This is a genomic window from Rothia sp. SCPM-O-B-18226 (M350) (assembly GCF_058213595.1).
Genome location: NZ_JBYQJS010000002.1, coordinates 288,358 through 346,028 on the forward strand (window position 1 = coordinate 288,358; position 57,671 = coordinate 346,028).

Annotated in this window: 39 protein-coding genes (2 of these 39 only partly in view); 29 read left to right on the forward strand and 10 right to left on the reverse strand. The window is 60.4% G+C overall.

The genetic code is table 11. From position 1 onward, the window contains the following. Positions 1–596, forward strand: the final stretch of a protein-coding gene (gene polA, locus AC3E6W_RS05230) for a DNA polymerase I (protein WP_490652503.1). Its footprint begins 2,413 nt before the window's first position; the window shows 596 of its 3,009 coding nt (coding positions 2,414–3,009); its start codon lies off the left edge, out of view; its stop codon occupies positions 594–596. A gap of 721 nt (positions 597–1,317) precedes the next feature. Next, positions 1,318–2,772, forward strand: a complete 1,455-nt coding sequence (gene rpsA, locus AC3E6W_RS05235) for a 30S ribosomal protein S1 (protein WP_049334100.1) — start codon at positions 1,318–1,320, stop codon at positions 2,770–2,772. Between the two features lie 235 nt (positions 2,773–3,007). Here rpsA and coaE read toward each other — a convergent pair whose 3' ends face one another. After that, a complete protein-coding gene (gene coaE / locus AC3E6W_RS05240) occupies positions 3,008–3,643 on the reverse strand; it encodes a dephospho-CoA kinase (RefSeq protein WP_490652504.1) in 636 nt (211 codons plus the stop codon). A gap of 58 nt (positions 3,644–3,701) precedes the next feature. Here coaE and AC3E6W_RS05245 point away from each other — a divergent pair, with 58 nt between their 5' ends. The 4 genes from AC3E6W_RS05245 (at position 3,702) to AC3E6W_RS05260 (ending at position 9,098) form a co-directional block, all read left to right on the forward strand. Then, a complete protein-coding gene (locus AC3E6W_RS05245; protein WP_490652505.1) occupies positions 3,702–4,388 on the forward strand; it encodes an IMPACT family protein in 687 nt (228 codons plus the stop codon). A 194-nt stretch (positions 4,389–4,582) separates the two neighbouring features. Then, complete coding sequence (locus AC3E6W_RS05250) at positions 4,583–5,836, forward strand: 2-oxoglutarate dehydrogenase (RefSeq protein WP_490652506.1); 1,254 nt, start codon at positions 4,583–4,585, stop codon at positions 5,834–5,836. Positions 5,837–5,984: 148 nt separating this feature from the next. Continuing rightward, positions 5,985–8,153: an excinuclease ABC subunit UvrB gene (gene uvrB, locus AC3E6W_RS05255; protein WP_490652507.1), complete on the forward strand. Its 2,169-nt coding sequence runs from the start codon at positions 5,985–5,987 to the stop codon at positions 8,151–8,153. 165 nt (positions 8,154–8,318) lie between these two features. Then, positions 8,319–9,098 (forward strand): ornithinee aminotransferase, encoded by a 780-nt coding sequence (locus AC3E6W_RS05260; protein ID WP_490652508.1) that lies wholly within the window; start codon positions 8,319–8,321, stop codon positions 9,096–9,098. A gap of 193 nt (positions 9,099–9,291) precedes the next feature. On the opposite strand, the gene AC3E6W_RS05265 is transcribed toward AC3E6W_RS05260, so the two are convergent. After that, positions 9,292–9,624: a winged helix-turn-helix transcriptional regulator gene (locus AC3E6W_RS05265; RefSeq protein ID WP_490652555.1), complete on the reverse strand. Its 333-nt coding sequence runs from the start codon at positions 9,622–9,624 to the stop codon at positions 9,292–9,294. A gap of 320 nt (positions 9,625–9,944) precedes the next feature. On the opposite strand from AC3E6W_RS05265, the gene AC3E6W_RS05270 reads away from it, so the two are divergent. Together AC3E6W_RS05270 and AC3E6W_RS05275 are read left to right on the forward strand one after the other, a co-directional pair. Next, positions 9,945–10,547 (forward strand): NAD(P)-dependent oxidoreductase, encoded by a 603-nt coding sequence (locus AC3E6W_RS05270; protein WP_490652509.1) that lies wholly within the window; start codon positions 9,945–9,947, stop codon positions 10,545–10,547. A 354-nt stretch (positions 10,548–10,901) separates the two neighbouring features. Beyond that, positions 10,902–12,104 carry a TerC family protein gene (locus tag AC3E6W_RS05275; protein WP_294646769.1) on the forward strand — a complete coding sequence of 401 codons (1,203 nt, stop codon included), beginning with the start codon at positions 10,902–10,904 and terminating at the stop codon, positions 12,102–12,104. Between the two features lie 132 nt (positions 12,105–12,236). On the opposite strand, the gene AC3E6W_RS05280 is transcribed toward AC3E6W_RS05275, so the two are convergent. After that, complete coding sequence (locus AC3E6W_RS05280; RefSeq protein WP_239665913.1) at positions 12,237–13,670, reverse strand: alpha/beta fold hydrolase; 1,434 nt, start codon at positions 13,668–13,670, stop codon at positions 12,237–12,239. A 75-nt stretch (positions 13,671–13,745) separates the two neighbouring features. Continuing rightward, complete coding sequence (locus AC3E6W_RS05285) at positions 13,746–16,346, reverse strand: DEAD/DEAH box helicase (RefSeq protein ID WP_490652510.1); 2,601 nt, start codon at positions 16,344–16,346, stop codon at positions 13,746–13,748. Between the two features lie 398 nt (positions 16,347–16,744). Between AC3E6W_RS05285 and AC3E6W_RS05290 the strand changes: the two genes are divergently transcribed. Together AC3E6W_RS05290 and AC3E6W_RS05295 are read left to right on the forward strand one after the other, a co-directional pair. Beyond that, entirely contained in the window at positions 16,745–18,640 is a 1,896-nt protein-coding gene (locus tag AC3E6W_RS05290; protein ID WP_490652511.1) for an ABC transporter transmembrane domain-containing protein, read from the forward strand. A gap of 1 nt (position 18,641) precedes the next feature. After that, on the forward strand, positions 18,642–20,390 hold the full coding sequence (locus tag AC3E6W_RS05295) for an ABC transporter ATP-binding protein (RefSeq protein WP_490652512.1): 1,749 nt from the start codon (positions 18,642–18,644) through the stop codon (positions 20,388–20,390). 212 nt (positions 20,391–20,602) lie between these two features. On the opposite strand, the gene AC3E6W_RS05300 is transcribed toward AC3E6W_RS05295, so the two are convergent. From AC3E6W_RS05300 to AC3E6W_RS05315, 4 genes are all read right to left on the reverse strand, one after another. Beyond that, positions 20,603–21,376 carry a YoaK family protein gene (locus tag AC3E6W_RS05300; protein WP_490652513.1) on the reverse strand — a complete coding sequence of 258 codons (774 nt, stop codon included), beginning with the start codon at positions 21,374–21,376 and terminating at the stop codon, positions 20,603–20,605. A 200-nt stretch (positions 21,377–21,576) separates the two neighbouring features. Next, entirely contained in the window at positions 21,577–22,350 is a 774-nt protein-coding gene (locus AC3E6W_RS05305; RefSeq protein ID WP_049334114.1) for a slipin family protein, read from the reverse strand. 217 nt (positions 22,351–22,567) lie between these two features. After that, positions 22,568–23,398 carry a transposase gene (locus tag AC3E6W_RS05310; protein ID WP_049334115.1) on the reverse strand — a complete coding sequence of 277 codons (831 nt, stop codon included), beginning with the start codon at positions 23,396–23,398 and terminating at the stop codon, positions 22,568–22,570. 2 nt (positions 23,399–23,400) lie between these two features. Continuing rightward, complete coding sequence (locus tag AC3E6W_RS05315; RefSeq protein WP_313968218.1) at positions 23,401–25,812, reverse strand: nitric-oxide reductase large subunit; 2,412 nt, start codon at positions 25,810–25,812, stop codon at positions 23,401–23,403. A 610-nt stretch (positions 25,813–26,422) separates the two neighbouring features. On the opposite strand from AC3E6W_RS05315, the gene AC3E6W_RS05320 reads away from it, so the two are divergent. The 7 genes from AC3E6W_RS05320 (at position 26,423) to AC3E6W_RS05350 (ending at position 36,490) form a co-directional block, all read left to right on the forward strand. After that, the gene (locus AC3E6W_RS05320; protein ID WP_049342848.1) at positions 26,423–27,103 is read left to right on the forward strand and encodes a lysophospholipid acyltransferase family protein; all 681 of its coding nucleotides are present in this window, start codon (positions 26,423–26,425) and stop codon (positions 27,101–27,103) included. 122 nt (positions 27,104–27,225) lie between these two features. Beyond that, positions 27,226–29,169: an excinuclease ABC subunit UvrC gene (gene uvrC, locus AC3E6W_RS05325; protein WP_490652514.1), complete on the forward strand. Its 1,944-nt coding sequence runs from the start codon at positions 27,226–27,228 to the stop codon at positions 29,167–29,169. A 188-nt stretch (positions 29,170–29,357) separates the two neighbouring features. Further along, the gene (gene metK / locus AC3E6W_RS05330; protein ID WP_049334119.1) at positions 29,358–30,563 is read left to right on the forward strand and encodes a methionine adenosyltransferase; all 1,206 of its coding nucleotides are present in this window, start codon (positions 29,358–29,360) and stop codon (positions 30,561–30,563) included. Between the two features lie 34 nt (positions 30,564–30,597). Beyond that, positions 30,598–33,006 carry a primosomal protein N' family DNA-binding protein gene (locus AC3E6W_RS05335; protein WP_490652515.1) on the forward strand — a complete coding sequence of 803 codons (2,409 nt, stop codon included), beginning with the start codon at positions 30,598–30,600 and terminating at the stop codon, positions 33,004–33,006. A gap of 63 nt (positions 33,007–33,069) precedes the next feature. Further along, positions 33,070–35,436, forward strand: a complete 2,367-nt coding sequence (locus AC3E6W_RS05340; protein WP_490652516.1) for an aconitase — start codon at positions 33,070–33,072, stop codon at positions 35,434–35,436. A 225-nt stretch (positions 35,437–35,661) separates the two neighbouring features. Further along, a complete protein-coding gene (locus tag AC3E6W_RS05345) occupies positions 35,662–35,913 on the forward strand; it encodes a DNA mismatch repair protein (RefSeq protein ID WP_490652517.1) in 252 nt (83 codons plus the stop codon). Between the two features lie 334 nt (positions 35,914–36,247). Then, on the forward strand, positions 36,248–36,490 hold the full coding sequence (locus tag AC3E6W_RS05350) for a hypothetical protein (protein ID WP_049334121.1): 243 nt from the start codon (positions 36,248–36,250) through the stop codon (positions 36,488–36,490). Positions 36,491–36,726: 236 nt separating this feature from the next. Here AC3E6W_RS05350 and AC3E6W_RS05355 read toward each other — a convergent pair whose 3' ends face one another. Further along, positions 36,727–37,854, reverse strand: a complete 1,128-nt coding sequence (locus tag AC3E6W_RS05355) for a glycosyltransferase family 4 protein (protein ID WP_490652518.1) — start codon at positions 37,852–37,854, stop codon at positions 36,727–36,729. 9 nt (positions 37,855–37,863) lie between these two features. After that, positions 37,864–38,904 (reverse strand): alpha/beta fold hydrolase, encoded by a 1,041-nt coding sequence (locus AC3E6W_RS05360; RefSeq protein WP_490652519.1) that lies wholly within the window; start codon positions 38,902–38,904, stop codon positions 37,864–37,866. Positions 38,905–39,138: 234 nt separating this feature from the next. On the opposite strand from AC3E6W_RS05360, the gene leuS reads away from it, so the two are divergent. From leuS to AC3E6W_RS05420, 12 genes are all read left to right on the forward strand, one after another. Next, positions 39,139–41,634 carry a leucine--tRNA ligase gene (leuS, locus tag AC3E6W_RS05365; RefSeq protein WP_490652520.1) on the forward strand — a complete coding sequence of 832 codons (2,496 nt, stop codon included), beginning with the start codon at positions 39,139–39,141 and terminating at the stop codon, positions 41,632–41,634. A gap of 177 nt (positions 41,635–41,811) precedes the next feature. After that, entirely contained in the window at positions 41,812–42,834 is a 1,023-nt protein-coding gene (locus AC3E6W_RS05370) for a DegV family protein (protein ID WP_490652521.1), read from the forward strand. 353 nt (positions 42,835–43,187) lie between these two features. Continuing rightward, positions 43,188–44,192 (forward strand): type I glyceraldehyde-3-phosphate dehydrogenase, encoded by a 1,005-nt coding sequence (gene gap / locus AC3E6W_RS05375; protein ID WP_490652522.1) that lies wholly within the window; start codon positions 43,188–43,190, stop codon positions 44,190–44,192. A 341-nt stretch (positions 44,193–44,533) separates the two neighbouring features. Then, the gene (locus tag AC3E6W_RS05380) at positions 44,534–45,757 is read left to right on the forward strand and encodes a phosphoglycerate kinase (protein WP_490652523.1); all 1,224 of its coding nucleotides are present in this window, start codon (positions 44,534–44,536) and stop codon (positions 45,755–45,757) included. A gap of 334 nt (positions 45,758–46,091) precedes the next feature. After that, the gene (locus AC3E6W_RS05385) at positions 46,092–47,024 is read left to right on the forward strand and encodes a DUF6318 family protein (protein ID WP_490652524.1); all 933 of its coding nucleotides are present in this window, start codon (positions 46,092–46,094) and stop codon (positions 47,022–47,024) included. 83 nt (positions 47,025–47,107) lie between these two features. After that, entirely contained in the window at positions 47,108–47,695 is a 588-nt protein-coding gene (locus AC3E6W_RS05390; RefSeq protein WP_490652525.1) for a DUF6318 family protein, read from the forward strand. Continuing rightward, positions 47,692–48,567: a DUF6318 family protein gene (locus tag AC3E6W_RS05395; protein ID WP_141755746.1), complete on the forward strand. Its 876-nt coding sequence runs from the start codon at positions 47,692–47,694 to the stop codon at positions 48,565–48,567. The genes AC3E6W_RS05390 and AC3E6W_RS05395 overlap by 4 nt, the downstream gene beginning before the upstream one ends. Before the next feature lie 358 nt (positions 48,568–48,925). After that, positions 48,926–49,531 (forward strand): DUF6318 family protein, encoded by a 606-nt coding sequence (locus tag AC3E6W_RS05400; protein WP_490652526.1) that lies wholly within the window; start codon positions 48,926–48,928, stop codon positions 49,529–49,531. Between the two features lie 10 nt (positions 49,532–49,541). Next, positions 49,542–50,378 carry a DUF6318 family protein gene (locus AC3E6W_RS05405; protein ID WP_490652527.1) on the forward strand — a complete coding sequence of 279 codons (837 nt, stop codon included), beginning with the start codon at positions 49,542–49,544 and terminating at the stop codon, positions 50,376–50,378. 496 nt (positions 50,379–50,874) lie between these two features. After that, a complete protein-coding gene (locus AC3E6W_RS05410; RefSeq protein WP_490652528.1) occupies positions 50,875–51,465 on the forward strand; it encodes a DUF6318 family protein in 591 nt (196 codons plus the stop codon). 94 nt (positions 51,466–51,559) lie between these two features. Beyond that, a complete protein-coding gene (locus AC3E6W_RS05415) occupies positions 51,560–52,348 on the forward strand; it encodes a DUF6318 family protein (protein WP_490652529.1) in 789 nt (262 codons plus the stop codon). Between the two features lie 251 nt (positions 52,349–52,599). Next, positions 52,600–57,671, forward strand: partial view of a DUF6531 domain-containing protein gene (locus AC3E6W_RS05420; protein ID WP_490652530.1) — the 5' portion only. The gene runs 1,801 nt beyond the window's last position; the window shows 5,072 of its 6,873 coding nt (coding positions 1–5,072); the start codon lies at positions 52,600–52,602; the stop codon falls past the right edge of the window.

The following is a 57,671-nucleotide window of genomic DNA, read 5'->3' on the forward strand; positions in this document are numbered from 1 at the left end:
ACCTGCACCGCTACGTCGGTTCCGAGGTCTTCGGTGTCGCCCCCGAGGACGTCACCCCCGAGCAGCGCTCCAAGGTCAAGGCCATGTCCTACGGCCTGGCGTACGGCCTGTCCCGCTTCGGACTCGCCAAGCAGCTGAATATCAGCTCCGACGAGGCGGGCGAACTGCGCACTAACTACTTCAAGCGCTTCGGACGCGTGGGTCGCTTCCTGCGCGGCGTGCTCAAGCAGGCACACCAGGACGGCTACACCGAAACCATTTTCGGCCGCCGCCGCGTGCTGCCCGACCTGGACTCGCCCAACCGCGTACGCCGCGAAGCCGCCGAGCGTGCCGCCCTCAACGCCCCGATTCAGGGCACCGCCGCGGACATCATCAAGATCGCCATGATCAACATTCACCGCCGCCTGCGCGAGGAGGGTTTGAAGACCCGCATGCTGCTGCAGGTGCACGACGAAATCATCCTCGAAGTCGCCACCGGTGAGCGTGAAGCCGCCGAACGCGTGCTCGTTGAGGAGATGAGCGGTGCCGCCTCCCTGCGTGTTCCGCTGGATGTGCAGGTCGGCTGGGGTAAGTCCTGGCAGGAGGCGGGCCACTAGGCTCAACTCCTCAGTTTCCGCTTGGAAAAGCTGGGTCGCTTGGCTCCGCGCGGAAAGGTGGTTATCGTCCTCGTTCCTACAGGTAGGGGGTGGGTGGGTACGCTATACCCTTCCTTCGCTCCTGCAGGGGAACCCACCCTCTCGGGCGCTCCGCTCTCTCCTTGCTTCGCTGCGGAGAGCACCCGAGAGGGTACCCTGATGTCGCTTCCGGAGGGTATAGCTACCCCGCGTTCTAGCCTGGTGCGAGCATGAGGAGGGGCGGTGTCGTCCGTAGTGACATCAGGGTGCCCGAAGCGAAGCGAGGGCGGGTGCCCCTGTAGGAACGAGGACGAGCACAGCCCCGCAACCTCACAACCACACAAAACCGCAAATAAGTACGGGAATTCCGGGCGCGCACCCATTGACGACACGCCCGGGATTCCCGTACACTGTTAATCGCGTGTACCAAAGTACGGGTTTTTGCACCCGTTTTGCGGGAATAACCTTCCGGAAAAACGAGTTATATCTTCCGTACACCCGCTGAAGCGTCTTCGTCTCGGCGGCGGTACACATTGTAAGTATCCGTCAGCTCGACGTTTCCTCACCCCAATCATGGTGTTCGCGGCCCTATGCCGTGCGTACCGGGGTGAAAAAGTGAGCCGGCCGGCGCCTCCGCACGGGGGAGTCGAACGGCGAACCGGCAGCGTCGACCTATTAGAAATCCAATTGGAGCCCTCACTACATGAGCACCAACATCCCTCAGGTCGCAATCAACGACATCGGCGACGAGCAGGCATTCCTCGAGGCTGTCGACAAGACCATTAAGGTCTTCAACGACGGCGATCTCGTCTCCGGCCAGGTCGTCAAGATCGACCACGATGAGGTTCTGCTCGACATCGGTTACAAGACCGAAGGCGTCATCCCCTCCCGCGAGCTGTCCATCAAGCACGATATCGACCCCTCCGAGGTCGTCGAGCTCGGCTCCGAGGTTGAGGCACTCGTCCTCACCAAGGAGGACAAGGAAGGTCGCCTGATCCTCTCCAAGAAGCGCGCACAGTACGAGCGTGCATGGGGCGACATCGAGAAGATCAAGGAAAACGACGGCGTCGTCACCGGCACCGTTATCGAGGTTGTCAAGGGCGGCCTCATCCTCGACATCGGTCTGCGCGGCTTCCTGCCCGCATCCCTCGTCGAGATGCGCCGTGTCCGCGACCTCGCTCCCTACATCGGCCAGCAGCTCGAAGCTAAGATCATCGAGCTGGACAAGAACCGCAACAACGTTGTTCTGTCTCGCCGCGCATACCTGGAAGAGACCCAGTCCGCAGTCCGCTCCTCCTTCCTCAACGAGCTGGAGAAGGGTCAGGTCCGCGAGGGCGTTGTCTCCTCCATCGTCAACTTCGGTGCATTCGTGGACCTGGGTGGCGTGGACGGTCTGGTTCACGTTTCCGAGCTGTCCTGGAAGCACATCGACCACCCCTCCGAGGTTGTCGAGGTTGGCCAGCCCGTCACCGTCGAGGTTCTCGAGGTGGACCTGGATCGCGAGCGCGTCTCCCTGTCGCTCAAGGCAACCCAGGAAGATCCGTGGCAGGCATTTGCTCGCACCCACGCTCTGGGCCAGATTGTTCCCGGCAAGGTCACCAAGCTCGTTCCCTTCGGTGCATTCGTGCGCGTTGAGGACGGCATCGAGGGCCTCGTCCACATCTCCGAGCTGGCAACCCGCCACGTTGACCTGGCTGAGCAGGTCGTCTCCGTTGGTGAAGAGGTCTTCGTTAAGATCATCGACATCGACATGGACCGCCGCCGCATCTCCCTGTCCCTCAAGCAGGCAAACGAGGGCGTTGACCCCAACGCTACCGAGTTTGACCCCGCTCTGTACGGCATGGCCGCAGAGTACGACGAGGCCGGCAACTACAAGTACCCCGAGGGCTTCGACCCCGAGGCTAACGAGTGGCTGGAAGGCTTCGACGCACAGCGCGAGGCTTGGGAAGCACAGTACGCAGAGGCACAGGCTCGCTTCGAGGCTCACAAGGTTCAGGTTGCTAAGGCTCTCGAGGCTGACGCAGAAGCTGCAGCAGCAGCTCCCGCAGCAGCTGAGCCCGCACCGACCTCCTACTCCTCCGAGGAGCCCGCTTCCGCAGGTACCCTCGCATCGGATGAGGCACTGGCTGAGCTCCGCAAGAAGCTGACCGGCAACTAATCTGCCGCTCAGATGAGCACTCATCAGGCGTAATAGCCGATAGGTAACCCCCACGTGGGGTGCCTAGAGCAGGGGAACCCCCTCATCTCCCGTTTGGGAGGTGAGGGGGTTCTTTGCGTTCCCGGTGCCCTGTTTGCTGGGGGGCGCCGCGGGTTGGGGAAGTCTTGGAAGGGTGCGCCGCGGTTTGGGGTGTGGGCCCGAGGCTGGTGTTGGGGGATGAGTCGTTGGGCAGTCGTTAGGCGGCGGTCATCTGCTCCCAGACGGCGCGCACCTGCTCGGCGGTTTCCTCCAGCGAGCCGCCATTATCAATAATCCAGGTTGCGACCGCCTCGCGCTGCTCGTCGGTTGCCTGCGCGGTGATGCGGGCGCGCGCATCCTCCTCGCTCATGCCGCGCGACGATACGAGGCGCTGCAGGCGAGTTGCCAGGGGAGTGCGCACCACGACCACGCCCTCAAAGGCGGACGGGTCGCCGCTCTCCACGAGTAGCGGAATGTCCTCCAGAATAATGCCGCTGAACCCGGGTTCGGACTGCGCCTGCTCCACCAGCTGCACGGCACGCTCACGAATAGCGGGATGCACAATCGCGTTCAGACGCAGGCGCGCCTGCTCATCATGGAATACGATGCGCGCCAGGGCGGGGCGGTTGAGGCGGCCGTCCTCATCGAGCAGGTGCTCGCCGAACTCCGCGACCGTGCGGGCGAGCACCGCCTCGCCGGGCTCCATGAGGGAGCGGGAGATGGCGTCCGCGTCGATGAGGAACGCGCCCTGCTCAACGAAGAGGGCGGCGACCGTGCTCTTGCCGCTGCCGATGCCGCCGGTCAGGGCGTAACGGCGCAGGCGAGTAGAGGCGGGGGAAGAAGGCTGAGACATAGACGGTGCTCCTGACGGGCTGTGCCACAATAGATAGGTACCGATTAGAGGAGGACACATGCAGGAAGAAACCCGCGCCAACCGCTACCTTGTGCCGCGCGGCGATGAGCCCTATGAGAGCCTCCTCGAGATTAAGCGTAGCGAATTTATTGGCCACATCAAGCGCGTGAGCACCGTTGAGGAGGCGCGCGCCTACATCGAATCGGTGCGCAAGACCTACCACGACGCCCGCCACGTGTGCTCGGCGTTCGTGATTGGTGCCGACCGCGACGTGCAGCGTTCCTCGGATGACGGCGAGCCCGCCGGTACCGCCGGTGTGCCCATGATGCAGGCGCTGCTGGCGCGCCAGACCCGCGAGGACGGCACGACCGACCTCTCCGACGTGGTGGCCGTGGTCGTGCGCTACTTCGGCGGCATTAAGCTCGGTGCCGGTGGCCTGGTGCGTGCCTACACTGATTCGGTGGTGCAGACCCTGGACTCGGCGCAGTTCGACTCGCGTGAGCGTCTGCGCGTGGGTGAGGTTCCTAGCTCGCACGCGGAGGCGGGCCGCCTGGAGAACGAGATGCGCGCCGCGGGCCTGAACGTGTTGGGTACCGAGTACGGTGCGGAGGGCGCGGTCATCTCGGTGGGCGTGTTTGACCGCGCTGAGGAGCTGTCGCGTGCGGAGGAGCTGGTGGTGAGCTTGAGTTCCGGTGCGGCGAGCGTGACCTGGGGGGACACGCAGTGGGTGGATTTGCCGGTCTAGGTTGCCGGCCCCTAGATTCCCGGGCTTAGATTTCCTCCTAGATTTCCGGACTAGAGCGCCCGTGTAAAGCCCCCCAAACCCAAAAGATAGCCAAACCTTAGTTAATAGTTACTCTAACCCTGGTAATTGCCCGTCGTTGTTGATAGGGTAGAGGGAGTGCTGAAAACTCATCCAATATCTGAGGTCGTGATAGTGTGGCGCAGCAGGGCATCATCCCCAATGGAGTAGAGGAACCCGCTAACGCAATGGGAGGGGCGGCAACCCTCACCCCTCGGCAGGGGAGCGCGGGAGCTGCCGCCCAGCTTGAGCCGGCAACCGTCGCGCAGCTCCTCGACGCCTACCGTCAGCAGAACCTCGGCACCCTCCTGGGCGTGCTCACCCGCCGCCCCGGCGAGTTCGCCCGCCAGCTAGGCCGGCTCAGCCGCCTCTTCCCCCAGTACGTGGCGGCCATCGCCGAGGCCTTCGCCTCCGTGGGCCGAACGCTGCCTCTCGACGAGCTCGTGCGCCTGCACAACCGCTACTCAAACGCCGCCCGCGGGGTGGGGGAGAAGCTCAGCCTCGACAACTCGCGGGTGCTGCACCTCATCCAGGCTCCGGCGCTCAACCGTGAGGGGGCCGGGCACCTGCTTATGGCCATCGAACTCTGCATGGCCGGCCGTCTGCGCGGCCTGACCGTCTCCATGCCCTCCACCGAGGCGTTTGCCCCCGCCGAACAATCCTCAAGCCTCGGCTCCTGCAACCCCGCCCTGAACGGTGCCCTCAACGCCTTTGAACCGATCGGGTGGGAGCCTTTCTCCCTAGACGGCAGCGATGTTTTGCTCGCTTCCGGCGTGCGCGATATCCCTGACGGCTACGAGCTGTCCCTCTGGCTCCTCGACGACGACTACCGATGCCGTGCCCGCGTGGAGCGAGGCGCCCCGCAGGTGTGCGTGGCCAGCTTCTACGACGAGGAGCTGACCAGCCGCACCGTGGATGCCTCCGGGGTCACCGAGAACTACCGTATCGAGGAGTTTGCCGAGCTGGACTACCTGAACGCCATGGACCGGCAGGTGCGCTACGTGGCCGTGACCGCGAAAACGGGAGAACCCCTCCCAACCTCGCTGGATGTTCCTGAGCCTTCGGGCGTGGCCTCCCTGAGCCCCTTCGTGGGTGGACGCTTCGTCCTGCCCGATGTACGCACGGCAGAGGTGACCTCCGCCGGAGGCCTGCGGACCCTCACCCACAGCGGCATGCTTCCGGTCTTGCGCGCCCCCGGCCGCACCGTATGCGCGGTGATCGACCTGTACAAGCACCGCATTAACACCCCGGGGGTGGGTATTCCCGCGGGCCTGAGCGTGGAAGACGAAGAGCGCACAATGCAGCTGATCCTGAGCACCCTGAACGGCTACCTGCCGCTGACGAACCGGGCGCTGATGAGCCTCGCCGGAGCCACCGTGGAGGTGCGCTAAATCCTTACCTGCGAGGTGCCCGCAGGCGCATAGCCACCTGTGGGTAGAGGGTATCGTGGCGAGTACATTGCGCGTGATTATATTGCGCCAGCAGAAAAGGGCGACCATTCCGGGGGCGCATTGGGCGGCTTTCCCCTAGGATGGATACATGAGTTACGCACCCGAGATTAACCGCATTGTCGCCCCCTTTGAGGTGGTCAGCCCCTTCCAGCCCGCGGGCGACCAGCCCAAGGCCATCGCCGAGCTCACCGAGCGCGTGCAGAACGGCGAGAAGGATATTGTGCTGATGGGCGCTACCGGTACCGGTAAGTCCGCGACCGCAGCCTGGCTGATTGAGGCGGTGCAGCGTCCGACTCTGGTGCTCGTGCAGAATAAGACTCTGGCGGCGCAGCTGGCGAATGAGCTGCGCGAGCTGCTGCCGAATAATGCGGTGGAGTATTTTGTCTCGTACTACGACTACTACCAGCCTGAGGCGTACGTGCCGCAGACCGATACCTTCATCGAGAAGGACTCCTCTATTAACGAGGAGGTGGAGCGTCTGCGCCACTCGGCGACGAACTCCCTGCTGACCCGCCGCGACGTGGTGGTGGTTGCGACCGTGTCCTGCATTTACGGTCTGGGCACGCCCGAGGAGTACATTAAGCAGATGGTGACTCTGCGTCGCGGTGAGGAGATTGACCGCGACGAGCTGCTACGCCGGTTCGTGGCGATGCAGTACGCGCGTAACGACATGGACTTTCACCGCGGCACGTTCCGTGTGCGCGGCGATACCGTTGAAATCATCCCCATGTACGAGGAGAACGCGATTCGCATCGAGTTCTTCGGTGATGAGATTGAGGCGATTTACACCCTGCACCCGCTGACCGGCGAGGTGATTCGCGAGGAAGAAGAAATGTATGTCTTCCCCGCAAGCCACTACGTTGCCGGCCCGGAGCGCATGGCGAAGGCTATTACCTCCATTGAGGATGAGCTGCGTGAGCGCCTGCAGACTCTCGAATCCCAGGGCAAGCTGCTGGAGGCGCAACGTCTGCGTATGCGCACCACCTACGACCTGGAAATGATGGAGCAGATGGGCTTCTGCAATGGCATTGAGAACTACTCGCGCCATATTGACGGTCGTGCCCCCGGCAGCGCACCGAACTGTCTGCTGGATTATTTCCCGGATGATTTCTTGCTGATTATTGACGAGTCGCACGTGACGGTCCCGCAGATTGGCGCCATGTACGAGGGCGATATGTCCCGTAAGCGCACCCTGGTTGAGCACGGTTTCCGTCTGCCGTCGGCGATGGATAACCGCCCGCTGAAGTGGGAGGAGTTCCTGGAGCGTATCGGTCAGACGATTTACCTTTCGGCGACCCCCGGTAAATATGAGCTGTCGCAGGCTGATGGTTATGTGGAGCAGATTATTCGCCCGACCGGCCTGATTGACCCGGAGATTGTGGTCAAGCCGACCAAGGGGCAGATTGATGATTTGCTTGAGGAGATTCGCGTGCGCGTTGAGCGTGACGAGCGTGTGCTGGTCACGACCCTCACCAAGCGCATGGCGGAGGATCTGACCGAGTACCTGCTACAGCACGGCGTGAAGGTGCAGTACCTGCACTCTGACGTGGATACCCTGCGCCGCGTGGAGCTTCTGCGTGAGCTGCGCCTGGGTACCTTTGATGTGCTGGTTGGTATTAACCTGCTGCGTGAGGGCCTGGATCTGCCCGAGGTGTCCCTGGTCGCAATTCTGGATGCCGATAAGGAAGGCTTCCTGCGTTCGACCACTTCGTTGATTCAGACGATTGGTCGTGCGGCGCGTAACGTGTCCGGTCAAGTGCACATGTACGCCGATAAGATTACGGATTCTATGCGCGTGGCGATTGATGAGACGAACCGCCGCCGCGAGATTCAGCAGGCGTACAACCGTGAGCACGGCATTGACCCGCAGCCGCTGCGTAAGAAGATTGCAGATATTACGGATGTTCTCGCCCGCGAGGAAGAGGATACCCGCGAGCTTCTGCAGCAGCGTAAGAGCGGTAAGAAGGGTGCCCGCACGGTGAGCGCGGGTGCGAAGACCGGTTCTGCGACCTCGTCGAAGATTGCCACGAGCACCCCGGAGTCGGAGGAGCTTCTCGCCCGTGCGGAGGCGCGCGTTCGTGCCGACGGCCTGGCGGCGGCACCCGCCGAGGACCTGCTGGATTTGATCGAGGAAATGAACGAGCAGATGCGCCTGGCCGCGGAGAACCTGCAATTTGAGTTGGCGGCGCGTCTGCGCGACGAGCTGGCCGACCTGAAGAAGGAGCTGCGCCTGATGAAGGAGGCGGGTCACGCCTAAACCCGGTGTTCTAAGCCCGGCGTTTAGGGGTCGACGTGAGTTTTTCGCCATGAGGTAACTCATTGTTCATGAAGTTCTACTGAGTGCAGATACATGCTGTACACTATCAAGGTGTTTTACGTGTCAAATAACACCTTGATGCTTCCGAACGATAAAGAAAAATCTGTGACTATTTCTAATAGCTCTTCAGATGCACACACCACGGGAGCTCGTTCCGTTACCCGCCGCAACCTCACCCGCGGCGCGCTTTGGGCTGCGCCCGCTATTGCCGCCTCCACGACGGTGCCGGCATTCGCTGCTTCGGCTGATGATTGCAAGACGGTTCACGGCCCGGACTTCACCCAGGTTGGCGGCTGGATGATTACCAACCCCGCCAGTGGCGCCCTGCAGTCGCGCACCAAGAATAAGCCCGTGACTGCGCCGGAGACCGGTCAGGCGTGGTGGTCCATGGAGAGTGCAACCTCACCGAACCCCGCAACGATTCGCCTCATGTCCGTGTACGAGGCGACTCACGGCCCCGAGGGCGACCTCAACCTGAACTGCGGTGAGTTTGTGATGACCTACAACGTCTCCGCCCTGGAGGCGACGACCGGCACCACGCACCTGCACCCGTCCATGGACATTTACTTCTTCTCGCCCGAGGGCGAAATCATTGACCGCCAGATCTTCACCACTGACCCGACCGGCAAGGCAACCGTCATGACCCGCAACGGCAAGACCCAGACTGTTCAGGGTCAGGTCATTCCCTTCGCGTCGAGCGTGAATGATAAGGCGACCGGCATCTCCGCGCGTTTTGCGTTGCGTGGCAATACGCTCATGGAAGGCATGTACCAGTTCGAGGTGGTTATTACCGTCCCGACGATTCAGGAGAACGGCAAGGTGGATACGAACAAGCAGGTGAACGCGATTGCTTTCACCCCGCCGACCTTCAACATGGTCTCCTAAGTTCAACACTCCTAACTTCAATATGGTCTCCTAACTGAATGAAATATAAAGGTAGCCCTCCCCGTAGTAATAGTTCACGGGGAGGGCTACTTCTATGTGGGCTTGCTGCGCGTGCTGGTCTGCGCGGTGTCGATCTGTGCGTGCTGGTCTACTATGCCACGTTCTACACTGTGTCTTTTTTACGCTGTGCCTTTTATGCTTCGCCGTTCTCTAGCTCGGCGGCGTCGTAGCGCTCGCGGGCTTCGAGTACCGCCTGCATATTGTCCTGCGCCCAGTGGCGCAGGGCGGTCATCGGCTCAATGAGGGTCGTACCGAGCGCGGTCAGTTCGTAGTCCACGCGCGGCGGAATGGACGCGGTGACCCGGCGTTCCACCAGGCCATCGCGTTCCATGGAGCGCAGGGTCTGGGTCAGGACCTTGGGGGAGACGCCCTGAATCATTGCCTTGAGCTCACCGAAGCGGGCGACGGGCTGCTCGGAGAGCGCCGCAACGATGAGCGGGGTCCACCGGTCGGTGAGGTGGCGCATCACGGTGCGGGAGGGGCAGGCGCTGGCGAGAATATTCGCGGGCAGGTCGTCCTGCGGGGTGCGGGCGGCTTCTATGGTTTCTCGTGCGTCTGTGGTTTCGCGTGTGGGGGAGGTGAGCGTGGTGGTCATAGCTGCGGTCTTTTCAATCTGCTGAGAGGCTGTTTTATGGGGGTGGTGATGGGTGCGAAAAATATTTTAAATATTTTCGGTACATCCTCAATAGTTACCTTGAGGTACTCGGTATCTAATAGATACTATAAAACCATCACGCGGAACACGGCAAGAAAAACTATAGAAAACGTACCCGAAAGGAACCCCTCATGAACATCGCAATCATCGGCGCAACCGGCATGGTCGGCGCACGCACCGCAGCAGAAGCAATCTCTCGCGGCCATCGGGTTGACGCCTACACCCGCTCCGGCAAGGCACCCGAAGGCACCGCCGCCCACAGCATCGACCTCGCAGACACCGCGGCACTGGTCGACATCGTCAACACCCACGACGTCACCATCGTCGCCGTCTCTGCAGGTCGCGGCACCTCCGCACAGCCGGTCATCGACGCGCACCGCGCACTGATCGCGGCGGCACCCACCGGTCGCCTGCTGGTCGTTGGCGGCGCCGGCTCCCTCGAGGACGGCAACGGCAACCGCTTCGTTGATGGCGAAGGCTTCCCGGAAGATTACAAGCCCGAGGCGAAGGCATTCGCCCAGATTCTTGACGAGTACCGCGCATCCGAGGGTCTGAACTGGACCATGCTCTCCCCGGCGTTCGAAATCGCACCGGGTGAGCGCACCGGCAAGTACAACACCGCACTGGACACCCCTGCAGGTGCTTCCATTAGCGCCGAGGACTTCGCGGTCGCCCTGATCGATGAGGCGGAAGAGCCCAAGCACGCGGGCCACCGCTTCACCGTTGCCAACTAGACAGCGCTAACTAGACAGTGCTAACTAGACAGCGCCAACTCATAGCGGTGCCAGCTAGACAGCACTAACTGGCAAGCGCGTATTCATCACGCAGAAACGTCGCATCCGATGGGATAACCCCGCCGGATGCGGCGTTTCGGCGTGCTTCGCTCTTGAAAAATCCTCCGGGAGGGGCTCCTGTGCGAAAACCTCAACCTGCTGTATAATCGTTCACCGAGCAAGGGAGTATCCCACCAATCGACTCGTCGTCAGCACGTTAGCCGAAGGCGCCTAACCGGGGAGTCGAGCCGACCTCCATTCAGGTCGGCGGGAGAGACTTGTGGTCCTGTACGCACACCACAAGAAAGGCTCCCCATGGAAGTTACCGGGTTGCAATGGTTGGTTACTATTCTCATCATCGCTGGCCTGCTGGCCTTTGATTTCTTCGTTCACGTCCGTAAGGCGCACGAACCCACCGTCAAGGAAGCGGCCATTTGGTCGAGTATCTACATCGGCATCGCCGTGTTGTTCGGTCTGTATATCTTCGTGACGAACGGCCCCTCCGCCGCCACCGAATTCTACGCGGGCTACATCACCGAAGAGGCGCTCTCGGTCGATAACCTCTTCGTCTTCATGATCATTATGGGCACCTTCCGCGTCGCCCGTGAGAATCAGCAGAAGGTCCTGCTCTTCGGTATCGTCTTCGCCATCCTGGCGCGCGGCACCTTCATCTTCGCCGGCGCGGCAATCATTAACTCCTTCGCCTGGGTGTTCTACATCTTCGGCCTGGTTCTGCTCATGACCGCGGGTAACCTGCTCAAGGACGAACTCACCGAGGGCGACGGCGACGACGAGGCCGACAACATCATGGTCCGCCTCGCCAAGAAGTACCTGAAGACCAGCGACCACTTCGACGGCGACAAGCTCTTCACCATCGAAAACGGCAAGCGCGTCATGACCCCCATGATGCTCGTCATGGTCGCAATCGCGGGCTCCGACCTGCTCTTCGCGCTCGACTCGATTCCCGCGATCTTCGGCCTCACCCAGTCCGTCTACATCGTGTTCACTGCGACCGCGTTCTCCCTCATGGGCCTGCGCCAGCTGTACTTCCTGATTGACGGCCTGCTGGACCGCCTCGTCTACCTCTCCTACGGCCTGGCAGCCATCCTCGCGTTCATCGGCGTGAAGCTCATCCTGCACGCGATGCACGAGAACAACCTGCCGTTCATCAACCACGGCGAGTCCGTGCACGTGGTTGAGATTACCACCGAGATGTCTCTGTTGGTGATTGTGGGCGTTCTGGTCATCACCGTGCTGGTTTCGCTGCTCAGTCCCAAGGGCCGCGCGCTGCAGACCATTCAGCGCGTGCAGGCGCTCTCCGAGAAGTACCTGGCCCTGCCCGAGGATGCACCCGCCGCCGAGCGTGCGGACATCACCGCCCGCTGGCAGAAAGAAACCGAGAAGCTCAAGGCTATCCCGCAGAAGCTGCGTGACGAGCTCATCGAGAAGGAAGACGAGTACCACGCCCTGGTGCTGCGTGCCCGCACCGCCCAGGATGCGCACGCCTCCTCGAAGTAGCGTCGGGCGGCCGTAACGCCTGAGCCGCCGGGACGCTCGCGGCTCGGGCCAAGCGCCCACGCTAAAGCCCCTCACACCGGATCAACCGGGGTGAGGGGCTTTAGCTATATCAAAGATATATTCAGCGAAGAATTACTGGTTGTGAACCTCAGCCAGCATGTTCTTCAGGTGGCCCAGAATGGTCAGCGAGTCGGAACCGAAGCCGTCGTGGTGGTGGGTCTTCGAAGTCCACACGTGGGTGTTACCCACCCAGCGGGCGGTCTCCATGGAGTGCTCGAAGTCCACGTACACGTCCGGGTTGTAGGCTGCGGCCACAACGGGAACCTCGTTCTTGTGCAGCTGCTCGTGGTCGTACAGGCGACCCCAGTCCTTCTTCTCAGCCAGCAGGTTAGCAACCTCGGCCAGCGGACGCAGCGAGGGATCCTCCTCGTAGTACCAGGGGAAGATGTGCTCGCCGGTGAAGAGCAGACGGTCCGCATCCGGTGCGAACTCGGGACGGGAAGCCGCCACGCGAGCAGCAGACCAGTTGGTCGGAGCGGGCGAGGGAGAGATGGTGTAGCCGGGGATGCCGGGCAGAACGCCGTCGGAGGGGCCGTCAGCGTAAATGGTCTCGTGCATCAGGGCGTACAGCGGGTTCGCCTGGAAGGTCACCTCAGCACCCATAGCGGTCAGGAACTGATCGGAGAGGTGATCGTTACCCTCGGCGAATGCGTTCTCGAGGAAGTAGTGCAGACCGCGCTCGCGCCAGCGGCCACCCAGGAAATGACCGGCCATCTGGAAGCGGTGATCGGTCAGACGCTCACCGGTGGGCAGGTACTCCTTGTGGGTGCGCAGGTGCTCAGCAATGCGGGTCGCCAGCTCGGCGTCCTCGGGGAACCAGCTGTAGTACTCCTCAACACGTTCCTTCATGCGGTCGAAGGTGTGCTGGTAGACGTTGTCCACCGAGGTACGAATCGGCGCCAGGCCCGCGGTGATGCGCGAATCGCGCAGGGACTGCGGAGCGAAGGACAGGTACGAGAGGGTCAGGAAACCACCGAAGGACTGACCGATGGTGGACCAGCGCTTATCGGCACGGTCAGCCAGCAGCACCTCGCGGATAGCCTCCGCGTCGGCGATGATGGAATCGGCGCGGAACAGCTCGGCGTACTCAGCCTGAACCTGCGGGTCGCCCACTGCGGTGATGGTGCGAGCAGACAGGGGAGAGGAGAGGCCGGTACCGCGCTGATCCAGCAGAATCACGCGGTGGGTCTTAGCCAGCTCGGCAATCCAGCCGCCGATGGAGCCGGTCTTCGGGGAACCGAAGCCGGGGCCGCCCTGCAGGTACACGATGTAGGGGCGCTTATCAGCCGGGACGGTCAGGGTCTCGCTGGTGTTCACTACCTCGCGGGCGAACACGGTGATGGTCTGGTCCGCGAAACGGGAGGAGAGAGCGGCATCCTTGCCCTTGGAGAAAATCAGACCGTGGGTCAGGGGAACCTGGAACCAGTGGTCGGTAATCTCGTAGCCGTCGTGCTTGACGACCGAACCCTTGCGGTACTCAACCTTGGGAAGCGAAGAAACGGTCAACGGTGAACCTTCTTTCAAATAAATAGATAGATACTCTGTATTCTAGCCCACTTGAGGGGAGATCCGGAGGGGCCCCTAGAACTCGCCAACGCTCAGGATCTTGAGCACCGGGTAGCCCGCCTCATCGGAAGCGGCCAGGTCTACCTCTGCGCGAATACCGAAGTCAAAGTTATCTTCGGGGTCGGCAAAGCTCTGCTGAACCTTCCACACGCCGGGGTGAGCCGCGGTATCCTCGTCCATGCTGACCAGGCGAGGCGAGCGCGCATCGGCGTCCGTGTAGATGTCGTCGTAGACGTCGAAGTAGTCGTCCATGGCGTCCGCCCAGCGGTCGGCATCCCAGCCGCACCATTCGTCCAGGGCGCCCAGGGCGCGGTCACGCTCGTCGGCGAAGAGTTCCACGCGGCGGAAGAGGGCGTTGCGTACCATCACGCGGAAGGCGCGCAGGTTCTTCGTCACGGCGGGAGGCTCTTCCTCCTCGATGGAGGCGTGCTCGGCGGCAATGGTCGCGGTGTCTTCGCCGGCAGCCAGCTTCTCCCATTCGTCCACCAGGGAGGAGTCGGTCTGGCGTACCAGCTCGCCGAGCCACTCGATGATGTCGTCGAGCTCGTCGGTCACGGCAGAATCGGGGATGGTGTGGCGCAGCGCCTTGTACGCGTCAGAGAGGTAGCGCAGGAGCACGCCCTCGGCGCGTTCGAGCGAGTAGTACTGCACGAAGTCGTTGAAGCCCATTGCGCGTTCGTACATGTCACGCACGATCGACTTGGGGCGCGGCTCAAAACGAGCCACCCACGGTGCGGACTGCTTGTAGGTCGTGTACGCCTGATCGATGAGCTCCGCCAGGGGCTGCGGGTAGGTGACCTTGTCCAGCTCGTTCATGCGTTCGGTGTAGTCCACACCGTCCGCCTTCAACTGCGCCGAGAGCTCGTTCTTCGCCTTGCGCTCCTGCGCGTACAGCACCTGGTTCGGCGAATCCAGGGTTGCCTCGATGAGGGAGAGCGCGTCCAGCGCGTAGCTGGGCGATTCGGGGTCGAGCAGCTCCAGCGCGGCGACCGCAAAAGCGGACAGCGGCTGGTTGAGGGCAAAGTTATCCTGCAGGTCCTCGGTTAGGCGCAGGTAGGAGCCGTGCTCGTCCGGGGTGTTGGTTCGCTCAATCACGCCGCCGGTCAGCAGCTCCTTGTAGATACCAATCGCCTTGCGCAACAGCTCGCGGCGGCGCGCCGGGCTCTCGTGGTTGTTCTGAATGATGCGGTACGCGGCGATGACCGGGTTCTCCGGGCGGTGCATCAGGTTCAGCAGCATCGAGTGGGTGATGTCGAAGGAGGAGGTCAGCGGCTCCGGGGCTGCCTCTACCAGCTGGTCGAAGGTCTTCTCGGACCAGCCAACGAAGCCTTCCGGGGCCTTCTTGCGCTTGGAGGACAGTGACTGGTTAATGCGCTTGGTGTCGTCACCGAACTTCGCCTGCGCCTTCGCCAGTAGGCGCGCGTTCTCAATATCGTGCTCGGGTGCCTGAACCACCACGGTGCCGGCGGTATCAAAACCGGCGCGGCCCGCGCGTCCAGCGATCTGGTGGAACTCGCGGGCACGCAGACGGCGGCTACGGGCACCGTCAAACTTCGACAGCGCCGTAATCAGCACGGTACGAATCGGCACGTTAATACCCACACCCAGGGTGTCGGTACCGCAAATCACCTTGAGCAGACCCTCCTGAGCCAGCTGCTCTACCAGGCGGCGGTACTTGGGCAGCATGCCCGCGTGGTGAATACCGATACCGGCACGCACCAGCTTATTCAGCGCCTTACCAAAGCCCGGACCGAAGCGGAATTTCGCGATGAGCTCGGAGATGCGTTCCTTCTCTTCCTTCGAAGCGATAGCCACCGAGAGCAGGGCGTTCGCCTGCTCCAGCGCCGCCTTCTGCGAGAAGTGCACAATGTAGACCGGGGTCTGCTTGGTCTGCACGAGCTCCTGCACGGTCTCCTGAACCGGGGTGGTGGAGTAGTAGAAGTGCAGCGGAATGGGGCGCTCGGAATGAGCCACCAGGTCGCTCTCACGACCGGTCAGCGCCGTCATTTCCTCCTGGAAGCGAGTCGTATCGCCCAGGGTCGCGCTCATCAGCAGGAACTGCGCCTGCGGAAGCTCCAGCAGGGGAAGCTGCCACGCCCAGCCGCGTTGCGGGTCAGAGTAGAAATGGAACTCGTCCATAATGACCTGGCAGAGGTCCGCATCCTTACCCTCGCGCAGGGCGATATTGGCGAGAATCTCCGCGGTGCAGCAGATAATGGGTGCCTCCGTATTAATGGCGGAGTCGCCGGTAATCATGCCCACGTTTTCGGCACCAAAAATATTGATCAGGTCAAAGAACTTCTCAGACACCAGCGCCTTAATGGGGGCGGTGTAGTAGGATCGCTGACCGGTCGCCAGGCCCGTAAAATGCGCGGCAACAGCCACAGTGGACTTACCCGAACCGGTCGGGGTTGCCAGCACCACGTTATGCCCGGCGGCAATGCTCAGAACAGCCTCGTCCTGGGCGGGGTACAGGGTCATGCCGCGGGTCGAAATCCACTCGGTGAAGGATTCATAGATTTCTTCGGCGGTGAGGGGATTGCCATGAAAATCGCGTCGATTGTAGTCGCCGGGGTTCTCACCCAGCGAGGGAGAAAGAAAATTCAAAATACTCATGAGAATTCCAGTCTATCGGGAATAGGGCGGGCGCGGGGGCGTTATCGTTACGAGGGAACAACTCGGCATGGGCGCGAAGTTGCGTGCTCTAACGCAGGAAGAAAACCTAAAGTTCAGGTAGGGTAGAACAAAGCGCTTTAGGTGCAGCGATGCATAACCCTGCGCTCAGAAGGTCGAAGGTACAGGCTCCACACTGCAGAGCCCCACACCGTAGGGCTCCATGCCGTATAAATTACCGCCTAGGTTCAAGTCCGCCGATTGATGCCGGCTCATACTGTGCGGTTGATGCACGCCCCAAAATACGTTGCATAAAATAACGACACGCTCCACCTAATACACTCTTAGTGTTGCGTGCCACATTGATAAAGGAATAGGGTAAGAGAAAGGAGAAACGTTGAATGACTGAATACAACGCTGACAAGGCACAAGAAAACGCTGCGCGTGAAGAAGCCACGCATGAAGAATCCATGCATAACAAAACCACGCAGGAAAAAGCCGCTCAGAAAAAATCTGCACAGGGAATAACCGGCAGCGAACTGCGCAAGGCTGAAGAGGAAGCCCTCAAGAAGCGCCTCGCCCTGCGAGTCACCGCGCCCGGACATAAATACCCCTGGCACCGCTGGGCAATCCCCATCGTGGGTGAAACCACCGCAGGCATCGGCGCAATCCTGATCCCCGTCATGGTGGGTCAATTCATCAACCAGCACATCGCTGGCAAAGCCCCCGACGCCTGGCCCATGTTCTGGGTGGTCGTCGCATCCATCACCTTCATCGTGATTAACGAGTTCTTCGGCTGGGGTACCTCCATGACCCTCAGCGCAGAACTCGGCCGCGACTGGCGCATCTATATCAACCGACTCATGGGACGCACCCGCACAACCGTTGATGCGGGTGAAGCAGTCACGGTCATGAACAAAGACGTACGCCGCATCACGGCCGTCTACTTCTCACTGCCGCTATTCGTTAACGCCATGATCATCGCGACCCTCGGTGCCGTGCAGCTCTGGCTCATCAACCCCGTCACCGCGATTGTCACCCTCATCGGTACGCTCATCGTGGTCGGCGTGATTGCCTGGTACTCGTCCTTCCTCGAATCCAAGATTGGCGAATACCGTGAGAAGGATGGCGAAGCCTCCTCACGCGCCTCCGACATAGCCACCGGCCTGCGCACCATCGCCGGCCTCGGTGCCGAAGAACAGATGCGTGAGCGCTACCACCGCGGCACTGACGAAGTCTTCGACAGCTACATGCGCTATGAAAAGACGCACCGCTGGATGTTCCTCATCCGCGCGCTGCTCGGCGGTGCCGTGACCCTGCTCGGCATCGGATTCGCCCTCACCGGCCACGTCGAAAACGGCCGCTGGGTCTCCGACACGCCCGCCGCGTCCCTGGTGACCGTCGCCTCCATTATTGCGATGATGGGTGGCCCCATCTGGATTACCCAGAACTTTCTGACGGAATGGCGCTACGCCAAGATTGCGCTCGCCAAGGTCGCCCGGCTCGAAGGCCACGCGGGCGTACGCCAGGGCGTGCTGAAGAGCCCGCGCACCGACGAAGAAATGGCGCAGCTGGCACGCGCCGAACAAACAGTCGAGGCGAGCACCTTCGAGGTGCCCGTACCCGTCGCCCCCACCGGTGCTAGCAACCCGCGCATCGTGTACGTCAACCCGCGCGACTACAACCTCACCGCGCAAGACTACGCCGAGGCGCTCGCCCGCACCCTGCGCCGCGGGGGAGAGGACCTCAAGGACGCAACCGGCCGCCGCGTGTTGCTGAGCGAACCGAATCCCATGATTTTCGCGGGAACCCTGCAGGAGCACCTGCGCCTGGGTACCGTGCCGAACCCCGACGAGGAGCTGGCACAGGCAAAGGACCAGGAGCTGCTGAAGATTACCGACTCCCGCGAAATCGCCTACCGACTGGGCGGACGCAACCCCGAAGACTACTTTGCCGCCCGCATCACCAGTGAAGGCGCGAACCTCTCCGGTGGTCAGCGTCAGCGTCTGGCACTCGCCCGCGCACTCGCACAGGACGCGCAGGTGCTCATCCTGACCGAGCCGCTGAACTCCGTGGACGAACCCAGCCAGCGCTACATCTACGATGCGATGGAAACCCAGGTCGGTAGCGACCGCCTGCCCGTCGGCTACCCCGGCCTGCTACAGGATTTGGAGCAGGTCTACGTTGTCTCCACGACCGCGGAGACGACCCGCCGCATGGAACGCGACGGCTACCCGGAAACCGCTCAGTCTGAAACTGCTCAGACCGAAACCACTCAGAATCAGGAGGTGAACTAGCATGGCAAAGCAGCTCCCCATCGAAACCCCCGCCTACGTGGCACGCCGCATGTGGAACTACCTCGCAGTGCATAAGGGACGAGCCCTCTACACCTTCGTCATTTACATGGTCAGCACCCTCATGGGTGCGGTGGTGCCCCTGCAGATTGGTGCCACCGTGGACGACGTGGTGGCGGGCAAGTTTTCCAGCTACCCGTGGCAGCCGATTCTGATTATCCTGGCGGCGTTCATCGTGCAGGCGATAACCCTCATGGTCTCCTCGTACAGTGCGGCCCGACTGGGTGCGCTCGTCACCCGTGATGCCAACCAGGACACCCTCGACGGCACCCTCGACCTAGACGCACGCACCGTGGAAGAAGCCGGCAGCGGCGACCTGCTCACCCGCGTGACCGACGACCTGTCCTCGGCAGCAAATGCTGTCAGCACAGACCTTCTCGGTGCAATCTACGTGGTCCTGTACTTCCTGGTTTCCACGATCTCTCTGGCGTTTGTGAGCCCCGCAATGGGTCTGATTATGCTGCCCATGATTGCCGGTCTTGCCCTCATCATGTCGAAGATGCTACCGCTCATGGCGGCACGCAACCAGACCACCCAGGAGCGCGTGAGCGACCTCAACAGCGTGCTGACCGAGAACATTCGCGGCACCTCCACGATTCGTGAGCTGGGCGTTCACGCCGCCCGCGAAGATGCCTTCGCCGGTGAGAACAAGCGCCAGTTCGCCGCGCAGCTGGGCATGGTGCGCATCCGTCAGCTGTACTTCACCGTGGATGCCATCAACGCATGGATTCCCACGATTCTGTGCATGCTCTGGGGTGCCGCCTGCGTGGCTATCGGCTGGGCAAGCTGGGGTGCCGTGGCGACCGCCTCGGTCATGGTTTTCAGTCTGCGAACCCTCGCCGACATGCTGAACCACCACGTGAGCAGCCTGCGCATCATGCTCGTGAACATGGGCCGCGTGTTCGGTGTGGTCTCCCTGGCGAAGAAGCAGCGTGAGGAGCGCGCACAGCACCGGGCCGAGGCCTTCTCCAAGGTGTCGGATGAAGCCGTGAAGAACCCGGAGTACGCCATTGACTGCTCCCACGTCTCCTACGGCTACTCGCCGGACGCCCTGGTGCTTGAAGGCATCAACCTGAAGATTCGCCGCGGTGAGGCGCTCGCCCTGGTGGGCCGTTCCGGTTCGGGTAAGACCACCATGGCCCGTCTGATTGGTGGTTCGCTGACCGCCCTGGACGGCACCATCACCGTGATGGGTCGCCCGGTCGGTCACGGCGACTTCCCGACCGACGCCGCCGCCGATGGCCGCCCGCGCCTGCTGGTCTGCACCCAGGAAGCGCACGTCTTCTTCGGAACCCTCGCCGATAACTTTACGGTGGTCGTGCCGGACGCGACCGCCGAGCAGATTCAGGCCGCCCTGGATGCGGTAGGCGCCCGCTGGTGGCGCGACCTGCCGCAGGGTATGGATACTGTCGTGAGCGGCGCGGATTCGCCGCTGACTCGCGACCAGATTCAGCAGCTGGCCCTGGCACGTATTGTGCTTGCTGACCCGCACGCCGTGATTCTGGACGAGTCCACCACCCAGCTGGAGCTCGCGGACGCAACCGAGTCCCTGCGCGCCGTGCTGGCGAACCGTGCGGTGCTGATCATTTCGCACGATGCGCGTATCGCCTCGCTGGCTGACCGCGCGGTCCTGCTGCACGAGGGTAGGATCATTGCGGAGGGTTCACCGGCAGAGATTTTCGCCCTGACCTAAACCCGCCGGGGCTCCCGGGGGCAAGAATGTACCAGACCCCCGCGAGCGCGCCTCGTAGAGTACGCCCAGCTCCCGGCAACAGTAGTGCCCGGCACCGTGCGATGCGATGCCGGGCACTACGTGTTTAAAGCGCGGGCCGGTGTTGCGTGAAACCCGTGGCCGCCGTTGAGGTCGGCTGTCGGGACCGGCAGTCGGGACCAGCCGCGGAGAACCTAGCCGTTCCCCTCCGCGCGGGATTCCTTCTTCTCCGCCTGGTAGCCGAAGCAGAACGCCACACCGGCCACCAGCGCGGCCAGCCAGATGGAGAATACGCCGACCCACCGGTGCACAAGGGCCATGAGAAGCACTCCGGCTATAAAGGAGATGACCACGAGCGAGTAGTCGAGCGCTTTGAGTAGAGCCGCGCGGCGTTGCGCCTTCGCCTCATCTTTTGACGCTCCATCGGGGGTTTTCCGCGGGAGGTACAGGGAACCGGCGGCGTACCAGGCGCTGAGCATTTTGCGCCAATTGCCGCTGGTCATGAAGAGCGAGAAGGGATTTTCGCCAATGCGCGTGTCCGCGAGGGCGTGGATCATCAGGCCTACCGTAAAGGCCAGCGCGCCCACCTGAAAGCTATTGCTCAGAGTTCTATCCATGAAGGGTACCGCGAAGCATACCAGCAGGAACGGCAGGAGCGTGCCGATGCGCCAGTGCCGCGTCCGGGCCCGCTGCCCCAGCAGATCATGGATAAGATGCCCTCCCAGGTATCCGCAGCTGAAGAAGATGACGGAGAACCAGCGCAGGTGCACCGCGTGGGGAGTATCGCGGTGCAAGTCGGCGATGAGCAGAATAAAGTTACCGGTCTGTGTGGCGACGAGGGCCTCGTAGCGCATGTGCGAGAAGACGTCTACCGCGCCGCCCAGGGAGGCGAGGAGTAGCGCCATGATGCGCCCGTAGCGGCGAGGCGCGGGAATACGTCTAAGAGTCTCGCAGAGGTGGTGAAGCATGTGACCGCCCTCATCTGTCGGTGGTAGGTCTGAAGACCCAGCCGGCGGGGGCCTTCTGGTTCCATGCTACGGCATGGACGGCGGCGGTTAGCGGATCGGGGGAGGAACCCCGCGGGCCGGCCGCCGTTAAAGCGCAGGCCCCGAGCAGCTATCTGCTCGGGGCCTGCGTACTATTCGGTTTTTAGCTTAGGGGGAGTAGCTTACTTGCTTTCGCCCTTGAGCGCACCCACGAGGGGGCCGATGACGTCCATGGGCAGCGGGAAGACCACGGTCGAGTTCTGGTCGGCGCCCAGCTCCAGCAGGGTCTGCAGGTAACGCAGCTGCAGGGAGGCAGGGGACTGGCTCAGAATGTCGGATGCTTCCTTCAGCTCGCTGGAAGCCTCAAGCTCACCGCGTGCCGAAATGATCTTTGCGCGACGCTCACGCTCGGCCTCAGCCTCACGTGCCATGGCGCGCTGCATAGCCTCGGGAATCTCAACGTCCTTAATCTCGACGAGCTCAACCTGGATGCCCCAGTGCTCGGTGCGGGAGCCGATGATGGAGCGCAGGTCCTCGTTCAGGTCCTCGCGGTGCGCGAGCAGAGTGTCCAGGTCAACGCGACCCAGCAGAGAACGCAGGGTGGTCTGCGCGATCTGGCTGGTGGCGATCGGGTAGTTCTCGACCTCAAGCACCGCGTTCTTGGCGTTGGTCACGCGGAAGAGGACAACGGCGTTCACGCGGGCGGGAACGTTGTCCTTGGTGATGACTTCCTGCGGGGGAATGGTCAGGGTGATAACACGCATGTCAACGCGCTGCAGGGAGTCGACGAGGGGGAAGACCACGTTCAGGCCGGGCTTCAGCTCGGAACGCAGGTGGCCGAAACGGAAGGAGATACCGCGTTCATATTCGGGGATCACGCGGAACATACGAATCAGAATAAAAAGAACAATAACGGCAACTGGGATGAGGATTGTTGCCAGGGTGACGGGATCCATGGGTTTCCTTCACATCTATTCGGGATGGTTCATTCGGGGCATGTGCACCCATCGACTGCGCCTCGTACAGACTCGACGGGAGGGTGTGTTCGGAAAGTTTGTCAGCGGCACGTGGTGCTCGCGGCGGCCCTTCCGGTGGGGAAGTTCAGGGGGGGTGATGCGCAATGGGCCTCCGCCCCGGCGGGGGAACGCCGGGACGGAGGGACCATCAGCATTGCTACTTCTTCGCCAGCTTCTCGGCGGCCTCAACTTCGGCCAGGTTCTGCTCCTGCAAGACCTCGTTCGTGGTCTTATGCAGTCGCTTAACCGAGGCACCGGTACCGCTCCAGGCGGGGCGATCCGGGTCGAGGACCGAGGTGCGAACCGGCAGGGATGCATCCGCAATCATCTGCTTGCGGGCCTGCTCGGTACGGCGCTTACGCTCGTTCGAGACGCCACCCCACTTCGCGGCGAAGCGATCCATCTTCACGTTCATCGACTCTTCGGCGGTGGATGCGTGAATATGCTTCGGGTCACCCTCGAAGTTGGCGGGGGAACGCATGAGCTTAATCGCCAGCGGGTAGGTCAGCGATAGGACGACCACCACTGCGGCTGCCTCCACCAGAAGCTCCAGGGGAGAGTGCCACACGATGGCCGCACCAATCATGACCACAACGCCCAGCAGGGAGACCGCCACGGCCAGTCCGCGGTGGAATCGTCCCGACTCGGAGTAGGGCCACTCGTCCACCTCGCGGGTGAGTTCGCGGCCGTTTGCCGAGACGGTGCAGCTGTCCTTAATCGGGCAGGTGTTGCACACGCTGGGCTTAGCGCGGTAGCGCATGACGCGGTTGTCCGAGTCGAAGGCCGTGGCCCACAGCCACTGGTCTTCGGGGCAGAGCCACGCATCGCTCTCTTCGTGGTAGGTGAACCCGAAGGTTCGCGCCGCCACGACACGCTGGCTGGTGCGCTTAGCGAGAATATCGAAGCACCACCCCACGGCGACCAGGCCGAGCGCGTACACGCAGGCCAGCCACACGAAGAAAGATACTCCAGCAATCTGCTCAGGCATGGTTAGCCTCGACGATCGCTACGGTAGGGGCTGGTCTGCTCGGGCAGCTCCTCAGCAGCCTTGGCACCGGCGAACTCGGCGATACGAGCGTCGTCAACCACCTCGTACAGCGGGGGCTCGGGCAGCTCGAGGACGGTCTCCTTGGAGTTCTTGGAGAAGATCTCCTTGATACCCAGCCAAGCCAGCTTGATCAGCGGGAAGATGCCGACCAGGAAGATGACGTCACCGGGCATACGCATCCAACCCATCACGGCGGAAGCGCCGTCGTGGATGAACGCGAAGGAACGAGCCTCGTAGTAGCCTTCACCAACGGACTTGTACAGCTGAGCGATACCCAGCGGCAGCAGCGAGATGAAGGACATCCACAGCAGACCGATGTTCAGGGTCCAGAAGGAGAACTTCAGGCCCTTTTCAGGCCACTTGTTCTCGGGAACCAGGTAGCGCAGACCGAAGACCGCGAACGCGATTGCGAGCATACCGTACACACCCATCATGGAGGCGTGTGCGTGGTTTGCGGTCAGTGCGGTACCGATTTCGAAGTAGGACACGATCGGCAGGTTGATGAGGAAGCCGAACACGCCTGCACCGAGGAAGTTCCAGAAGCCCACGGCGATCAGGAACATCACGGCCCAGCGGTGCGGGAAGGGCTTGGTGCGGTTGGAGTACTGGCGAGCACCCAGCTGCATGAAGCCCCATGCCTCAACGGTCAGGAAGGTCAGCGGGATAACCTCAGCTGCGGAGAAGAACGCACCGAATGCCATCTGCTCGGAGGGGGTACCGACGAAGTAGGTGTGGTGCAGGGTACCGACCACGCCACCGACGGAGTAGAGCACGGCGTCCATCATGATGATGGAGATAGCGATGCGCTCGCGGACAACGCCGAGCAGCACGAAGATGTACGCCACCATCACGGTGGTGAACAGCTCGAGGAAGTCCTCCACCCAGAGGTGAACCACCCAGAAGCGCCAGAACTCGGCGACCGACACGTGAGTGCGCTGGCCGGCGAGAAGGCCGACCGCGTAGAACATGGGGATGGCCAGGCCCGAGAACAGGAACAGCCAGGGGAGGGAGGTCTTCTTAGAGCCCTTCAGGCGGGCGGTGAGGGTTCGTGCGACGATCACAATCCAGATGAACATGCCCACGATGAGCAGAATCTGGAAGAATCGCGGCAGGTCCAGGAACTCCCACTGCTGCGAGAAGATGGAGTTGGTGGGGACCAGACCCTTCTGCGAGAACCATTCGTTCAGCAGCGAGCCGAGCACCACGAAGACCACGGCACCGATGAGGACGTAGGTCAGCAGACCCTGCTTCTTGGGTTCGCGGCGGGTAATCAGCGGGGCGATGAAGATACCGCCCGCCAGGAACGCGCCTGCGGTCCAGAAGAGGGAGAGCTGCAGGTGCCAGGTTCGGGATACCGTGTAGGGCAGCAGCTGGCCCATATCGATTCCGAAGAAGCCGGTGAGTTCTTCACGGTAGTGCTCGGTGAGCGCACCCACCAGAGCCTGCAGGAGGAAGAGCACCAGGATGGTTGCGAAGAGCAGGCAGGCTGCCTTCTGCGAGGGGGTCAGACGAACTTCGTCGGGCTGGCGGAAGTCGAGGACGGGTGCCTCTTCAGCGTGCCAACCGATGGAACGGGACCAGCGGCCGTAGATGGCGAACATCAGACCCGTACCACCGATGAGGGTAATCAGGGACAGGGCCGACCAGACCATGAGGTCTGCGGTGGGCTTGTTGTCAACGTTCGGCTCGGAGGGCCAGTTGTTGGTGTAGGAGTAGGGCTGATCGGGGCGATCTGCTGCCGAGGCCCATGCGGTCCAGCCGAAGAATGCGACGAGGTCGTGCAGTTCTTCGTCGTTCTTAATGGCGTGGGGGAACAGGCCCTGCGAGGTGTCGCCCTTCATCAGGGTGTCGCTGTAGTGCTTGAGCATGAGCTGGAAGCCCTTGGTCTCACCAGCGGACCAGGTCAGGGTCTTGGTCTGCTCATCGTACTTGTTCTCCTTGCGCCACTCGTTCTTGACGAGTTCGCGGGGGTCCTGCTTGCCCTGCTCACGATACTCCTTGATGGCGGCATCGGTGGTCAGGCGCAGGTACTCTGCAGTGTAGTCGGGGCCGAGGTAGGCGCCGTGGCCGAGGACGGTTCCGTACTGCTGCAGGCCGCGTGCCTGGAAGAGTTCCTGACCATGCAGGATCTGTTCCTGGGTTGCGATTACTTTGCCGTCGTTGCCGACAATCTTGTCGGGCATCGGCATGGAGAGTGCGTAAGTGCGCATTGCGAGGACTGCCATGATGGTGAAGCCCAGGAGCATCACAAACGCAACAGCCTGTACCCAGCCCTTACCGGCATAGGCACCGACCGTGTCTGTGCGGCGGGCAATCTTAGCTGCCTCAGCACGCGAGACGGGTTTTGTAGCCATAGTGATATGTCTCCAGTGTGCGTGGATTTGCGGTTCGAATGGGACCGACGCACATCCGCTGGAGGGCGGCTCACTGGGTAGCGAATCGTCCGGAGAGGGAGGTGCGACAGCCCACCCTTACCCTATTTTTGCATATTAAATGCGCATTTATAAAACTTTGGTGACGAGGTGTCTCAATGTGACGCCGAGGTCACTCGGGGAGGATGCTCCCGGGGCGACAGCGCCCGTACATTCCGTTGTTGTTCCTCGTGTCTACCCTACCTCTACCCTACCAAAATTCACTTCGCGGCAAAAACAAAGGAAAGGCTTATATGCCGCAACCTTATATATCAACCGGCGGTAAACGCATTATTCCCGCAAAAGCCCGATGCACCCGCCGCAAAGCGCCGCCGAAGTAACCCTCCTGAACCCCGTTCGACCGGCCCCCGATAAACCCGGGAGGAACGGAGCTACGAGCGGCCCGGGGTATGGAATAATGAAATCGGTAGCGGACGCCAGCGCCCCTTATCTAACACGGTACATACGCGCAGCGGGGGAGTAGCTTCCCTCTGCACCGCGCACCCCACCGCCGGCCCGTCGTCCACCGTCGGTACAGCCTCCAGGAGTTCACATGAAGATTTATCAGGCATCCCAGAAAGCAGTCACCGGAATTCTGCGCACCGTTTTCCGCGCCCGCGTGACCGGTCTCGAGAACTTCCCCGCCACCGGCCCGGTGATTGTCGCCTCCAACCACCTCTCCTTCCTGGACTCCATCATTATTTCCGCCATGATGCCCCGCCGCGTGGCGTTCCTCGCCAAGGCCGAGTACGTGAACACCCCCGGCCCGCGCGGCAAGATGATGAAAGCCTTCTTCGAAGCCGTGGACATCATCCCCGTGAACCGCTCCGACCGCTCCGAATCGCTCAAGGCACTCGACATTGCCCTGGAGAAGCTGAACGAGGGCAAGGTCTTCGGCATTTACCCCGAGGGCACCCGCTCCCGCGACGGCTACCTCTACCGCGGCAAGATTGGCGTGGCCTGGCTGGCACACATGACCGGTGCACCCGTCGTGCCCGTCGGCCTGATTGGCACCGACCGCCTGCAGAAGCCCGGCTCGAACATGATTTACCCGCGCCGCTTCACGATTCGCGTGGGCAAGCCGCTCTACTTTGAGAAGACCGGCGAGAAGATGAGCGGCAAGCAGCGCCGCGCCACCACCGACACGATCATGGATGAGATCGCCCAGCTGTCCGGCCAGGCGCGAAAGAACGAGTACAACGTTTCGCCCTCAGCCGCACGCGACGCCGGCTAAACCTTCTTCCGGCGCGCACCGCGTAGACTTTAACCGCGCATCCACGCATGGGCCCGCACGCGGGGTAGGCGTAGGATGCGCGGTTTGTCGTATGTCCGCCCGCGCCCGAGGAGAAAGCACCCATGGCAGAGCCCTCCAGCTACCGTCCCGCTCCCGGAGAAATTCCCACCGACCCGGGCGTCTACCGGTTCCGTGACGCCGACGGGCGCGTCATCTACGTGGGCAAGGCCAAGAACCTGCGCAACCGCCTTAATAGCTACTTCGCCTCGCCCGAGACGCTGCGACCCAAAACCTACGCGATGGTGCACACCGCCGCCAGCGTCGAGTGGACCGTGGTGGCCAGCGAGATGGAGTCCCTGCACCTGGAGTACACCTGGATCAAGGAGTACGCGCCGCGCTTCAATATCGCCTTCCGTGACGATAAGTCCTACCCGTACCTGGCTGTGACCGTCAACGACGTGTACCCGCGCGCCATGGTCACCCGCGGTGAGCGCCGCAAGGGTGTGCGCTACTTCGGCCCGTACTCGCAGGTGTGGGCCATCCGTGAAACTCTGGATGCCCTGCTGACCGTCTTCCCGGTGCGCACCTGCACGAACGGCGTGTTCCAGCGTGCCAAGAACAGCGGACGCCCCTGCCTGCTCGGCTACATCGACAAATGCTCGGCGCCCTGCGTGGGCAAAATCAGCGCCGAAGACCACCGCGAACTGGCCCGCGGCCTGACCCGCTTCATGGGTGGAGGCGCCGAGAAGTACATCGAGCTGCTGACCAAGGAGATGAAGGAAGCCGCCGCCCAGATGGACTTTGAACGCGCCGCGGTGCTCCGCGACGACATCGCGGCACTCACCAAGGCCTTCGAGCGAAACGCCGTGGTGCTCGGCTCGACCGTGGATGCCGACCTCTTCGCCTACGTCGAGGACGACCTCGAGGCATCCGTTCAGGTGTTCTTCGTGCGCGGCGGCCGAATCCGAGGCCAGCGCGGCTGGATCGTGGAAAAGGTGGACGACAGCACCGACGCGCAGCTCATCGAGCAGCTGCTCACCCGCGTGTACAGCGATATCGCGGTCAGCCTGGCCGCCCAGAAGGGTAGCGGCACCGAAAGCCTGAACAGCTACGATATTCCGCGCTCCGTGCTCGTGCCGGTGGAGCCCGAGAACAAGGAACAGCTGGCATCCTGGCTAGCGGAGGTGCGCGGTGGACCCGTGGAAATCGCCGTTCCGCAGCGCGGCGACAAGGCCGAACTCATGAAGACCGTCACCGAAAACGCCCGCCAGGCCCTCACCCTGCACAAGAGCCGGCGCGCCGGCGACCTCACCACCCGCAGCGCCTCCCTCATGGAGCTGCAGACGGCCCTAGAGCTTCCCGACCCGCTGCTGCGCATCGAATGTTACGACATTTCGCACGTGCAGGGTACGAACGTGGTCGCCTCCATGGTGGTCTTCGAAGACGGCATGCCCGCCAAGAAGGCCTACCGCACCTACAGCATCACCGGGGACGCCGCACGCGACGATACCGCCAGCATGTACGATGTCATCACCCGCCGCTTCAAGCGGCACCTGGCCCAGCGGGCCGAGCGCGCCGAGGCGCCCGCGCACTCCGGTGAGATTGACGCCTCCACGCCCGAGCCGCAGACCTTTGCCTACCCGCCGAACCTCGTGCTCGTGGACGGCGGTCCGCCCCAGGTGGCCGCCGCATCCGCCGCCCTGAGCGATTTGGGTATTACCGATGTGTACGTGGCCGGAATCGCCAAGCGCCTGGAGGAGCTGTGGCTGCCGGATGACGACTACCCGGTCGTGCTCCCGCGCACCTCGGAGGCGCTGTACCTGGTGCAGCGCATCCGCGATGAGGCGCACCGCTTCGCCATCACCTTCCACCGCTCCAAGCGAGGCAAGGCCATGGTCGCCTCCGCCCTGGACGAGATACCCGGACTGGGTGAGGTTAAGCGCGCCGCGCTCGTGAAGCATTTTGGGTCGGTGGCGCAGATTAAGCAGGCCACCGAGGAGGAGCTAACACAGGTGCCCGGCATCGGCCCGGCGCTTGCGCAGAAGATTATGGCGGCGCTGGCGTAACGCACCGATTGGGTCCCGCCGGTGGGCCTCTTGCGTGCGGGCTGCGCGTGACCGGCGTGCGAGGACCGGTGCGTGAACCCGCGAATGGGGCCCGTAACCGGCCGTCATAAACGTGTCATAATTGAAGGAAACCGTCATCATTACGAGCGCGCTACCTTTGCGTGCCCTCAACCAGTAGAGTGGAAACCGTGAGTAATAACCATCTACGCCTATTCACCAGCGAATCGGTGACTGAAGGCCATCCCGACAAAATTTGTGACCAGATTTCCGACGCAATCCTGGACGGCATTATCGCCCAGGATCCCGCAGCGAACGTTGCTGTGGAGACCATGGTGACCACCGGCCAGGTGCACGTCGCCGGTGAGGTGACCACCTCCAGCTACGTCGAGATTCCCTCCATCGTGCGTGAGACCATCCTCGATATCGGTTACGATTCCTCGACCCGCGGTTTCGACGGCGAGTTCTGCGGCGTCTCCGTCTCCATCGGCGAGCAGTCCCCGGACATTAACGCCGGCGTGTACGAGTCCCTCGAAGTTCGTCAGGGCATCGCCGCCGACGATTACGACCGCCAGGGCGCGGGCGACCAGGGCATCATGTTCGGTTACGCATCGAACGAGACCAACGTGCTGATGCCCGCCCCCATCTGGCTGGCACACCGCCTCTCCGAGCGCCTGACCAAGGTGCGCAAGGACGGCCTGCTGACCGATCTGCGCCCCGACGGCAAGACCCAGGTGACCCTCGGCTACGACTCGAACAACGTGCCCGTATCCGTTGATACCGTGGTTGTTTCGAGCCAGCACACCGCCAGCTACGATCTGGCCGACCTACGCGCCGACATTGAGAAGCATGTGATTGCCCCCGTGCTCAGCTCCGTGGACCTGGATTCCTCCAACACCAAGTTCATCGTCAACCCCGCCGGTCGCTTCGTGCAGGGCGGCCCCGTCGGTGACGCCGGCCTGACCGGCCGCAAGATCATCGTTGACACCTACGGTGGTTCCGCACGCCACGGTGGCGGTGCGTTCTCCGGTAAGGACCCCTCGAAGGTGGACCGTTCCGCAGCCTACGCTATGCGCTGGGTCGCCAAGAACATCGTGGGCGCCGGCCTCGCCGATCGCGCCGAGGTTCAGGTGGCGTACGCCATCGGCCAGGCAGCACCCGTTGGCCTGTACATCGAGACCTTCGGCACCGAGAAGGTTGACCCGCTGAAGATTGAGCGCGCCGTGCGCGAGGTCTTTGACCTGCGCCCGCTGGCCATCATTAACGATTTGGACCTGCGCCGCCCCATCTACCGCAAGACCGCGGCTCACGGCCACTTCGGCCGCACCGAGCCGGAGTTCACCTGGGAGCGCCTCAACCGCGTGGATGCACTGCGCTCGGCAGTGTCCTCCTCCTAGAACGAATTCAGCGAACGAGAGCACGATAGCGCGCGTGAGTCAGAACCGTTCTGATGAACCGAAGGTACCTGCGGGTACCCAGCAGGAATCCCTGCAACAGCTTGACCTGTTGCAGGGATTTCCTGCTCTTCGTGATGCCCTGATTCCCGCGACGCCCGAGCCGGTCAGCGTGGCCGCCGAGTTGCGGGCCAGCGGCGTGGTGAACCCCGTGGCGCGCGTGCGTGTGGATAGCACCCTGCCGCAGGTGGACCGCACCTTCGACTATCGCGTGCCCGCCGAGCTGAGTGAGGATGCGGTGCCCGGCGCCCGCGTGCGTGTGCTGTTCAACGGCCACGAGATGACCGGCTACATTGAGGAGCGCGCGGCCACGACCGATTGGACGCGGTCCTCGCTTGCCCCGCTCAAGGGGGTGCTCTCGCGTGTGCCGGTGGTGGCGCCCGAGATTTTCAGCGTGGCGGAAGCGCTGGCCGATCGCTACGCCTCCACGGTGGCGAACGTGTTGCGCCTGGCGGTTCCTCCGCGTGTGGCCGCCCTGGATAAGAAGTACGCTCCGTTCCTGCCGGGTTACGAGCCTTCCCAGGTGGGACCTCAAGCTCCGGTTGAGGGCGAATCTGCCGGTAACCCTTCGATTGAAGGTGAGGGTTGCGAATCTCAGGTTCAGGCTGAGGGTGAATTGGCTAAAAACTCTCTGATAGGCGGAAATAGTACTGAGGCCGACCCCTACGCCTGGCTCGCTACCCCCGGCGCACCCGCGCCCTTCACCCTTGAGCCTCCCGCCCCGCTGGAGGACGCACCCGATGCCGCCGCGGTCTTCTCCGATTACGAAAACGGCCCCGAATTTATCGAGGACGTGGCCGCCGGCGTCGCGAGCCGCGCCGTCATGACCGTGCTTCCCGGCCACCTGGAACACACCTGGGCCGATGTGCTCGCCGCGGCCCTAGCCACCGCGGCAACCTCCGGGCGGGGCGCCATCGCCGTGGTTCCCACCGCCAAGAGCCTCGACCTGCTGGAGAGCGCCCTCGCGCGGGTGCTTCCCACCGATTCCTACGCACGCCTGAGCGCCGATTCGGGCCCGCACGCGCGCTACCACGGGTTCCTCAAGGCCCGTCTGGGTCGCGTGCCCGTCGTCATCGGAACCCGCGCGGCCGCCTACGCCCCGGTCGCTAACCTGGGCCTGGTCGTCTGCTGGGACGACGGCGACTCGTCGCTGCTCGAACAGCGCGCCCCCTATTGCCACGCCCGCGACGTGCTACTGTTGCGCGCCTCAGCGGAGAACGCCGCGGCGCTCTTCGCAGGGTTCACGATGAGTAGCGAGGCGGCACGCCTGGTACGCACCCGCTGGGCCACCTACCTGCGGGCTCCTCGCTCGCTCGTGCGTGAGTATTCGCCGCGCATCTTCTCGACCGGTTCGGAGTACGAGCTGGCTCGCGACCCGCTGGCTGCCGTGGCGCGCATCCCGCACCTGGCCTTCGAGCACGCCCGCCGCGCCCTGTCCCGAGGCCCGGTGCTCGTGCAGGTGGCGCGTAGCGGTTACGTGCCCTCGTTCTCGTGCGCGCGGTGCCGCATGCCAGCCCGATGCACCGTGTGCAGCGGCCCGCTTTCGCTTGCTTCCGGTTCATCGGTGCCCTCCTGTGCGTGGTGCGGCCATCTGGCCCAGCAGTGGCGGTGCCCCGAATGTGGGTTTAACCGCTGGCGTTCCTCGACGGTGGGGGCGATGCGTACGGCCGAGGAGCTGGGCCGCGCCTTCCCGAACGTTCCGGTAATTTCCTCCTCGGGCGACCACGTGCGCGCGACGGTCGGCCCGGAACCGGCCCTGGTCGTGGCGACTCCCGGGGCCGAGCCCGTGGCTTTCGGCGGTTACGCGGCGGCCCTGCTTCTGGACGCCGATAAGATGCTCTACTTCGATTCCCTGCGCGCCCCCGAGGCCGCCCTGCGTCGTTGGCTTAACGCGGCGGCCCTGGTGCGTCCGGCGGCGCTGGAGGGAACCGTGGTGACGACCGCTTCGCCCTCGCCCGTGGAGCAGGCCCTCATCCGCTGGGATCCGGCCTGGTTCGCTCGCGAGGAGCTGGAGGAGCGTGCCCAGACGGGCCTGCCTCCGGCGGTGCGCACGGCCGCGGTAACCGGCGCGGAGGCTGACGTGCGCTCCTTTATGGAAATCTTCCTGGGTTCTTCGGCCCTACCCGAGTCTGTGCGCGAGCAATTGCGGGTGGTCGGTCCGGTTCCGCTGGACCACGGCTATCTCGCCTGGTCCGAGACCCTGGAGAATGATCCGGAGGAATCCCCGGTGCGCGGGGATTGGCGCGCCCTGATCTTCTTCTCCTACGGTATTGCCCAGCAGGTGACGCACGAGTTACGCGCCACGCGCGCCACGATGGCCGCCCTCAAGAAAACCGTGGGGGAGCGGCCCGTTCAGGTGCGTTGTGACGGCTTGGACGTGCTTTAAAACCCACAGTCTTGCGGATTTATCTGCAGAAAACGCAGAGGTACAGTGCAGAAAGGGGGCGTCGTGGATCGCCAGCTGGTGAAGGGCAGTTCCCTGCCCTCGGACGAGCAGCGGACCCTGCTGGGGTATGCCTCCCGGCACCCCAAAAGTGCCCTGCACAGTACGGGTCGCCGGCACGACGCCGCGGTTCTGCTGATTCACGGCATCGGGTACCAGAACTTCGGTGAAACCCTGGATTACTTCGGCAAGCCGGTGGCGCACAGTCTGCAGACGTTGGCCACAATGGCGAGCGCAGCCGCACCCGATACCGGTTCCGATGCCGCGGACAGCCCCGAGGAGGCGACCCGGGGGAGCGTCACGCTCATCCCCGACGGCGATACTCAGCCGCCATCGGGGGAGGTGACCTCGCATAGCGAGCACCGCGAGCTGAGCTACGCGCTCACGCTGGAGTACGTGCAGGCCCCCGAGGCTCCAGAAACCCCCGAAACTCTCGAAGTTTCCGAATCTACCGAAGTACCCGAGTCCCCGGAGGACCGGGAAGCCGTCGACGAGCCGAGCGCCTCGTCGTTGCAGGCGCGTATCTCGGAGGGGCTGCGCGCTCAGGAACGACGCCTGCAGGAGCGCCTCAGCGCCTCGCGTTCGAGCCGTCCGGAGCGTTCGGTGGTGCGTCGCAGCATCCTCCTTCAGGAGGGGTTCTGGCGCCCGAAGCACTATCGTCCCCTAAGAGATCACCTGCCCTGGCTGGTCTCGGTGCTGCCGCTTTTCCTCATGTTCTGTCTCTACTACGAGCGTCCGGGCCGAACCTGGACCGATCGCGCCGGGCAGCTGCTCCGGTCGATAGCGCGTTTTGTGAACGTGGCCGGTTGGCTTGTGCTGGCGGTGGTGACAATCGTGACGATGCGCGACGCTTTTGTTGCTTCCCTGAGCACGAGCCGCGGTCTGCTGACGGCGCTGGTGGCCGTGCTCAGCCTGGGTATTTTGGGTTGGGCTTTGGCTCGCCGTGCCCGCGAGCTGTGGGCGCTGGTGAAGGCGATTCCCACGCAGCTGATTCAGACGGCGACCAGCCCTGAGTCTCGGGATTTGGAGCGCATCTACGCGCGTTTGGACCGTCAGCTGGATCTGCTGGCGGCCCGTAGTGATGCCCCGGGTATTATTGCCCATTCGCAGGGCGGGTACCTGGGGTATGAGCTGTTGCGTCGCCGTGCGAAGGCCGGAAAGAAACCCCTGCGTTTCTTCTACGGGCTGGGTAACGGTGTGGTGCCGATCAGTATCATCGCCAGTGACCGCAACGACGTTCCCGCTCCGCTCGATAGCTCCGGCGGGTTCCGCAACCGCCTGACCCTGCTGGCCCTCGGAGCGGTAGCCGGGTTCGCCTGGGTTCAGGAGGCCCTGCTTCTGGTTGGCCCCTACGCCTCACTGCTGCGCCACATGATGCTGATTCCGTTGACGCTGGGCGCGGCCACGGTTGTCTTCGCCGTGCTCTCGGCGCTGAAGGGCCGGGGTCGCATTGCGCAGGAGACGGGGGCGATCCCTGCCTTCTGGAATGTCTACGGCACACGTTCCCTGATTAGGTGGCTTATTCCGACGCTCTTTGTGCACGGGGTATTCATGATGTTTACCTCCCTCATGCTGGTGCTTGCCTACCTGAGCGGTGAAGCGAGGGTTCCTGCGCCCACCGCATTGGGCGTGGCGTTCTGGTGCGTCGTGATGCTGGCGATAGTCGTATCGGTGCGTAGCTGCTGTCACCTGTTCGTGCGCGCCTATGCGCCCTCGCTGCACGAGATGAACGTGGTGGATCACTGTGAGATTGCGGCGCGCGGCGATAGCATCGGGCGTTCGAACATCACACAGCCGACCGATGTGAAGGTTACCTTCGCGACCCTGCCGGGGCCTTCGGTGAGTAGCCACATGCAGTATTTTGACGCCAGCTCACCGGTTCCGCTCATGCTGTCGCGCCGTTTGCTGCCGCACGTTCTACCGGCCGACACGCACCTGCTGGAGGGTGTGAACGATATCGGCGCCGAGCTCAACCGTGCCTTTGCCCGGGCTAAAAGGGTTGCGCGTGCGGTGCACTACGGCCTGTATGCGGGGTTGACCGCGCTGTTTGTGCTGCTGCTGAATGCGGCGTCGCTTCTGCACGTTTCGGCGCAGGCCGGTCTGGATGTGCCGGTCCTGGACTCCGCGGGGTTTGAGTGGGCGGTGGCCGCGGCCCGGTACCTGCGTGAGCAGGTGGATTCGCCCGGCGGCGGCCTCGCTTTGCTGGCGATTCTGTTCGCGGTGGAGGTGCTGCTCGTGGTGGTGCTGTCTCCTGCGACTCAGCGTCGGTTCCAACGGTTCATGGTGACGAAGATTGATCGCACTCTGGCGCGAGAGAGCGTCGCCGGGGGAGTCGTCGATGAGGCGAGCGCGCCTCGGCCCGATGCGGGTTAGGGTAGCGCCGCGTTGGGGCTACCCCCACAATCCGTGCACCAATGTGCATCTAATGGCTCATAGCTGAATCTTTGAGGTCCCAACTGGTTTAGCCGTCGTATTCACGGTAATATATTCGGCACCGCGGGCACTTTTTCGGCGCTTGTCGAGAGGGTATCGGCGGTATCTATCACTCAACTTCGCGTACGCCTCACAACCGTGCGCACCAACGAAAGATGAATACTGGTGACTCAGACTATGATCACCCCCGCATACGAACCTGCATGCGGCGGGTCTGCTTCTGTACACAATAACGGCGTCATGCACCCTGACCCCGTTTTGCTTGCCGATATGACCGTTGCGGAACGAGGAGCTGTTTACCGCTACCTGGCGCGTTTCGCGGAGCTGGACGACGCAAAGATTTTCTACGCGTACGGCCACGCCTATGAGCTGGCCCGTAGGGACGCCGAGCGCGGCCTCTGCGTAAGCGTGGCGTAGCCTGCATAATTAGAGCTTTAGGAAATGCTGTTGCACTCTTGACGAGTGCGGCGGCATTTCTTTTTAAGCTTCTAACGGTGGACTCAAACGGTGGGGAAAAACCGGCGGTTACCTGCCTCTCTGATGCCCCCTGATTTCCGCCTGACAACCGCGGACGTGTCCATTATGAGGTTGTTCCCTAGCGGTTCTTGAACATTGATTGGCTCTTGGGTACTTTAGAGGTATCACAACCACCACCGCGAAGAGGCATCCGGTTATCGCTGCGAACCTATTCGCCGTGTTACTCCGCGTGGCGTTTGCACTGTAGCGACGCCCTGACGAAAGGCTTTCGACGATGAGCCCGGCATACGATTACGAACCCGGATTCGGCGATTCCGCTCCCGAGCGTAGCAACGGTATCACCCACCCCAACCCCGAACTGCTTTCGGCCATGACGATGGCCCAGCGCGGTGCGGTCTGCCGCTACCTGGCGCGTTTCGCTGAGCTGGATGACGCGAAGATTATTTACGCCTACACCCACGTCAACGATTTGGTGGCAAAAGAAGAGGCCCGCACCGGTAGCTTCACCGCGGTCTAGCGGGTTTCCGTGATTTGATTTCGGGGCGGTTCGCTACACACTTCCTCCGCGCCTACGCAGGGAACCCGCCCTCGCTTCGCTTCGGGCACCCTGAGGGCGCTTCCGGAAGGTGCAGCCTCGCCGCCCTTGTATAGGGAAACGCACCTACCGGCAACCACAAACTAAATACGAGAATGCCGCCGCACCCTCCCGAGTTTCGGGGGAGTGCGGCGGCATTTCTTTGCCCAACGCAGGCTCTAGATTCCGCGCACGACATCCAGCAGTTTGAGCGCCGAGTCGCGCCAGGAGTAGCGGCGCACATCCGACAGGCCGTCAATGATGACGCGCTCGCGAACGGCGGTGTCCTCCAGGGAACGGATTGCCTTGACCCAGTCGGCGGCGTGCGCCTCCGGGGCACCGTCAACCGGCGCGAACACGGCGTGCGGGGCAATCTCACGGAAAATCGGGATGTCACTAATCACCGCGGGGCAGCCGGCAGCCTGAGCCTCGACCACGGGCAGGCCGTAACCCTCCTCGCGGGAGGCGGTCACCAGGGCGTGCGCCCGGCGGAGCAGCTGCTGGTACTCCTCATCGCTCACGCCGTTGTGCACCTCCACGTTCTCACCGATAAGGCGCTCGTCGGTGAGCTGCACCAGGCGCTGCGGCGGCATCTTCGACAGCAGATGCAGGCGGTAATCCGGCAGGGAACGCATCGCCAGCAGCAGGGTTTCAACGTTCTTGTACGGCATGAACGAACCCATGTACACCAGGTGCTTGACGGGCTGCTCTTCGCGGGTGGTGGCGCGTTCCAGCGCGGTCTGGCGGGAGACCACACTGCCGGGCTGCGGGGCGTTGGGCACCACGAACAGCGGCTTGGTGGTCAGCTCGTGCTCACGAATCAGCGAGGCGGTCGACTCAGAAACCGTCACGACCGCGTCGCCGTGGTTGAGCAGGAAGCGCTGCGGGGTGTAGGTCTTGTGGAAGAGTCGCCAGCCCACGCGCACCGGTGCGGGCAGGAACCCGGGCGGGGTCGGGTGCGAGTAATAGATCAGGTCGTGCAAGGTGAGAATCAGCTTGAATTTGCGTCCGGTGGAGCCGATAGTCTGCATGGGGGAGAACACCACGTCCGGCGCGTACTTGTTCAGCTGTAGCGAGGCGGTCGGTTCGAGCGGGCCGGTGGGCGAGCAGATCTTCACGTGCGGCAAATCCGGCAGCATGTCTAGCTGACGCTCGTCGCTAATGATCATGGTCAGGTCGAGGTCGGCGGCGGCTTCGTCACCGGTGTCGATGAGGGTTTTGAGCGCGCCCAGCAGGGAGGCGGTGTAGCGGCTGATGCCGTCGTGGAAGCCGATACGGGTGTATCGGGCGTCAACCATGAGTTTCATGTTGGTTCCTTACTTCTCTTTCCCTGGGTGGCCGGCGGCGAAATCGGCGATGAGTTCCGCGGCGCGGCGAGGGGTTTCGTAGTGGATGAGGTGCCCGACTTCGGGGATCATGTCCAGGCGCTCGCGGGCGCCGGTCGAAGTAGCGGGCAGGCTGCGGGAGGTCAGCGTCGCGTACATGGCGCGAGCTGTTTCGGGGGTGCCCAGGTCGTCGTCTTCGGCAACGAGCATTTGCACCGGTACTCGGATGGCGGCGGCGTATTCGGCGGCGGTGTGCGTAATGGACGCTTCGTAGGCGCTGAGCACTCCGCGGCGGGAGCCGAAGGAGCCGAAGTAGGCGGCGTGCTGGCCGTTGATGAAGCGGCGCATTGCCTTGTCTTTGGTGCGCATCATGACTTCGCTGGAGGCGCGGGTAATCAGCTGCGAACGCAGCAGCGGGTAGCCGATTTTTTCGGGGAGTGCCGCGCCGGCGCGGTAGTAGAGGGAGGCGAGGCGGGAGGCGACGCGCTGGCTACCTTCGAGGGCAGGCTCGCTAATCGGGTTGATGAGCGAGAGGAACGCGAGCGAGTTCGGGTGTGCGGCGGCGAAGGCGCTGGTGACGATGGAGCCGAAGGAGTGGCCGACCAGGTGCAGCGGTAGGGGCTGTGCATCCTCGCGGGCGGGGTTAGTGTGCTTCACAAAGTCGTTCAGCCACGCCACGTACGCGTCGATGCTGTCCTCGTCCAGGGCGCTTTCGGGCAGGTCTGCGGAGCGACCAAAGCCGGGCAGGTCGGGGCTGATGATGCTGACGTTCGGAATGAGCTTCAGCAGGTAGTTCGCGATGATTTCCAGGCCGTGGTGGTCGCCGCGGAAGCCGTGCACGAGCAGCACGGGGTAGGAGCCTTCGGGGAAGGTGCCGTCGTTCATGCCTTTGCCGTACTGCCAGTAGCGGGTCATGACCGCCTGCGCGCCCTCACCAATGAGGGCGTCGTGGCGGGTGCCGGGAATGAGCGGGCCGGGCACGCCCTCAAGAACTGAGGTGTTGGGGGAGTCCGGGGTAACGGTGGAGGTCATGGGTACCTTTCGCGGGTTGGGTACTGGGACGGCAAAGTCCCGTTCTTAATTCTAGGGGAGAAGCCTGAAAGGGCTCTGAAACCCGCCTGGCGCATCGGTAATCGCGCGGGTGGTCGGGTGGGTGGTGCCGTCCATTTGGTAGTCGAGACAGTCTCAACTCTGGCGCGGTGCAGGTTTCGCGTTACACTTGGAGGGTTAAGTTTTTATCAACCTGTCTTTATTTAAGGAATCGCTGTGTCTGCTCAGGTAGAGACCGAACGCAACGAAAATGCGTACGACTTCCGCGCTATGGAAGCCAAGTGGCGCCCCTACTGGGACGAAACGAAGGTTTTCCAGCCCACCGGTCACGCACCCAAGGGCCGCAAGTATGTTCTGGATATGTTCCCCTACCCCTCCGGTGACCTGCACATGGGTCACGCGGAGGCATTCGCCATTGGTGACATGAACGCCCGCTACTACAAGCAGTGCGGCTACGACGTTCTGCACCCGATTGGCTGGGACTCCTTCGGCCTGCCGGCAGAGAACGCAGCCATTAAGAACGACACTCACCCCAAGGAGTGGACGTACAAGAACATCGACACCCAGGCCGAGTCGTTCAAGCGTTACGCCATTGCCGCTGACTGGAGCCGCCGCCTGCACACTTCGGACCCCGAGTACTATAAGTGGACCCAGTGGTTCTTCGAGCAGTTCTATAAGAAGGGTCTGGCGTACCGCAAGGACTCCATGGTCAACTGGTGCCCCAAGGACCAGACCGTGCTCGCTAACGAGCAGGTCGTCAACGGTGCCTGCGAGCGCTGCGGCACCACCGTGACCAAGAAGGCCCTGAACCAGTGGTACTTCAAGATCACCGACTACGCCCAGCAGCTGCTGGACGACATGGAGCAGCTGGAGGGCAAGTGGCCCGACCGCGTGCTGCTCATGCAGCGCAACTGGATTGGCCGCTCCGAGGGTGCCGAGGTGCGCTTCGAGATTGAGGCCACCGAGGACCAGGCCGCCGAATCCTTCACCGTGTTCACCACCCGCCCGGACACCCTGTACGGCGCAACCTTCATCGTTGTTGCTGCGGATGCGGCGTTCGCCGAGCAGATCGTGGCACCCGAGCAGAAGGCCGCCCTGGAGCAGTACCGCGAGGACATCAAGGCGCTGAGCGATATCGATCGTCAGTCCTCCGAGCGCGAGAAGACCGGCGTGTTCACCGGCCGCTACGCGATTAACCCGTTGACCGGCGCGAAGCTGCCCGTGTGGGCCTCCGACTACGTGCTGGCCGACTACGGTACCGGTGCGATTATGGCCGTGCCCGCGCACGACCAGCGCGACCTGGACTTCGCCCTGAAGTTTGACCTGCCCGTCGTGAAGGTTCTGGATGTTGAGGGCGCTGAGGATCCGGCCACCAGCGGTGTTGCTACCGCCGGTGACGGCGTGCTCGTGAACTCCGGCGAGCTGACCGGCCTGCCCAAGGCCGAGGCGATTGCCAAGGCCATCGAGCTGGTGGAGGTCGCCGGCACCGGTGAGGGCAAGGTTATCTACCGCCTGCGCGACTGGCTGCTCTCCCGCCAGCGCTTCTGGGGTACCCCCATCCCCGTGATTCACTGCGAGGACTGCGGCGAGGTGCTCGTTCCCGAGGATCAGCTGCCGGTTCTGCTGCCCGATAACCTGCGTGGTGAGCAGCTGGCCCCCAAGGGCCAGTCGCCCCTGGCCGCCGCCGATGACTGGGCTATCGTGCCCTGCCCGAAGTGCGGCAAGCAGGCTCGCCGTGACTCGGACACCATGGACACCTTCGTGGACTCCTCCTGGTACTTCCTGCGTTACGTTTCCCCGCATGACGACCAGGCTCCCTTCGACCCGCAGGCCATGCGCGAGTGGGGTGCCGTCGACATGTACGTGGGCGGCGTGGAGCACGCAATTCTGCACCTGCTGTACGCGCGCTTCTTCACCAAGGTTGTTCGCGACCTGGGCCTGATTCAGCACGATGAGCCCTTCAAGGCGCTCATGAACCAGGGCCAGGTGCTCAACGGCGGCAAGGCAATGTCCAAGTCGCTGGGTAACGGCGTGAACCTGGGCGAGCAGCTCGATAAGTTCGGTGTGGATGCAATCCGCACCACCATGATTTTCGCGTCCCCGCCCGAGGATGACGTGGACTGGGCCGACGTTTCCCCCGCCGGCTCGCAGAAGTTCCTGGCTCGCGCCTGGCGCGTGGCTCAGGACGTCACCAGCGAACCCGGCGTGGACGCAACTACCGGTGACCTGGAGCTGCAGAAGCTGATTGCACGCACCGTGCACGAGGTGCAGGGCCTGATTGAGGGCGGCAAGTTCAACGTGGTTGTTGCGAAGACCATGGAGCTCGTCAACGCTACCCGCAAGGCTATTGATTCCGGCGCCGGTGCGGCTGACCCGGCTGTCCGCAAGGCCGCCGAGACCATCGCCATCCTGCTCTCGCTGTACGCACCGTACACCGCCGAGGACATGTGGCACGTGCTCGGTCACGACACCCCGGTGCTGACCGCGGGATTCCCCGAGGTTGACCCGGCCCTGCTGGTGGACGACACCGTTACCGCCATCGTTCAGATTAAGGGCAAGGTCAAGGCTCGCCTGGAAGTCGCCAAGGACATCTCCGAGCGGGAGCTTCAGGAGCTGGCCCTGGCCGATGCCGCCGTTCAGCGTGCGCTGGGTGACGCCGAGATCCGCAAGGTGATTGTGCGCGCACCGAAGCTCGTGAACATCGTAATCTAGGCTCTTAGCCGATCTGCAAGCCCCGCTGTGGCTTCGGTTCGTTCTGCGGAACGTCCCGAAAGGCACGGCGGGGCTTTGCTGTACTGCGGTAGTGATGAGTGCCATAATGTTCAGGAAACGCTAGGAGAGGCTTCGTCGCTGAATCATTCGCTGACGAACCGGAAGAAGGGCCGGAATATGGGGCACGAGAACAACGCAAAGGATCGCATTGCCGTGGTCACCGATAGCGCCGCGGCACTGCATCCGGAGCTGGTGGAGCGGCTGAGCGCTCGCGGGAACTTTGTCGTGGTGCCCATGCCCGTTACGATTCGCACCCCCGGTGCGGAGGACCGTAGCTTGCAGGGCCTCGGCGCCGCCGAGATGGACGAGGCGATTATGCTGGCGCACGTCATGGGGCAGACCGTGAGCACTTCCGGCCCGGCTCCTGGCGCGTTTGCTGACGTGTACGACGAGCTGGCATCGCGCGGCTTTACGCACGTGGTGTCGGTTCACCTCTCCGGCGAGCTCTCGGGCACGGTGGAGTCCGCGCGTACCGGCGCGCGCCTGAGCCGCCTGGGTGCCGAGGGCGTGAGCGTGGTGGATAGCCGCACGGTGGCCGGCGCCTACGGTCATGCGGTGGTGCGCGCCCTTGAGCTGTTGGAGGAGGACCCGAACCCCGAGCGGGTCGTGGAGTGCATGCGGCGGGTGTGTGAGCGCGCGACCTTGTACTTTTACATCCCCACCCTGGATGCGCTGCGCCGCGGGGGTCGCGTTTCCCCGGCGCTGGCGATGGTGGGGCAGATGTTTCAGATTAAGCCCATCGGCACGATTTCCCAGGGGAAGCTCACCTACGTGGAACGGCCCCGTACGGCCGCGCGCGCCCTGGATCGGTTCGTGGAACTGACGGTGCAGGCCTGCCGCGAGCACCGTCATGCCGCCGCTCTCGACGCTTCAACGGATGCGGTCCCGGGCAGCGATACGCCCGGCGAGGTGGTCGCGGTGCATCACGTGGGTAATGCGGCCCAGGCGGTGCAGCTGTATGAGCGGGTGCAACGCCTGCTGGGTGAGGGCTCGCTGAGTCATTCCGCGGGTGCCTCCACCGATTCTGCCTCGGGTGAGGGTTCTGTGGCGCTAAACATACCCGAGTTTTTGGTGAGTTCTTTGCCCCCGGTGCTTTCGGCCCATTCGGGGTTGGGAGCGGTTGCGATGGTCGTGTATTAGCGGTTGAAAGGGTGGTTTGTACCCTCTCATCGTGCCTTGATACGGCGGGATTTTTCTGCGAATGGGCATCGTGTGTATTTATTGTTATTTAGACCATATCGCAACATTTTCTCGGGGTGAACACCACGTAAACCAACAGAAAACAAAGGGTTTTTCGCCTATTTTATGGGGTAACTCACAAAAAATTCTCGAATGAGCACACCAAAACACACACAAACTAGGGTAGGATTATTACCAACAACGGCGGAACGCGCCGGGCACCACAGAGCTCGGAATAATTCGGTAAGCATAATGCCCACAAGGCATCGAATTGGGCGGGTCGCCACCCAACGCACTGACAAGGAGATACTCCAGTGACTGTACGCGTAGCAATCAACGGCTTCGGCCGCATCGGCCGCACCTTCTTCCGCGCAGCTCAGACCGAGGGCGTCGGCTTCGAGATCGTCGCAATCAACGACCTCACCGATGTTGAGACCCTGGCACACCTGCTCAAGTACGACTCCATCATGGGTCGCTTCGGCGCAGAGGTCGAGGTCAAGGAAGGCGCACTGGTTGTTGACGGCAAGGAAATCAAGATCCTCGCCGAGCGCGACCCCCAGAACCTCCCCTGGAAGGACCTGGGCGTTGACGTAGTCCTCGAGTCCACCGGTTTCTTCACCGACGGCACCAAGGCAAAGGCACACCTCGAGGCCGGCGCTAAGAAGGTTATCCTCTCCGCTCCCGGTAAGAACATCGACGGCACCTTCGTCATGGGCGTGAACGACGACCAGTACGATGCAGCTAACCACCACATCGTCTCCAACGCTTCCTGCACCACCAACTGCCTCGCTCCGATGGCTAAGGTCCTGAACGACGCCTTCGGCATCAAGCAGGGTCTGATGACCACCATCCACGCATACACCGCTGACCAGCGTCTGCAGGATGCACCCCACCGCGACCTGCGCCGTGCACGCGCCGCAGCCGTGAACATGGTCCCCACCTCCACCGGTGCAGCAGCAGCTGTTGGCCTGGTTCTGCCTGAGCTGAAGGGTAAGCTGGACGGCTTCGCAGTCCGCGTTCCCACCATCACCGGCTCCATCACCGACCTGACCTTCACCGCTGAGCGCGAGGTCACCGTTGAGGAAGTCAACGCAGCGGTCAAGGCAGCAGCTGAGGGCCCCATGAAGGGCATCATCAAGTACAACGAGGATCCCATCGTGTCCAAGGATATCGAGGGTGAGCCCATCTCCACCGTCTTCGACGCACCGCTGACCAAGGTCATCGGCGACCAGGTGAAGGTTATCGCTTGGTACGACAACGAGTACGGCTACGTTGCACGCCTCGTGAAGTTCACCAACAAGGTTGTGGCTTCCCTCTAAGCCTTCTTGGCTTCGATGCATAGCTAAGCGTCATAGAGCGTGACTAACGCATATAGTGAACCCCGGCACCACCGCTTTACGCGGGGGAGTCGGGGTTTGCTGTACCAAGACTCTTGTGCAGGGGTCTTGAATAAAACCCTTAATGATGTATAAACATACTATTTTCTATCGCTCATTTTGAGTCAGAAATACCGTAAGAGAGCAGGGGGTAGAAAGGGTGAATATCCGCGGTATTCTGCGGAGAAACACCTTATAAAAGCTTATTTTTTAGGCTGTCAAAACCCCTATTCTTCGGTATGATTGAAACGGTATATAAACCCACCTAACCAGGAGGAAATCCCATGGCTAAGGCACTGTCCGAACTGCTCGAAGAAGGCGTCGCAGGCCGCCACGTCCTCGTTCGCTCCGACCTGAACGTACCCCTGAAGGACGGCGTCGTCACCGACGACGGCCGCGTCCGCGCATCCCTGCCCGTGATTGAGAAGCTTGCCAAGGCTGGCGCACGCGTCATCGTCACCGCACACCTGGGTCGCCCCAAGGGCAAGGTCGACCCCCAGTACTCCATCGCACCGGCGGCAGCACGCCTGGCCGAGCTCGCCTCCGTGCCCGTGAAGGTTGCAACCGACCTGGTAGGCGAGGACGCAAAGGCTAAGGCAGCAGCCCTGGCTGACGGCGAGGTCCTGGTTCTCGAGAACGTCCGCTACGACGCTCGCGAGACCTCCAAGGACGACGCAGAGCGCGGCGAGTTCGCTGACGAGCTGGTCGCACTGACCGGCGAGAACGGTGCATACGTGAACGACGCCTTCGGTGCGGTTCACCGCAAGCACGCTTCCGTGTACGACGTTGCTAAGCGTCTGCCCGCATACCTGGGTGACCTGGTGAAGAAGGAAGTCGACGTTCTGGCTAAGACCCTGAACGACCCCGAGCGTCCTTTCGTGGTGGTCATGGGCGGCGCTAAGGTGTCCGATAAGCTCGCCGTGATTGACAACCTGATTGGTAAGGCTGACACCATCCTGATTGGTGGCGGCATGGGTTACACCTTCGCCTACGCAAAGGGCTACGAGGTGGGCAAGTCCCTGCTCGAGAAGGACCAGGTTGAGAACGTTCTGCGCTACCTGAAGGAAGCCCCCGAGAAGGGTACCGAGATTGTTACCGCAGTGGACGTGGTCTGGGCTGACGACTTCTCCGCAGATGCTAACACCGAGATTCGCCCCATTGAGGACCTGACCGGCGGCAAGCTCGGCGCAGAGGCTGAGGGCCTGGACATTGGCCCCAAGACCCGCGAGATTTTCGCTGAGAAGATTAAGGGCGCAAAGACCATCTTCTGGAACGGCCCCGTTGGCGTGTTCGAGATCGCTCCGTTCGCTGAGGGTACCCGCGCGGTGGCACAGGCTATCGTCGACTCTGATGCGTTCTCCATCATCGGTGGTGGCGACTCCGCTTCGGCAGTCCGCAACCTGGGCTTCAAGGACGAGCAGTTCGGCCACATCTCCACCGGTGGTGGCGCTTCCCTCGAGTACATCGAGGGCAAGACCCTGCCCGGCCTGGAGGCACTGGGCGCCTAATCCGGGTGGCCTAGCCTGACTGCGTGATTTGAGCGCAGAGTTTTAGCGTGAGACCTCTGTCGGGGCGGTGTTTCGGTACCGTTCCGGCGGGGGTTTCTGTGTGCCCACTCATGCCCGGTCCATCTTATGTGGCAGGATGCGGGGCTGTTTCCTGGCTATTTGCTGTGGATTCCCTGGGGTTGCGGCTTGTATCGGAGGCGTGTGGAACCGACTCTAATAGACTAGGAATGTAGGGTTCCCCGCCGTTCATAGGACACGTCTGTTGTACTCGGTGGAGGGCTGCAACTTCAGAAAATACATCGCGGTATTTCACGAAAGCCGTGGAGGAACACTAATGACCACGAACAACGACGGCAATTCAGTCAGTCAGACTCCGGAGCAGAACCCTGCGCAAACCCCTGAACAAACCCCTGTGCAGAAACCGGAGCAGGAGAAGAAGCGCTTTTCCCGACGAACCCTGGGATATGCCGGCGTAGGTGTTCTGACGGCTGCGGTTGTTAGCCGGTGCACGGGCCTGATTAAGACTCCGGAGGAGCTTGAAGAGGAACGTAAAAAGAAGCAGGAAGCTGAGGAGAAAGAACGGCAGGCTCAAAAGGATCGGGCTTTGGCTGTTCTGGAACCGGACCAAGCATTCGTGGAAGCAACCAAGGTATCTGATTTTGAAGGTCCTCTTGTGTACACTGCCTACGAACGCAATGGTGAGTTCGTTCCCGCGACTGAGGAACATCCCGCGCAGAATGTACCGTACCCTGTACTGCAACCGGAGATGCATGAATATAGTCTGCAGGGTCTTCATACCTTCATGGGGTATTTTTGCGCGGCCCTCAACTACTTCTATTACACGGGAGATACCGAGCCGCTGTCGAAAGTTGTTGAGCCGGAGGCTGTCCTTCCTGAAACAATTCTTCGCCTGTACCGAGAGAACCGCGGATGGATTATATCGAAAGAGGACGTGTGTAAGGCGTGGCTTTCTTTCCCGATGACTGGTGCGGATCAGCTATGGATAACAGAGCAGAATGGTCGACACATTCTATGGTGCTCGCTTGGGGTATATAAAGAATCCTATAGAGGGTATTTCTATATTCCGAGTACCGGTGAAAAATTATCTCTTTACAAATATCAGAGTCCTCTGGGCCGGGAGCCACGGTACAACAGAATGGAGAATCTGGGAACTGAGCACCTGAATGGCAGGTGGACTTTGTTGAATAATGACGAGGATAGGACACCGATGTACCCCGCAGATGTTCCTCGTACCGGTGAATCCTAAGATTTGGTTCTAAACATCCAAAGATGAGTGTAAGGAAGAAGACAATGATAGACAGCAAAAAATTGCCTAAGGAATTTATATACATGGATGATTTCTCTGGCGAGTATTCGTTAGCAACCACTCGTTTAACTGGCGAGTATATTCCAGCTGATCAGAATCATCCAGCATATTGTGCACCTCTCCCAGATGACTATTATGGGCAAGAATCAGCAAATAGCTTTGTGCGGGAGCTTTTCAGCTATATCTATTATTACTCCTGCCAGAATTATGTGCTTTTGGCGTCTGATATACGGGGTTTAGAAGACCCGTGGAGTGAGGACGAGATCTTTTTCCCAGCTATCCTAGATTTCTTCGAAGAGGGTAAGGGCTGGGTAATTACACCTGATACTCGAATTCTTAGTATGCATGTTCTTGAAGCCCAGCCGCACATTACACGTTCGGAGCAAGAGGTGACTGAGTGGAAGGTGCGATTTGATATTCACCCCGAGGCAAAAGTGTATCGAAAAGATACCGGAGAAATGCACCCCATCGCTGAATTTGATACGCGAAATCTGCTTCGTGACGGATCAATACACGGCACGATGAGAACGGTGAGTATAAAAGGAGAAAATCCAATAATCAGTTTTATCCCAGAAGGTACCAACAATGCGTCAGAGGAGAAGACATCATGAGTATCAACAGCGGTCCTAACCCGTATCCTACCTCGTATTCCGACCCATATTCCCGGTCCAATTATCAGCCTGAACCTTGGAAAGGTCGTCCCGTTAACCGCCGTGTCTTTTTAGGCAGAGTGGGCGTAGGCGTTCTGGGTGCTGGGTTGCTTGTTTCTGCCGGGTATCGTGCTGGTGTGCTGGGAACGTACGAGGAGCAATGGGAAGCACGTCGACGGCTTCAACACCAAAGATATATCGACATGGAGCCGAAGCAGCAATACGACTATCAGGAGGAGCTCGGAAAAACTAGTGAATCGCTCATCTACACGGCGTATGAGCGTAATGGGCGGTATGTTCCTGCAACGGAAAAGCGCGCGGCGCAGAATGTTCCCTACCCGGTATTACACCCGGGTATGAATAAGTACACTAGGTCTGGGTTATACGTTTTTATCGCTTACTATTATGCGTCTCTGAATTACTTTTACGCCACTGGGGACACTGAGCCTCTTTCTAAAATTGTGAAGCCAGAAGACGTTATTGAACCTGAAATTCTCCGACTTTATCAAGAAAAACGCGGATGGCTTGTTGCTGATGGTGACGTATATGAAAATCTCTCAATAAGTAGAGGCAGTTTCTATCCGAATGTGGAATTCGAGTCCACCAAGCGAAATATTTTTGAATTCAGTATTACGGATGCTTACAAGTCTAAGATGCCGTATTTCTTTGTTCCTGAGACAGGTGAAAGGTTTAATCTTGAAAATTATAAGCCGGTGGAAGAAACTTCTCCCGGTTTGTATGTAGAAAATTTAAAAGGGCGATGGGTTTTTATTAATAATGGAAAGGATTTGATGCCTCTATATCCTCCCGGTTTTCATAAAATAAGATACTAAATCGATGGGTGGGAGTCGCCGAACAATCCACCTAAGGGTAGCCCAAGTGCATGGGGCTGGATAGAGACCTCAGCCGGAGCGGTACTTCGGTACCGCTCCAGCGGGATTTCTCATCGCTGAGTGCACGCCTGACTATATCCTGTGGATTCTGAGGTTTGGAGGGTCGTCTTGAGGCCGGTGTGGATGGCTTCCAATAGACTGGAAACGTAGAGGCTCCCATAGCTGGCGGCGTCAGCGTTGCTAAGCGCGGGGCGGGTAAACCCGTAAAAATTACATCGTGGATATGCGAAGGAGTATATCCAGCCCAGCTGCCCAGGAATACAGCAGCTGGTCTTAGGTAGAAGCCAGGAGGGAAAGAATGGCTAGGCATGACAAAGAATTCTTTGACGGTGAAGACTACTCGGGACAATGTCCCTATATCGCTAACTGTGTCACCGGGTTATATACCCCGGCTAATCGCGATCACCCCGCTTATTCGCCACCCGCTCCAAATCGTGGGTTTCTCTTCGTCACTAACCGTTATACCTCTGCGGAACTATTGCAACAGTATAGATACTACTATTCCTGTCAGAATTATTTACTTCTTTCATCGGAAACACGTTTCTTGAAAGAAGAGGCGGTAATTCAGGATATGTTCTTTCCGGCTATCCAGGACCTTTTTGAAGAGAGTAAAGGGTGGGTTATTACCCCAAACCAGCAGATTCTGAATATGTATTTTCTTGAACCTCAGCCGCGCATGATTAATCAGGAAGAAAGAATCACGGAGTGGAACGTTCGGTTCGACATTATTCCGGAAGCCAAAGTGTATCGAAAAGATACCGGACAGCTTTATCCCATCAGTGATTTTGATACGCGTGGGCTTATCCGAGACGGAGCAATTTACGGTACATTCCGTTCCCGCCCAGCGAGTAGCAAGCACGAGCAGGACGAACATCGATTTATCCCGGAAAACACTAAGAGCTAGGGAGACGACCATGAGTAACCACGATGAGCAGACAACCGAGAATTCTGCAGGCAGAGCACCTCTTGTGTCCCGCCGCGCAGTAGCCGCGCTTAGCGTGGGCGCTGCCGGGGTGATTGTTGGACAGAGCGTTGGTCTGTTTGATTCGGACGAAACGAGGACCGAGAAACGAAAGAAGAAAATTCAGGAGGAACGAGATCAAGCATTTATCCGCTTCGAACCTGCGGAAAAATACGATGCCCTCCTTTCTTTAGGTCCCTCTTATGGCCCCCTTGTATATACGGCGTACGAGCGTAAGGGGCGATTTATCCCCGCAACTGAAGAACAGCCAGCTCAAAACGTTCCATACCCCGTTATGCAACCCGGAATTGATGCTTACAACAGGGGTGGTCTGTACATATTTATAGCTTACTTTTGTTCTGCGGTGAACTATTTTTATCATACGGGAGACACAGAACCACTCTCTCGGGTTGTAAAGCCGGAAGATATGCTGAATCCCGAGCTTCTTCGTCTCTATCAAGAAAAGCGCGGTTGGGTTATGTCTTCGGATGAAGATATCCTTGCTGCAAGAGTCAGGGAAAGATTACTTGCAGGTGATTTTGAAAAAAATACTAAGCGCAATATTTTTAGTGTCGGTATAGATTTTCGTGGGGCAAAAGATACTGCGTTTTATATTCAGGAAACTGGAGAAAAAATCTCCTTCAATATATCTTCTAAGAATACCTCCTATATCCTCCCGGTAGAACACCTGCGCGGACGCTGGGTTTTCGTTAAAAGCGATATGAAAAAATATACCCCTCTGTACCCGCCAGGGTTTGAGCCCATTGAAGCCCCTGATTTGGCTGAATGAAAGGTGCGGGGTGCCTGATGTGGGTGCATCTCACCTGACTCCGTAGCTTTAGTGCGCAGCATTAGTACATGGTTTTAGAACAGGAACCCCCGTCGGGGCGGTATTTCGGTACCGTTCCGGCGGGGGCTTCTGCATGCCCGCTCATGCCCGGATAATCCTGCGCGGGCAGGGGGGCGGGGCTGTTTCCTGGCTATTTGCTGTGGATTCCCTCGATTCGCCGCCTGTATCCGAGAGGGACAGAGCAGCTTTACTAGACTGGAAATATAGAGGGCCCCGGCGCTCACCGGGCGGTACCCATACGGTTGCCGCGGGGGAGCGAAACAGGGAGCGCACGCACCTCCACAGGCAAACAAATACAGGCAAGCAAATACAGGCAAGCAAATACAGGCGGGCGAAGACGCCCAGGTGCTGAACCCAGCCGCCCGAGCAGTCCAGGACCACCTCGGCAGCTTATGAAAACGGCAACTAGTGAACATCGAATCCAAGGAGGCAAAGAATGACCGTAAACGCTCAAATGCTCTTTGACGAAAAAGACTACACCGGAACATACCCGTATGTAGCCGATGGCGTGATTGGGCCCTACACGCCCGCAAACCGGGACCACCCCGCCTACTCGGCACCCGCCCCGGGCGTGAGGTACACGCCGAATGCTTACGAGGTGTCAAACCTGCGCCCCTACCTGGGCTACTACTACGCCTGCCAAAACTACATGATTCTCGCCTCGGAACCTGCGGTTCTGAGATTGGACAATATCAGCGAGGAAATGTTCTTCCCCACCATTCAGGGCCTCTACGAAGAGGGTAAAGGCTGGGCCATCACGCCCAACCCTCAGATTCTGACCATGAACCTGCTGGAAGGGCAACCGCGCCTCATCGACGAGACGCTAAAAATTGTGGAATGGAACGTACGGTTCGATATCCTGCCCGAAGTTCAGGTGTACCGCAAGGACACTAATCAGGTGTATCCCATCACCGATTTTGATACGCGCGGCCTGATTCGTGACGGCGTGATACACGGGACTCTACGCACACAATTCACGAATGAGTGGAGGCCCGTCCAATTCATCCTAGAAAATAGTTTGAGCTAGGGGAGGGGAGAGCAACATGACGAATAACTTTGGTGGACCCGGATACGGTGGACCCGGATACGGCGGACCCGGATACAACGAGCAACGTGCGTACATGAGGTCTATGCTTTCTCGCGCCAAGTTTATACGGGCTGGCGTATTCGCCGGTGCCGCCCTCGTCGCGGTGGCTTTTGGCTGGGGTGTCAACCTGCTCAATACGATGAGCTCGGATTCCCAAGCCGATAAGAAGCGGGACCAGGAGTTTGTGCGCCTGGAACCCACGGAGAAGTACGATGAGCTCCGTACCTTGGGCCCTTCCTCCGGGCCGCTCGTCTACACGGCGTTTGAGCGTAAGGGGCGCTTCATTCCTGCCACCGAGGCGCAGGCGGCGCAGAACGTGCCACACCCTATTCAGCAGCCCGGAATGGATAACTACGACCGCGCCGGCTTGTACGCATTCTTGGCGTACTTCTTTGCGTCGATGAATTACTTCTACCACACGGGCGACACGGAGCCTCTTTCTAAGGTCACGGACCCGGAAAAGGTGCTACACCCCGAAATTCTTCGCCTGTACAGGGAGAAGCGCGGGTGGATTATTTCGGCTGATAAGAATGTGCTGAGCGCCAATGTTGCTGATGATCTTATCGCGGGTGAAAAGGCTAAAAATACGAGCCGAAATATTCTGGTGAGCACCCTGTACACGACTAAGGCTAAGGACCTTGCGTTTTACGTTAAGGAGACGGGGGAGAAGCAGGATGTCAACAAATATTTGAGGTACCTGGGGCGTTTCTCGCTGGCTGTGGAGCATCTGCGCGGGCAGTGGGTGATTGTGGTGGACCGCGACGGCTACAGCAACCGCAACACCTACGAGCCGATCTACCCGAAGGGCTTTGGCAATCTATAGCGTCCCTGGGCCCCCTCCGGCGCGGTACTTTCGGTACCGCGCCGGAGGGGGTTTCTTGCTGGACTTTTGAGGTGGGCTCTTCGCGGCTGGCTATGGGAGGTGGAATCCGTCCTACTGAGTTCGTGTGCAGAGTGTGCGTGTGTTACCTTGAAGGGTATGTGATTCTCACTGTCACCGAGAGGGAGCACACATGCAACGAATGTGGGCGAGGAAGCTCGTTCACTGTCACATCAACTTCCGGAAGTAAATATATGGGTAACGTCCACGCTAATACTGAAGCTGTTCCTTTTGACTTTGAGAGCGCTGAGGTTCTCAAAACACATTTGACGCATCTAACTCAAGTAATCGAGCATCAGCTCCCTGCTCGCTATGGCGCCGACGGTACTTGTGGTGCCGCTCAGCTCGCCCTGGAAGGTTTCACCGGCGGTTACGCACGGGTGTATAGAGCAAAGCTTGCTTCGTCATTTGCGCTGTTGCGAGAGTTTAAGGAATGCTTTAGCAACGCAGCTCGTAATATGGAGACTTATATTAAAGCTGCCCGCGAGGAAGAGCGTATTCGCCGAGAGATTACTGAATGGGAGAAGCTCAACAAACGTAAGCAGCACGCGATTCATAGTAAGCATAGCGGTCCCTGGTATGAACAAACAGGTGAAGATAACCCAGATTCTAAGTTGGAAATCCCTCCTCGTCCTATGCCTTCCCACCCCCCGCATTTTGAGGTCTACACACCACGACCTGTAGCTGATCCCCTCACCGGAGGGCAGGGAAATTCTGTATCTTCAGGAGCCTCTCAGAGCACTCTTGGTCGTTTTGCGGAGGAAAACTCCTCCGCTCGGGGTACTCAACGTGTGAATACCCGTGCTGCAATTGCCTCTGCTGGTTCCACAGTTTCTATCATTCCACATAATGTGTATCAGTATGGTCAGATTACTTTTTCTATGAATGCTGAACTTGGCCAGGCACAACATCGCGTCGCGTCCACCTATGCTCAGTTCCGTTCGAATACTTCGTGGGGAACTTTTAACGCTGATTCTTTGATTGCTGCGTTGCACACCTGGATTGAAGATGTGTATGAAGATGCTACCTGGCTAGGAAAAGTTGCTCAGGTAATGCTTGATGCTGCAACTTATGGCAATCTCACTAGTGCTTCGGTGGAGGGTTCTGTTGATCTTTCCGGGCCTGGGGCAAAGGCTCAAGTTAGCCTCGACATGAACCTTCTGAATGAGTTGATGCATGATGATATTCCCATGCATCACCTACTGCAGGTTCCTGGTATGAGTATTACCGGTGTAAATATCTCGTCCGGCTATGCAAATGATCCCGTCAACGTTGCAACCGGTAACTTCATTGAAAGTGAAGTTGACCTTTGCTCTCGCGTAAACTCGGTGCTCCGTCTTGAACGCACCTATAACAGTGTTCTGGCTGCCCTCCAAAATACCCCTCATGGTGCTTTTGGCAAGGGCTGGTCAAGCGTGCTGGATAGCCGACTTGAGCAAAACTCTGACAGCATCTCATGGCACACTGCTGACGGTCGTGAACTCGTCTTTGAACGTGATACGAACTCGGCTAGCGGGTATGCACGAACTCCCAACGCCCCCTACTGGCTGGAGAAGGTAACCGACTCAGCTCTAGACGCGACACCTACACATAATGTGGAATCAGCCTCTGCGCCCTTCGAAGAAGATACCGAAGGACAAGAGGCACTTTGGGGCGCCCTGTACTCGGCTGTGAATAAAGCGGTCAAGTCCGCCTATCATCTATCGCCGGCGTCCTGTGAAGTAGCGGAATCGACTGAACCCACCTACTACTGGTCAGTTACTAACCATTCTGGTAGCCGTTATTTCTATGCTCCTTCAGGCGAATTGGTTGCTTTCATGGAGGGGCACCCCAGCTCAGCTGTAGTTGCTCTGTACAGCCGTGGCCCGAAGGCTAATGACGATGAGGAGTTCGTAGCGCAGCGACCGAGCGCTTTGATTCAGCCTCTTAGCGCGCAGGGCATTGTTGTCAGCTATGATGCACAGGACTTTGTATCTGGAGCATCTCTCGTCAACTTCCGTGAAGGCTCCTCTGAAGAACAATCATCGGTGCAGGCTGAAAGCCAGCTGAACGATGCGCGCTATATTTACAATTCTGCTGGCGTGCTTTGCGAAGTTCAGCGACCTGATGGTACCCGCCGTTATGAACAGACGGAAGATAACCTCATCCACCGTGTCTGGAATGAAACGGGATATTGCGAGGTTGAGAATAGCTATGACGCTGATGGCCGCATCGTAGCCCAGAAAACTGAGCACGGTCGAAATATCAGTTACCGCTATGAGCACGGTCTAATGACCGTGATTGAAGATTCCGGAACCGGTGAGCACGCTAATATTTGGCGCTCAAATGAACACGGTCAGCTTGTTTCCCTCGTGGCTGGCGACGGAAGCCGCCAGTCCATGCGATACAACTCCTACGGTTACCGCACCTACATCTGTGAGCGTGACGGATCTGTGACTCATCGTAGCTACGATGAACGCGCTCGCCTTGTCTCGGAAAATACTCCGGAAGGTGCAGTCCACCGTTATACGTGGGATGAGTACGACCGTATGATTGCCCACCGAATTATGAATAAGGATCGGCGTGCAGGCACTCTCACCGAAACACGCTATACCTACTCCCAGAACCCGCTGGACCCTAACCCTCTGACTATTACCCGTAACGGAGGCGATACAACTTATCTTGAATGGGATAACGCAGGTCATTGCACCGCCGTCACTGATGAATCAGGATTCAACCAGCACTTTACCTACAATGACCGTGGACAGCTTCTGAGCTCCACAGATTCTAGTGGTGCTCAAACGCATTATTCGTATGATGCTGCCGGCAACCTGCGCTCAGTAACCAACACTCTCGGAGATACCCAGTATTTTGAGTGGGATGCGAGCGGGCGCCTCAGCACGGTGGTCGACGCGATGGGTGCTCGTTGGGGTCTGTCTTATGAAGAGGCAGCTCAGAACGCTACGCCGACCTCCGAGCAGCACCTGACAGCGCTGACCGACCCTGAAGGTCACATCACTACTTTTGAATACTCAGCTGGTCACCTAAGCGCTGTGATTGACCCTATGGGTAACCGAACCAGTGTCGAACGCGACACCTGGGGCAACGTTATATCCATGACTGATGCCGCAGGAGCCCAGACCCATTATGAATACGACGAACTCTCGCAGCTCGTCGCTATCGTTGACCCCTGTGGGGCTCGTACCGAGTATGAGTATTCTCTAACTGGCGACCTGAGCCGCATTGTGGACGCTACGGGTGTAGCTTTGGGCATTACCCACTCGCGCTCTCACGGTGAGTACTCGATGCGAGTTGAGGGCGCGCCTGGTAACTACGCTGTTATAACCGATGCCCTGGGACGAGTTGTTTCTGCATCAAATTCTCTGATGACTATGGTGCCGGGTCTGGGTCCCGCTGGCTCCTTGCACTCTGATTCTTCTCTTGCAGGGCTTGCTTCAGTAGGTAAGCAGCCTTCTGAGCGTCCTGCGGGTCCTTGGGCGTCGTGGAGCTTGGTGCAGCCGGAACTTCGTGTTCCCACTATTTTGGGTTCCCGCAATAACGTATCGCGAGTCGACAGTACCCTTACTGCTACTCATCTTCCGTCTGTTATTACGATGTTTGAGAACCGTCAGGATATGGCGGCTCTCTTTAGTGTGCCCGTTCCTAAGTTGAATATTCCGGATGCCTCTATCCTTCTCAACTCTTCCTCTGATAGTTCTGCACAGGCTGGGTATAACGCTCAGAGCCAGGTTGCTCAGATTATCTCTGCAAATGGAGCGGTAGTTAGCTTCGAGTATGATTCTCAGGGGCGCATGAGTCGTAGCGTTAGCGCAGCTGGTCGAGAGACCATCTTTGAATATGATGCTGCAGGTCGTTGTATCAGTCAGAAGGTTCTCAAGAAGACGAGTGAGCTCGACACTGACGAAGGTTACCTGGAAACTATCTTTACCTATGATGCTGCAGGTCGCCTGTTGGAGAAGACCATTCGGGATTCTGCAGATGCTTCAGCAACCCCGTCGCGTCTTGTACAGTACACCTACGATGCTGCTGGCCGACGCATTAAAGAAGATACGGGGGAGAAGGTTACCTGCTACAGCTATACTGCACGGGGACTTATTGCGCGTATTGAAGATAGCGTTGAAGGTACCCGTTCTTTCTCATACGATGCGGCAGGTCGCCTTGTTAGCGTTGATGACGCTTTGGGCGGTACCTCCCGTTGTGAGTATGATGCGCTCGCACGTCCTCTGCGCTGGATTACGCCTGCGGGTATCGTAACGAGCTACGAATGGGACGCGGCAGGACGCCTTCTGCGTGAAGAACGCTCGGGTACAAGTTTTACGGTTGAAAGTGCGGCAGACTCTCTCGTACGTACTTTCTCCTACGATGCTGCAGGCCGTCTTCTGACGATGAATGACGGCGAACGTATCCGTTCGTTTGAGTACGATTACGCTCGTGGTGGTGTACTCCGCTCAGTCACGGTTGATGGTGAAGTTCAAGGAACTTTTGAATATTCCTTGATGAGTGGACGTGGCTCGCAGCAGGGCGCGTTGAAGGTTTCGGTAAATGATGCAAAGGCAGAGCACATCTATGAGTACTCTGCATCTGGCAGGTTGCTGAGCCGTACTCGCGTACCCCATGGTGATATGAGCATGAAGCGCATCTCAAGTACGGTGTCTATTGCTGATCACATCACGGGTATTCTTCGCGCCCCAGACGCGAACCAGCGTACTCTGCATGCCTTGCAAGCGTTTAAGCAGCGTGGTGAGTACACGCTGAACTATACCTACGACGCTGATGGTGTTCTGGTAATGAGTAGTAACCCGTACGGTTCAGTTCGCTGGATGCGTGACGGTGCGGGTCGAGTGTGCCATGCCCAGTCCAAGGACGTCTTTGCTCGTACCAGGGAGATGGAATTTACCCATGCTCCGTGTGGTGCCCTGACTTCGGCGCGTACAGATGACACTCACGCCGTGTGGGAACTCGATCCTGTTAAGAATGTTCCCGTGGGCTACAAGGTAGAGCGTACCGGTACCCGTGAGTTGGGAACTGGGACTGCACCTGTTAGCACGTTTGCTGCTCATGTGGAACGTGACGCTTCTCCTCAGGTTGCTGTTTGCACGCTTGAAGACGCAGAAAATAACTCTGCGGTGCGCACTATGAAGTATCGTTATGATGCTTCTGGCGCTCTTATCTCTGTATCTGATGGTATTCAGGAACGAACCTGGACCTACGAAAACGGCATGATGGTCGCTGAGGCATTGTATAAGCGCAATTGTGAGCAGGGAGA

Bases quoted from the DNA above. Each gene is read 5' to 3' on its own strand.
- AC3E6W_RS05245 (WP_490652505.1), top strand. From the start codon at position 3,702: ATGCAGGAAGAAACCCGCGCCAACCGCTACCTTGTGCCGCGCGGCGAT.
- coaE (WP_490652504.1), bottom strand. From the start codon at position 3,643: ATGTCTCAGCCTTCTTCCCCCGCCTCTACTCGCCTGCGCCGTTACGCC.
- AC3E6W_RS05310 (WP_049334115.1), bottom strand. From the start codon at position 23,398: ATGCCTGAGCAGATTGCTGGAGTATCTTTCTTCGTGTGGCTGGCCTGC.
- AC3E6W_RS05315 (WP_313968218.1), bottom strand. From the start codon at position 25,812: ATGGCTACAAAACCCGTCTCGCGTGCTGAGGCAGCTAAGATTGCCCGC.
- AC3E6W_RS05360 (WP_490652519.1), bottom strand. From the start codon at position 38,904: ATGACCTCCACCGTTACCCCGGACTCCCCCAACACCTCAGTTCTTGAG.
- AC3E6W_RS05300 (WP_490652513.1), bottom strand. From the start codon at position 21,376: ATGCTTCACCACCTCTGCGAGACTCTTAGACGTATTCCCGCGCCTCGC.
- AC3E6W_RS05285 (WP_490652510.1), bottom strand. From the start codon at position 16,346: ATGAGTATTTTGAATTTTCTTTCTCCCTCGCTGGGTGAGAACCCCGGC.
- AC3E6W_RS05320 (WP_049342848.1), top strand. From the start codon at position 26,423: ATGAAGATTTATCAGGCATCCCAGAAAGCAGTCACCGGAATTCTGCGC.
- AC3E6W_RS05385 (WP_490652524.1), top strand. From the start codon at position 46,092: ATGACCACGAACAACGACGGCAATTCAGTCAGTCAGACTCCGGAGCAG.
- AC3E6W_RS05350 (WP_049334121.1), top strand. From the start codon at position 36,248: ATGAGCCCGGCATACGATTACGAACCCGGATTCGGCGATTCCGCTCCC.
- AC3E6W_RS05400 (WP_490652526.1), top strand. From the start codon at position 48,926: ATGGCTAGGCATGACAAAGAATTCTTTGACGGTGAAGACTACTCGGGA.
- AC3E6W_RS05405 (WP_490652527.1), top strand. From the start codon at position 49,542: ATGAGTAACCACGATGAGCAGACAACCGAGAATTCTGCAGGCAGAGCA.
- AC3E6W_RS05390 (WP_490652525.1), top strand. From the start codon at position 47,108: ATGGATGATTTCTCTGGCGAGTATTCGTTAGCAACCACTCGTTTAACT.
- AC3E6W_RS05275 (WP_294646769.1), top strand. From the start codon at position 10,902: ATGGAAGTTACCGGGTTGCAATGGTTGGTTACTATTCTCATCATCGCT.
- AC3E6W_RS05415 (WP_490652529.1), top strand. From the start codon at position 51,560: ATGAGGTCTATGCTTTCTCGCGCCAAGTTTATACGGGCTGGCGTATTC.
- AC3E6W_RS05270 (WP_490652509.1), top strand. From the start codon at position 9,945: ATGAACATCGCAATCATCGGCGCAACCGGCATGGTCGGCGCACGCACC.
- AC3E6W_RS05370 (WP_490652521.1), top strand. From the start codon at position 41,812: ATGGGGCACGAGAACAACGCAAAGGATCGCATTGCCGTGGTCACCGAT.
- uvrB (WP_490652507.1), top strand. From the start codon at position 5,985: ATGAGTTACGCACCCGAGATTAACCGCATTGTCGCCCCCTTTGAGGTG.
- AC3E6W_RS05395 (WP_141755746.1), top strand. From the start codon at position 47,692: ATGAGTATCAACAGCGGTCCTAACCCGTATCCTACCTCGTATTCCGAC.
- uvrC (WP_490652514.1), top strand. From the start codon at position 27,226: ATGGCAGAGCCCTCCAGCTACCGTCCCGCTCCCGGAGAAATTCCCACC.
- AC3E6W_RS05380 (WP_490652523.1), top strand. From the start codon at position 44,534: ATGGCTAAGGCACTGTCCGAACTGCTCGAAGAAGGCGTCGCAGGCCGC.
- AC3E6W_RS05265 (WP_490652555.1), bottom strand. From the start codon at position 9,624: ATGCGCCACCTCACCGACCGGTGGACCCCGCTCATCGTTGCGGCGCTC.
- AC3E6W_RS05295 (WP_490652512.1), top strand. From the start codon at position 18,642: ATGGCAAAGCAGCTCCCCATCGAAACCCCCGCCTACGTGGCACGCCGC.
- AC3E6W_RS05410 (WP_490652528.1), top strand. From the start codon at position 50,875: ATGACCGTAAACGCTCAAATGCTCTTTGACGAAAAAGACTACACCGGA.
- AC3E6W_RS05355 (WP_490652518.1), bottom strand. From the start codon at position 37,854: ATGAAACTCATGGTTGACGCCCGATACACCCGTATCGGCTTCCACGAC.
- AC3E6W_RS05305 (WP_049334114.1), bottom strand. From the start codon at position 22,350: ATGGATCCCGTCACCCTGGCAACAATCCTCATCCCAGTTGCCGTTATT.
- AC3E6W_RS05290 (WP_490652511.1), top strand. From the start codon at position 16,745: ATGACTGAATACAACGCTGACAAGGCACAAGAAAACGCTGCGCGTGAA.
- rpsA (WP_049334100.1), top strand. From the start codon at position 1,318: ATGAGCACCAACATCCCTCAGGTCGCAATCAACGACATCGGCGACGAG.